The 57,671-nt window shown below is 43.9% G+C and carries 56 protein-coding genes and 1 pseudogene (2 of these 57 only partly in view); 49 read left to right on the top strand and 8 right to left on the bottom strand.

Translation table 11 applies throughout. The features are described from left to right. The 8 genes from cdaA to KXU80_RS16155 all read left to right on the top strand — a co-directional run. Positions 1–105, top strand: partial view of a diadenylate cyclase CdaA gene (cdaA, locus tag KXU80_RS16190; protein WP_219834297.1) — the 3' portion only. Its footprint begins 735 nt before the window's first position; only the last 105 of its 840 coding nucleotides appear in the window; the start codon falls outside the window, past its left edge; its stop codon occupies positions 103–105. Beyond that, on the top strand, positions 98–1,522 hold the full coding sequence (locus KXU80_RS16185) for a CdaR family protein (RefSeq protein ID WP_219834296.1): 1,425 nt from the start codon (positions 98–100) through the stop codon (positions 1,520–1,522). The genes cdaA and KXU80_RS16185 overlap by 8 nt, the downstream gene beginning before the upstream one ends. 44 nt (positions 1,523–1,566) lie before the next feature. Then, positions 1,567–2,913, top strand: coding sequence for a phosphoglucosamine mutase (gene glmM, locus KXU80_RS16180; protein ID WP_219834295.1), 1,347 nt, complete (start codon positions 1,567–1,569; stop codon positions 2,911–2,913). Positions 2,914–3,798: 885 nt separating this feature from the next. Further along, positions 3,799–5,631, top strand: a complete 1,833-nt coding sequence (gene glmS / locus KXU80_RS16175; protein WP_219834294.1) for a glutamine--fructose-6-phosphate transaminase (isomerizing) — start codon at positions 3,799–3,801, stop codon at positions 5,629–5,631. Positions 5,632–5,905: 274 nt separating this feature from the next. After that, entirely contained in the window at positions 5,906–6,079 is a 174-nt protein-coding gene (locus tag KXU80_RS16170) for an SOS response-associated peptidase family protein (RefSeq protein WP_219834293.1), read from the top strand. A gap of 211 nt (positions 6,080–6,290) precedes the next feature. Further along, positions 6,291–7,511 (top strand): IS256 family transposase, encoded by a 1,221-nt coding sequence (locus tag KXU80_RS16165; protein ID WP_219834292.1) that lies wholly within the window; start codon positions 6,291–6,293, stop codon positions 7,509–7,511. A gap of 191 nt (positions 7,512–7,702) precedes the next feature. Next, positions 7,703–8,545 (top strand): tyrosine-type recombinase/integrase, encoded by an 843-nt coding sequence (locus KXU80_RS16160; protein ID WP_219834291.1) that lies wholly within the window; start codon positions 7,703–7,705, stop codon positions 8,543–8,545. 44 nt (positions 8,546–8,589) lie between these two features. Further along, on the top strand, positions 8,590–9,447 hold the full coding sequence (locus tag KXU80_RS16155) for an ATP-dependent DNA ligase (protein ID WP_219834290.1): 858 nt from the start codon (positions 8,590–8,592) through the stop codon (positions 9,445–9,447). Positions 9,448–9,504: 57 nt separating this feature from the next. Here KXU80_RS16155 and KXU80_RS16150 read toward each other — a convergent pair whose 3' ends face one another. Together KXU80_RS16150 and KXU80_RS16145 are read right to left on the bottom strand one after the other, a co-directional pair. Beyond that, positions 9,505–9,849, bottom strand: coding sequence for a YhjD family protein (locus tag KXU80_RS16150; RefSeq protein WP_219834289.1), 345 nt, complete (start codon positions 9,847–9,849; stop codon positions 9,505–9,507). 78 nt (positions 9,850–9,927) lie between these two features. Continuing rightward, a complete protein-coding gene (locus KXU80_RS16145; protein WP_219834288.1) occupies positions 9,928–10,119 on the bottom strand; it encodes a hypothetical protein in 192 nt (63 codons plus the stop codon). Positions 10,120–10,765: 646 nt separating this feature from the next. Between KXU80_RS16145 and KXU80_RS16140 the strand changes: the two genes are divergently transcribed. The 13 genes from KXU80_RS16140 (at position 10,766) to KXU80_RS16085 (ending at position 20,761) form a co-directional block, all read left to right on the top strand. After that, positions 10,766–10,996, top strand: coding sequence for a DUF6199 family natural product biosynthesis protein (locus tag KXU80_RS16140; protein WP_219834287.1), 231 nt, complete (start codon positions 10,766–10,768; stop codon positions 10,994–10,996). 152 nt (positions 10,997–11,148) lie between these two features. Continuing rightward, on the top strand, positions 11,149–11,637 hold the full coding sequence (locus KXU80_RS16135) for a hypothetical protein (RefSeq protein ID WP_219834286.1): 489 nt from the start codon (positions 11,149–11,151) through the stop codon (positions 11,635–11,637). Positions 11,638–12,231: 594 nt separating this feature from the next. Beyond that, a complete protein-coding gene (gene ltrA, locus KXU80_RS16130) occupies positions 12,232–13,524 on the top strand; it encodes a group II intron reverse transcriptase/maturase (RefSeq protein WP_219834285.1) in 1,293 nt (430 codons plus the stop codon). 194 nt (positions 13,525–13,718) lie between these two features. After that, on the top strand, positions 13,719–14,102 hold the full coding sequence (locus tag KXU80_RS16125; RefSeq protein ID WP_219834284.1) for a hypothetical protein: 384 nt from the start codon (positions 13,719–13,721) through the stop codon (positions 14,100–14,102). A 216-nt stretch (positions 14,103–14,318) separates the two neighbouring features. Further along, positions 14,319–14,903: a class I SAM-dependent methyltransferase gene (locus tag KXU80_RS16120; protein WP_219834283.1), complete on the top strand. Its 585-nt coding sequence runs from the start codon at positions 14,319–14,321 to the stop codon at positions 14,901–14,903. 28 nt (positions 14,904–14,931) lie between these two features. Further along, positions 14,932–15,366: a cupin domain-containing protein gene (locus tag KXU80_RS16115; protein ID WP_219834282.1), complete on the top strand. Its 435-nt coding sequence runs from the start codon at positions 14,932–14,934 to the stop codon at positions 15,364–15,366. Positions 15,367–15,543: 177 nt separating this feature from the next. Further along, positions 15,544–15,996, top strand: a complete 453-nt coding sequence (locus KXU80_RS16110; RefSeq protein ID WP_219834281.1) for a hypothetical protein — start codon at positions 15,544–15,546, stop codon at positions 15,994–15,996. Between the two features lie 203 nt (positions 15,997–16,199). Continuing rightward, a complete protein-coding gene (locus KXU80_RS16105; protein ID WP_258171035.1) occupies positions 16,200–17,087 on the top strand; it encodes an IS110 family transposase in 888 nt (295 codons plus the stop codon). Positions 17,088–17,096: 9 nt separating this feature from the next. Continuing rightward, positions 17,097–17,486 (top strand): transposase, encoded by a 390-nt coding sequence (locus tag KXU80_RS28115; RefSeq protein WP_308858312.1) that lies wholly within the window; start codon positions 17,097–17,099, stop codon positions 17,484–17,486. Positions 17,487–17,977: 491 nt separating this feature from the next. Beyond that, entirely contained in the window at positions 17,978–18,430 is a 453-nt protein-coding gene (locus KXU80_RS16100) for a hypothetical protein (RefSeq protein WP_219834280.1), read from the top strand. A gap of 117 nt (positions 18,431–18,547) precedes the next feature. Then, on the top strand, positions 18,548–19,165 hold the full coding sequence (locus tag KXU80_RS16095) for an SMI1/KNR4 family protein (protein WP_219834279.1): 618 nt from the start codon (positions 18,548–18,550) through the stop codon (positions 19,163–19,165). 175 nt (positions 19,166–19,340) lie between these two features. Next, positions 19,341–19,814 carry a P-loop nucleotide/nucleoside kinase family protein gene (locus KXU80_RS16090; protein ID WP_219834278.1) on the top strand — a complete coding sequence of 158 codons (474 nt, stop codon included), beginning with the start codon at positions 19,341–19,343 and terminating at the stop codon, positions 19,812–19,814. Between the two features lie 302 nt (positions 19,815–20,116). Further along, a complete protein-coding gene (locus KXU80_RS16085) occupies positions 20,117–20,761 on the top strand; it encodes an SMI1/KNR4 family protein (RefSeq protein ID WP_219834277.1) in 645 nt (214 codons plus the stop codon). A gap of 359 nt (positions 20,762–21,120) precedes the next feature. Here KXU80_RS16085 and KXU80_RS16080 read toward each other — a convergent pair whose 3' ends face one another. Then, positions 21,121–22,392, bottom strand: a complete 1,272-nt coding sequence (locus KXU80_RS16080) for an IS110 family RNA-guided transposase (protein ID WP_219834276.1) — start codon at positions 22,390–22,392, stop codon at positions 21,121–21,123. A gap of 146 nt (positions 22,393–22,538) precedes the next feature. On the opposite strand from KXU80_RS16080, the gene KXU80_RS16075 reads away from it, so the two are divergent. From KXU80_RS16075 to KXU80_RS16035, 9 genes are all read left to right on the top strand, one after another. Then, a complete protein-coding gene (locus KXU80_RS16075) occupies positions 22,539–22,826 on the top strand; it encodes an immunity 8 family protein (protein ID WP_258171034.1) in 288 nt (95 codons plus the stop codon). 87 nt (positions 22,827–22,913) lie between these two features. Further along, the gene (locus KXU80_RS16070) at positions 22,914–23,369 is read left to right on the top strand and encodes a hypothetical protein (protein WP_219834275.1); all 456 of its coding nucleotides are present in this window, start codon (positions 22,914–22,916) and stop codon (positions 23,367–23,369) included. A 71-nt stretch (positions 23,370–23,440) separates the two neighbouring features. After that, on the top strand, positions 23,441–23,749 hold the full coding sequence (locus KXU80_RS16065) for a hypothetical protein (RefSeq protein ID WP_219834274.1): 309 nt from the start codon (positions 23,441–23,443) through the stop codon (positions 23,747–23,749). A gap of 142 nt (positions 23,750–23,891) precedes the next feature. Next, positions 23,892–25,163, top strand: coding sequence for an IS110 family RNA-guided transposase (locus tag KXU80_RS16060; RefSeq protein WP_219834273.1), 1,272 nt, complete (start codon positions 23,892–23,894; stop codon positions 25,161–25,163). Positions 25,164–25,657: 494 nt separating this feature from the next. Further along, positions 25,658–26,284, top strand: a complete 627-nt coding sequence (locus KXU80_RS16055) for a hypothetical protein (protein WP_219834272.1) — start codon at positions 25,658–25,660, stop codon at positions 26,282–26,284. A gap of 211 nt (positions 26,285–26,495) precedes the next feature. After that, the gene (locus KXU80_RS16050) at positions 26,496–27,281 is read left to right on the top strand and encodes an aminoglycoside 6-adenylyltransferase (RefSeq protein ID WP_219834271.1); all 786 of its coding nucleotides are present in this window, start codon (positions 26,496–26,498) and stop codon (positions 27,279–27,281) included. 27 nt (positions 27,282–27,308) lie between these two features. Continuing rightward, positions 27,309–28,781 (top strand): amidase family protein, encoded by a 1,473-nt coding sequence (locus KXU80_RS16045; RefSeq protein WP_219839072.1) that lies wholly within the window; start codon positions 27,309–27,311, stop codon positions 28,779–28,781. 219 nt (positions 28,782–29,000) lie between these two features. Beyond that, a complete protein-coding gene (locus KXU80_RS16040; protein WP_219839071.1) occupies positions 29,001–29,390 on the top strand; it encodes a GNAT family N-acetyltransferase in 390 nt (129 codons plus the stop codon). A gap of 203 nt (positions 29,391–29,593) precedes the next feature. Next, the gene (locus KXU80_RS16035) at positions 29,594–29,983 is read left to right on the top strand and encodes a VOC family protein (protein WP_219834270.1); all 390 of its coding nucleotides are present in this window, start codon (positions 29,594–29,596) and stop codon (positions 29,981–29,983) included. A 392-nt stretch (positions 29,984–30,375) separates the two neighbouring features. Here the strand turns inward: KXU80_RS16035 and KXU80_RS16030 are convergent, their stop codons facing one another. Beyond that, positions 30,376–31,647 (bottom strand): IS110 family RNA-guided transposase, encoded by a 1,272-nt coding sequence (locus KXU80_RS16030; RefSeq protein ID WP_219834269.1) that lies wholly within the window; start codon positions 31,645–31,647, stop codon positions 30,376–30,378. 295 nt (positions 31,648–31,942) lie between these two features. On the opposite strand from KXU80_RS16030, the pseudogene KXU80_RS28315 reads away from it, so the two are divergent. From KXU80_RS28315 to KXU80_RS16020, 3 genes and pseudogenes are all read left to right on the top strand, one after another. Next, positions 31,943–32,126 (top strand): annotated as a pseudogene (locus KXU80_RS28315) (hypothetical protein); the annotation flags it as partial. Positions 32,127–32,198: 72 nt separating this feature from the next. After that, on the top strand, positions 32,199–32,459 hold the full coding sequence (locus KXU80_RS16025) for a hypothetical protein (protein WP_219834268.1): 261 nt from the start codon (positions 32,199–32,201) through the stop codon (positions 32,457–32,459). Between the two features lie 70 nt (positions 32,460–32,529). Then, complete coding sequence (locus KXU80_RS16020; protein ID WP_374987708.1) at positions 32,530–33,207, top strand: endonuclease/exonuclease/phosphatase family protein; 678 nt, start codon at positions 32,530–32,532, stop codon at positions 33,205–33,207. Between the two features lie 612 nt (positions 33,208–33,819). Here the strand turns inward: KXU80_RS16020 and KXU80_RS16015 are convergent. Beyond that, positions 33,820–34,377: a TetR/AcrR family transcriptional regulator gene (locus KXU80_RS16015; protein WP_219834266.1), complete on the bottom strand. Its 558-nt coding sequence runs from the start codon at positions 34,375–34,377 to the stop codon at positions 33,820–33,822. Between the two features lie 213 nt (positions 34,378–34,590). On the opposite strand from KXU80_RS16015, the gene KXU80_RS16010 reads away from it, so the two are divergent. From KXU80_RS16010 to KXU80_RS15980, 7 genes are all read left to right on the top strand, one after another. Beyond that, positions 34,591–35,313, top strand: a complete 723-nt coding sequence (locus KXU80_RS16010) for a DsbA family oxidoreductase (protein ID WP_219834265.1) — start codon at positions 34,591–34,593, stop codon at positions 35,311–35,313. A gap of 140 nt (positions 35,314–35,453) precedes the next feature. Continuing rightward, positions 35,454–36,575: an NADH-dependent flavin oxidoreductase gene (locus tag KXU80_RS16005; protein WP_219834264.1), complete on the top strand. Its 1,122-nt coding sequence runs from the start codon at positions 35,454–35,456 to the stop codon at positions 36,573–36,575. Between the two features lie 785 nt (positions 36,576–37,360). After that, positions 37,361–39,115 (top strand): ABC transporter ATP-binding protein, encoded by a 1,755-nt coding sequence (locus tag KXU80_RS16000; protein ID WP_219834263.1) that lies wholly within the window; start codon positions 37,361–37,363, stop codon positions 39,113–39,115. Then, positions 39,106–40,839, top strand: coding sequence for an ABC transporter ATP-binding protein (locus tag KXU80_RS15995; RefSeq protein ID WP_219834262.1), 1,734 nt, complete (start codon positions 39,106–39,108; stop codon positions 40,837–40,839). Before KXU80_RS16000 ends, KXU80_RS15995 begins: the two co-directional genes overlap by 10 nt. Positions 40,840–40,931: 92 nt before the next feature. Further along, positions 40,932–41,306, top strand: a complete 375-nt coding sequence (locus KXU80_RS15990; protein ID WP_219834261.1) for a pentapeptide repeat-containing protein — start codon at positions 40,932–40,934, stop codon at positions 41,304–41,306. Between the two features lie 163 nt (positions 41,307–41,469). Continuing rightward, on the top strand, positions 41,470–41,949 hold the full coding sequence (locus tag KXU80_RS15985) for a hypothetical protein (RefSeq protein ID WP_219834260.1): 480 nt from the start codon (positions 41,470–41,472) through the stop codon (positions 41,947–41,949). Positions 41,950–42,174: 225 nt separating this feature from the next. Continuing rightward, on the top strand, positions 42,175–42,621 hold the full coding sequence (locus tag KXU80_RS15980; RefSeq protein WP_219834259.1) for a GNAT family N-acetyltransferase: 447 nt from the start codon (positions 42,175–42,177) through the stop codon (positions 42,619–42,621). Between the two features lie 208 nt (positions 42,622–42,829). Here the strand turns inward: KXU80_RS15980 and KXU80_RS15975 are convergent, their stop codons facing one another. Continuing rightward, entirely contained in the window at positions 42,830–43,981 is a 1,152-nt protein-coding gene (locus KXU80_RS15975; RefSeq protein ID WP_258171033.1) for an IS110 family RNA-guided transposase, read from the bottom strand. Between the two features lie 238 nt (positions 43,982–44,219). Here KXU80_RS15975 and KXU80_RS15970 point away from each other — a divergent pair, with 238 nt between their 5' ends. The 4 genes from KXU80_RS15970 to KXU80_RS15955 all read left to right on the top strand — a co-directional run bounded on the left by KXU80_RS15970 (position 44,220) and on the right by KXU80_RS15955 (position 47,180). Next, positions 44,220–44,738, top strand: a complete 519-nt coding sequence (locus tag KXU80_RS15970; protein WP_258171032.1) for a tyrosine-type recombinase/integrase — start codon at positions 44,220–44,222, stop codon at positions 44,736–44,738. A gap of 142 nt (positions 44,739–44,880) precedes the next feature. After that, positions 44,881–45,840: a P1 family peptidase gene (locus KXU80_RS15965; protein ID WP_219834258.1), complete on the top strand. Its 960-nt coding sequence runs from the start codon at positions 44,881–44,883 to the stop codon at positions 45,838–45,840. Positions 45,841–46,063: 223 nt separating this feature from the next. After that, positions 46,064–46,471, top strand: a complete 408-nt coding sequence (locus KXU80_RS15960) for a hypothetical protein (RefSeq protein WP_219834257.1) — start codon at positions 46,064–46,066, stop codon at positions 46,469–46,471. Between the two features lie 223 nt (positions 46,472–46,694). Continuing rightward, a complete protein-coding gene (locus KXU80_RS15955) occupies positions 46,695–47,180 on the top strand; it encodes a copper amine oxidase N-terminal domain-containing protein (protein WP_219834256.1) in 486 nt (161 codons plus the stop codon). Between the two features lie 655 nt (positions 47,181–47,835). Here KXU80_RS15955 and KXU80_RS15950 read toward each other — a convergent pair. Both KXU80_RS15950 and KXU80_RS15945 read right to left on the bottom strand, forming a co-directional pair. After that, positions 47,836–49,056 carry an IS110 family RNA-guided transposase gene (locus tag KXU80_RS15950; protein ID WP_219834255.1) on the bottom strand — a complete coding sequence of 407 codons (1,221 nt, stop codon included), beginning with the start codon at positions 49,054–49,056 and terminating at the stop codon, positions 47,836–47,838. Positions 49,057–49,898: 842 nt separating this feature from the next. Further along, a complete protein-coding gene (locus tag KXU80_RS15945) occupies positions 49,899–50,240 on the bottom strand; it encodes a helix-turn-helix domain-containing protein (protein ID WP_219834254.1) in 342 nt (113 codons plus the stop codon). Between the two features lie 131 nt (positions 50,241–50,371). On the opposite strand from KXU80_RS15945, the gene KXU80_RS15940 reads away from it, so the two are divergent. The 5 genes from KXU80_RS15940 to KXU80_RS15920 form a co-directional block, all read left to right on the top strand. Next, a complete protein-coding gene (locus KXU80_RS15940) occupies positions 50,372–51,382 on the top strand; it encodes a DGQHR domain-containing protein (protein WP_219834247.1) in 1,011 nt (336 codons plus the stop codon). Between the two features lie 85 nt (positions 51,383–51,467). Continuing rightward, positions 51,468–53,180, top strand: a complete 1,713-nt coding sequence (locus KXU80_RS15935; protein WP_219834246.1) for a TnsD family Tn7-like transposition protein — start codon at positions 51,468–51,470, stop codon at positions 53,178–53,180. Positions 53,181–53,243: 63 nt separating this feature from the next. Next, a complete protein-coding gene (locus KXU80_RS15930; protein WP_219834245.1) occupies positions 53,244–55,106 on the top strand; it encodes a TnsD family Tn7-like transposition protein in 1,863 nt (620 codons plus the stop codon). Between the two features lie 2 nt (positions 55,107–55,108). Next, positions 55,109–55,954, top strand: coding sequence for a TnsA endonuclease N-terminal domain-containing protein (locus KXU80_RS15925; protein ID WP_219834243.1), 846 nt, complete (start codon positions 55,109–55,111; stop codon positions 55,952–55,954). Between the two features lie 12 nt (positions 55,955–55,966). Continuing rightward, a protein-coding gene (locus KXU80_RS15920; protein WP_219834242.1) for a TnsB C-terminal domain-containing protein crosses the window boundary here: on the top strand, positions 55,967–57,671 show its 5' portion. The gene runs 497 nt beyond the window's last position; only the first 1,705 of its 2,202 coding nucleotides appear in the window; the start codon lies at positions 55,967–55,969; the stop codon falls past the right edge of the window.

Genomic DNA, 57,671 nt, shown 5'->3' with positions numbered 1-57,671 from the left:
ATCTCGAAGCTATTCGAGGAGTTAAATTCGAACTCCAAAGTGCGCGAGCGCCAAGGTGCTAAGACCCCTTTCTGGAAGCGGAAGGGAGACAGACAGCATGGATAAATGGCTAAGCCACCCTACGGCAATTAAAATCATCTCGCTGCTGATTGGAATTCTGATGTGGGCGGTCGTTCATTTCGATTCGGAGAAATCGCCCAATACTGTCGCGACGCTGACGGAAACGCAGGATATCGATGCGGTGCAGGTTAAGCCGATCGGCATGGACGATAAGAATTACGCGATGCGGCTGCTGGATCCCGGCGAGGTGCATCTTACCGTCCGCGGGTCACGGTCCGATTTTCTCATTGCATCGCGAAATAATGATTATCAGGTCACGGTTGATCTAAGCCAAGCGGGCGAAGGGCGGATGGTGTTGCCGCTTAAAGTAAACCTTCCCCGGGGACTTGAGCTGATCGAAGTGAGGCCGAGCAATGTGACGGTTGTCCTAGAGCGGCTGTTAACGAAAGAATACGAGGTTAAAATCAATACTGAAGGCACGCCGGGCAAAGGCTACAAAGTTGGCCAGCCAATCGTGAAGCCGAATGGCCGCGTACATGTCACGCTTCCTGAAGACGAAATGGGCGATGTTGCCTTCATCGGCGGAACGGTCTCCGTGGACGGTGAGGAAGAGACTGTGACCGACAAGAAGCTGAAGCTCGTTGCGCTGGACAAGGACGGTAATGAGCTGACGGATGCGATCATTAGTCCGAATGTTGTCGAGGTAGAAATTCCGATTACAAAGCCGTTCAAGAAGCTTCCGCTGCAGATCGGATTTACGGGTAAGCTGCCGAACGGACTTGCCATATCCGAGTTTAAGCAAAGCGTCGACGGCATTACAATTTATGGGCCGCAGGACGTATTGGATCAAATCGATTTCTATGACGAATTGGTCGTCGACTTGTCGCAATTGAAACAATCGGGTACGATTGAGCTCGATGTCAAACTTCCAAAAGGGGTTGCCAACGTAGACCCCGAGAAGGTGTCATTTGATTACACGATTGTGCCAGCGGTCACGAAGCAGCTGTCGAAGGTCCCGGTGACGCTGATCGGCTTATCTGAAGGTCTCCATGCAAAAATCACGCTGCCCGAGGATGGTCAGGTCAATGCAACCATCAGCGGGGCAACCAATGTGCTCGCCGATGTCAATGTGAAAGACGTGCAGCTGGTAGCGGATTTGAGCGGGCTTGGACCGGGCAGTCACGTCATACCGCTGGAGATACATTTACCGCGCTTTGTGTTTCCGGCCTCGAACGCGCCGCTCAGCATTACGGTAGAGATTACTGACGGCACATCAGCCAGCAATCCGGATGGCAGTACTCCGACAACAGGACAGCCTGCTGCGGATCCGAATTCGGATACAAACACGGATGCAGGCGTGCCAAGCAACGGCGCCAGCGACCCTGCCGAATCGGACGACGGGCAGCAAGCGAACAGCAGTAACGGGATAACGAATGGGAGTTCGGACACACCGGAGGACTAGCCAGTAAACGGAACTTGATTTTAACAAAAGGGGATCTTACGAAAATGGGAAAATATTTTGGAACAGACGGCGTCCGCGGTGTCGCTAATCGTGAACTAACGCCGGAGCTTGCTTATAAAATCGGCCGCTGCGGCGGTTATGTGCTGGCCGGTCAAGCCGAGAAGCCGAAGGTTGTCATCGGGCTTGATACCCGGATATCCGGTCCTATGCTTGAGGCTTCACTCATTGCTGGACTGCTGTCGATCGGCGCAAGCGTCGTACGAATCGGTGTGGTCTCAACGCCTGCTGTAGCTTACTTAACACGTGTGCTGGGTGCGGATGCTGGCGTTATGATCTCCGCTTCGCATAATCCGGTTGAAGATAATGGCATTAAATTTTTTGGCGGTGACGGCTTCAAGCTGTCCGATGAGACCGAGAACGAAATCGAGCGTCTGATGGATGCGGAAGTCGATGAGCTTCCGCGTCCGGAGGGCGGGGATATCGGCAGCGTGACAATCGACGAATCGGCAAAGCGCATGTTTATCGATTTCTTGAAGACGACGGTTACCGGGTCTTTCGCAGGGTTAAAGATCGTGCTCGACTGTGCGAACGGATCGGCTTACAGCATTGCTCCTACCGTATTCCGCGAGCTTGGAGCGGAAATCATTACTGTGGGTTCCGAGCCGAACGGCTTGAATATTAACGATGGCGTGGGCTCGACGCACCCCGAGCATCTGCGCGAGGAAGTGCTGAAGCACGGAGCGGATCTGGGTCTGTCCTTCGACGGCGATGCGGACCGTTTGATTGCGATTGACGAGAACGGCGAAGAGGTCGACGGCGACTTTATTCTGTGCATCTGCGGCGACGCGATGAAGCGTGCTGGCAAGCTGAAGAACGATACGGTCGTGACGACCGTGATGAGCAATATCGGATTCTTCAAGGCCGCGGAGAAGATCGGCTTGAAAACGGCACAGACGGCTGTCGGCGATCGTTACGTCATGGAAGAGATGCGCCGGGGCGGATTCAACCTGGGCGGCGAGCAATCCGGGCATGTGATATTCTTGGATTACAACACGACGGGCGACGGTATTCTGACGGCGCTGCAATTGACGGATACGCTTGTTGCATCCGGCAAGAAGCTAAGCGAGCAGAAGAAGCTCATGCGCAAATATCCGCAGGTGCTGATCAATGTGCGCGTTGCTGACAAAACCGCCTATAAGAGCAATCCGGCGATTGCGGCTGTCATTGCGGAAGTCGAGCAGGAGCTTGGCGATAACGGGCGCGTGCTGGTGCGTCCATCCGGTACGGAATCGTTGATCCGCGTAATGGCGGAAGGTCCCGAGAAAGATCAAGTTGAAGCGTACGTGGCGCGGATCGTGACTACAGTACGTGCAGAGCTCGGCGCTGAGTAAGTAGATGATTGCGTCGATTGCGCCGTGTCATAACGTATGAACAAATCGGCAATCCTAGATGTGCGGAGAAGCTCATCTAGGGTTGTTTTTTATTGATCCTGCGGGAAGCGGGAGGTCGAATTGCTGCTTACTTTAGCGAATCTTGTAAACGTTTACCAAAATAATTGGTTGCACCTTTGTGTAAAAGTGAATATAGTAGGAAGTAACATTCAGGAAGGAAAGCGAGGGTTGAGGTTATCGGATTTACAAAGCGCCAGAGCTTGCGCGAGTTTGTACAGCTGCTGCAGCGGTCCAATTGGAAACGGCCATGCAGATCAATTATCGGTTGTAGGAAACGGCAAGCTGACGAGGTGGAGGTGTTCGGAATGTTCGGCGGGGACCTCCCGGTAATGCATTTAACCGAAAGCCGATTCTCAAATAGACCGGGCGACTGGTCTGACAAAAGGTCGGTAGAATGCTCTATAGCAAGGAGAAGCGCAAGCGGCAACGGAGGCCGTCTTTGCGCAGATCGTATTTTGATTTGAATTTCGCCCAATTGGGCATCAGCATGCAGCCAAGAAGCGCTGTTTGTTTTTTGCTGCCCACGGATTGAACCTGTCTTCTGTAAGCTGCGTTGTCGGTTCAGGGGTGAAGTCTGTCTGTACGCGACGGGGACACTGGGGAGGCTTACCGCTTCAACAAGTATCTTCTTTGTAGTACGTGTTTTGTGTATGTGGATACGGAAGGCAGCCCGCAATCGTGCGGATACGCTGCGCTTATTTTCTTATTGTCTAATTATCCTGTGCAGGGACGATGCCGGCGGAAGTGGCGGCTTTGTGCCGCCATGCTTGAAGTCCGTTTGCATCCGTTATTGCAGGGAACTACCTATAACGGAGGTTTATTTACATGTGCGGAATTGTTGGCTATATCGGTAAACGGGATTCACAGGATATTTTGATCGAGGGCTTGAAGAAGCTGGAATACCGCGGTTACGACTCTGCAGGTATTGCGGTGTTCACGAAGAACGGGCTGGAAGTGCGCAAGTCGATCGGTCGTCTTGCCAACCTGGAGCAGAAGCTGGACGGACAGCCGCTCGAAGGCTCAGTCGGTATTGGACACACGCGCTGGGCAACGCACGGCAAGCCGTCGGACGCAAACTCGCATCCGCATACGGACAATTCGCATAAGTTCTCTGTTGTGCATAACGGAATCATCGAGAACTACTTGGATTTGAAGGATGAACTGGTTGCCAAAGGCTGCAAGTTTGTATCGGAAACGGACACAGAGGTGATCTCCCACCTCGTAGCAGACGAGTATGACGGCGATATCGTGAAGGCCGTACAACGTGCGGTCAAGCGGATGCGCGGTGCGTTCGCGCTTGGCGTATTGACGGAGTTTGAACCGGATCGTCTCGTTGCCGTTCGATTCGCGAGTCCTCTCGTTATTGGAGTTGGGGAAGGCGAGAATTTTATCGGCTCCGATATTCCCGCGATCCTGGAGCATACGCGTAACGTGTACATTCTGGATGACGGCGAAATGGCGATTTTGACGAAAAACAGTGTTGAATTGATGACGATTGAAGGCGAATTTATTTCCAAGGAAATATTCCATGTCGATTGGGACTTGGTAACGGCGGAAAAAGCCGGATTCGATCACTTTATGCTGAAGGAAGTTTATGAGCAGCCTAAAGCGTACCGCGACACCATGATGGGCCGTATCTCAGACGATGGCCGCTCCGTGGTCCTGAACGAAATCGGGATGACAGCAGAGCAGATTCGCGGCATTCGCAAGGTACACATCGTTGCCTGCGGAACAGCATTCCATGCCGGGTTGGTGGGTAAATCCATCATCGAAAACCTGGCTCGCATCCCGGTAGAGACGGATGTAGCTTCGGAGTATCGCTACCGTTCACCGATCATTACGCCTGATACGCTGGTGATCGTGGTCAGCCAATCCGGCGAGACTGCAGATACGCTGGCAGCGCTTCGCGAAGCCAAACGCTGCGGTGCGCGCGTCCTGGCGATTACGAACGTCGTCGGCAGCTCGGTTTCCCGCGAAGCGGATGATGTGATCATCACGCAGGCAGGGCCTGAAATTGCGGTTGCATCGACCAAAGCATATACGTCGCAGCTGATCGCCTTCTACCTGCTGGGACTATTCTTGGCAGATACGCTGGGAACTCGCGACAGCGCCTATATCACCGACGTGATCGGAGCGATGAACCAGCTTCCGGAGCAAGTAGAGCGCATTCTGGACAGCGCGGTCGTGCTGAAGCAGATCGCAGACTCCATCTCGAAGCACAGCAACTTGTTCTTCATCGGCCGCGGCGTTGACTTTGCTGTTGCCCAGGAGGGCTCGCTGAAGCTCAAAGAAATCTCGTACATTCATTCCGAGGCGTACGCTGCGGGCGAGCTGAAACACGGCACTTTGGCGTTGATCGAGGAAGGCATTCCGGTCATTGCGGTCATCACGCAGGAAGAACTGTATGAGAAAACACTTAGCAACATTAAAGAAGTGAAAGCCCGCGGTGCGCATGTGCTCGGCATTATTAACGAAGGCAACGAAGTTGAAGTCGGCAAATCCGTCGATGAGCTGTTCTCGATTCCGAAGACGCTGCCTCTGCTGGCACCGGCGCTGTCCGTTGTTCCACTGCAGCTGATTGCTTACTATGCATCCTTGGCACGCGGTAACGATGTGGATAAACCGCGGAATTTGGCGAAGAGCGTGACGGTGGAGTAAGTTAGTCACATCATGTCCAGTTACTGAATGCGTTAAATATTATTTGTAACTACTAAATATAAAGTGTAACTGATAAAGATAAATTGTAACTGTAGAATAAACAATGTAACCATATCTAAATTAGGTTGCCCCTTGGGGTAAACTTTTTTGTTACAGGAGGCATAGCCCTGAAAAGTCGTCGGATAATCCGGCGACTTTTTTTATTTCAGTGATTATGAAGATAAAAGGCTTCCTTCATTGTGGAAGCAACTTTTGAGGTATGGACTCCTAAAACGTGGCTCCGACACATTTTGTACCGTGCGTAGTAGAACGTGAGGGGAAGCGCATCCTCGAAGCGTATCGTTGGGGATTAGTACCATGGTTTTCTAAAAATTTGAGCATCGCTTACAAGACTATCAATGCGCGTGCAGAAGGCAGGCAGTTGGTGAGGGAAAATAAAGTTCTTTAATTGAAAATAAAGTTCTTTAACGCAAAATAAAGTTCTTTAATCAATACGGTCAGTAATGAGTCTTGTATAAAATAAAGTTCTTTAATTGCTTGATATTACTGAAGCGGAGAGATAGAACAGCAGATGTATCACACAGCAAGAGTCTGTAAAATAAAATGTGTAAACTCTCAAACCTGCTAAAATGAAAGCAACAGAAAGGTTGGGAGCACACATGGGTTTATGGACAAAGGAACAACTTCGCGCATTCATCAAGGAGAACAAGCTTGTCACCGCTCAGGACGCTCAGAATGCATTGAAAGACTTGTTCGCCGAAACGTTGCAGGAGATGCTTGAGGCTGAGATGGATACGCATCTAGGCTACGAGAAGCATGACGTGCAGAGCAAGAAGACGAACAATAGTCGCAACGGCAAGAGCAAGAAGCAGATCACGAGCGAATACGGCGAGCAGGAAATTACGGTGCCGAGGGATCGTCTCAGCGAGTTCGAACCAATCGTGGTAAAGAAGTATCAATCCAGCGTGACCGGCATCGAGGATCAGATCATTGCCCTCTACGCCAAAGGCGTCAGCACGCGAGAAATCCAGGATCATCTTCAGCAATTGTACGGTATCGACGTCTCGCCGACGATGATCTCGAACGTCACGAACAAGATCATCCCACTCATCAAGGAATGGCAGAATCGGCCGCTGCAAGGCGTTTATGCGGTTGTATTTCTGGACGCCATCCACTTCAAGGTGAAACAAGACGGCGCGATCGTGAACAAGGCAGCCTACATGGTCATCGGCATCGATTTGGACGGAAACAAGGACGTTCTAGGCATGTGGATCGGCGAGAACGAGTCCGCTAAGTTTTGGCTCAGTGTGCTGAACGACCTGAAGAACCGTGGCGTTCAGGACATTCTCATCACTTGCGTCGACAACCTCACCGGCTTCTCGCAGGCGATTACGGCGTGCTATCCGAAGACGGAAATTCAAAAGTGCATCATCCACCAGATCCGGAACTCCACGCGTTACGTCTCTTACAAGGATCTGAAGAAAGTGACTGCAGATCTGAAGCCGATCTACAAGGCAGCAACCGAGGAAATGGCGCTTGTGGAGCTCGATCGCTTCGAGGAAGCATGGGGAGCTAAGTACCCGCTCATTATCCGTTCCTGGCGAAGTAACTGGGACGAGCTTGCGACATTCTTCAAATACCCGCCCGAGCTTCGCAGACTTATCTACACCACGAACATGATCGAAAGCTACCATCGTCAGCTTCGCAAAGTGACCAAAGGAAAGAGCATCTTCCCAAGCGATGAAGCGCTGCTGAAAATGCTCTATCTCGTCACCATGGACGTCACGCGTAAATGGACGGGCCGTGTCCAGAACTGGGGACAAATGCTTCTGCAACTCTCCGTTTTCTTTCCAGAACGGATTGGCCAACATCTACCGTGAGGGTCAATCTCCCCCGAGGGGGAGATTCGCTATATTCGAGTTTACACAAAATATTTGACAGACCCCACAGCAAGAATCGTCGCTTGTAAGACATGGAACCCTAAGGTGACTCATACCGATAACATAATATATAGATTAAACCTCCCAAATTTAGCGATGCTAATAGTAATTATCCCCTGGGAGGTTTTGTTATGAAGCTGAGCGAATTATGGTTGTTGTATGAGGCCGATAAGCGTATTTTGGGTTTTAGCCCGTATACGTTGAAGGCATATTCATTACAGTTGAAAGTTCTGATCCGCGAGGTTGGCAACCTAAATATTGAAGAAATATCTTTAACATTGCTCAAGGAATATCTAGCCAGACAATCAGAAAGCTTGAAGCCAAGCAGCCTAGCCCACAGAGTTCGTTTCATCAGATCCCTATTCCGTTTTGCATTTGAAGAAGGACATATGACTCGTAACCCTGCTTTAAAACTGAAAGAACCAAAGATGGACAAACGCATTCCTAAATTCCTAATTGAAGAGGATATCATTCATCTGAAGATTAATTGCATTTCTAGACGCGAGCACGCACTGCTTGATTTCTTTTATTGTACTGGCTGCCGTGTTGGCGAGGTGCATCGATTAAATATTGAGGACATAAACTGGGAAAACTGCTCGGCAGTTGTCAATGGGAAAGGCTCTAAGCAACGAGAGGTCTACTTTACAACGGAATGCAAAATCTGGCTAAAGAGATACGTAAAAGACCGATCGGATTCCTGTAAAGCGCTCTTTGTTACGGAGAGCTTACCTACTCGCCGGATGTCGATCTCGACAATCCGTTATGAACTTAAGCAATTAGCTGCTCGAAGTAAAGTGAATGCGAATGTATACCCACATCGTTTTCGTCATACTTATGCATGCCATCTGTTGGATAATGGTGCGCCGTTGGAATTTATTCAAGGAATGTTAGGTCATGACAAAGCTTCAACAACGCAGATTTATGCCCAATTACGGGGTGAACGACGGAGAGAACTATACAGGCGTTACTTTTAGGTTGGGTCCTGCCATGATAAGCTTACTATAGGAGGACTTTGCACATGCTCAACACAATTATCAAGCCAATGTTGCTTCAAGCTTCTTCAATAGTAGTCCCGCATAAGAATTGGATTCATCAGATAAAATGGGATGGATTTCGGATATTGATCCATTACAACAATGGAATTATTCGAGCCTTTACTCGCAATGGAAGCGAAGTAACTGATCGATTCCCTGAACTTCAAAAAATCCGGTTAAATTGTTCTCAAGCCATTTTGGATGGAGAATGTATTGTCTTGGATCCGGCAGCGAAACCTTGCTTTGAGGATGTTATGAATCGATTCCACGCAAAGAGGCTTGATGCTGTTTTGAGGCTTTCTCATCAGTATCCAGCTCATTTTGCGGTTTATGATTTGATATTCCATAATGGGGAATCCTTACTAAAGTCACGTCTCCGTGAGCGCCTAGAGTTGCTCCTGAGAGTTGTAGTACCATCGCCGGTGATATCAGTTACATCAACGTATGAAGATGGAGAGAGCTTATTTCAAAAGATTAAACAGCTTGGATTAGAAGGTATTGTTTCCAAAAATGCAGATAGTCATTATTATTTAGATTCAAGACCTAAGAATGTTTGGATTAAAACGAAGAACTACCGGTATGGTCAGTTTGAAATATCTGGAATACGTAAGTCAGAGTTTGGATGGAGCTTAACTGACGATGGTAAGCATATGGGAGTCATTGAATTTCCACCACCTTCAGACGTATTGAATGCATTCCGAGCAGTGGCCAAGCAAATCGTCACAGGAGAAAGTAAGGACTGGATCTATCTGAAGCCGGTACTAACTTGCAATGTTAAATTTCAGTGCTATACAAAGGATAGTAAGCTCCGTCATCCAATATTTGAATCATTTGTATTTTAAGGATAACGAAAGATAGCCCTGTAAGAATGATCCATCATTCCATCCAGAGCTGTCTTTTTATTTTTCGAATACCTTGGCGATATACTGACCGAACTTCTTCGATACTTCAGCTTTGACAAGGCTCCTGAGCATCTCAAATACGCCACGGTACCCCTTGTTCACATACTCGTACTTAAACGCTGATTTCTCGCGGACCTCAGAAGCGTCGACTTTCCACAGCTTAATGTCTGCAGTTCGAAGTTGGTTCCGCGTGTACACGAGATCGGCATGGATCATGTCTTGGAGTTTGAGAAGCGCTGCCAGGTATAGAGACTTCATTAGTGTTGTTGAAGTCTCCATGTCCTTTCGTTGCTTTTCCACCATATCCAGCATGAGCGGCAGCAGGCAGCACTCTTTGATCATCACAAGTTCTTCTGGCGTTGAGATCACACATATCACCTCTGTGGTAGTATATGCGAACGTTTGTTCTTTATCAACTGGTTAACGGAATAAAAGTGTGTACTCAATCATTATCCAAAGTGCTCCGATCGCGCCAAGTGATGCTATAGAACCTCTTATCTTATTGCAGAGCCAGCCCAACGCAATAGTAATCAGCAGGCTAGCTGCGATCATAACTACTATAACGATGAGTAACTTCATTCCTAATGCATTCAATACGCTGCCATCAAACAAATATTATCATCCTCCCGACTATATTCATCAGAGGAACCATTAATATTTGTTATTGATGAGTTATCTCAAGTATTCGGTCAGTCAAGATAGAATACGATCAATTGTCTATGGGAAAATTAGGTCAAAAAAATGAAGCGATATGTACGCTAAAGGGACACATTTGCTCCATAATCACGTAGAACCGGCAGCTAGTGTAATAGCCGCTCAGTGGGGAGCAATAGTTAATAACACGAAGACAGCAGCCAACTCTACTAACTAGAGTCTTACTTAGGGTGAGTTGAACCATAAAAAAATAGGCAAGCTGATTTTAAATAATGCTCATTTTTAGTTGATGTGACTTTATCATCATCATGAGACTTAATAATAATTCCTTTATCAAGCAGCTCCCCTTGCTGCCATACGTCAACAGGTCGTGTGAAGATCCTCATTCTTTCGAAATCCGAATGAGTAATAATTGGTCGAAGTTTAGGCATAAATCCTCCATTGATGTAATAAGATTCAATTTACATTATTCTGGTGGCTAACTCAACTTTCGTTGAAAACGGTTGGGCTTGTTCCGCTAACGGGCAGGATAGCGGAATCACTACCCGAAAAATTGAAATTAAGAGGTGTTGGGATTATTCTGTAAGTTAAGGAGGAGGATAACATGGTGCCACCTGAAGTTAAAGTTATTTCCGGAGTAATAACAATCTTTCTTGTGCTTTGGACTGGAGCTGCATTGTTCGCCACCATCAGACCCAAAACCTTTTGGAACATAACGCAAGGTTGGAAAGCAACAAGAGAACCTTCGACTGCTTATTTTGTATTTTCTCGAATCGGAACTGCAATATGTGCAGCCATTGGACTTGTATTGTTAATCCAACCACATTTGCATTAACAGATTAAGCCAACGGGAAACTAGCTGAATATGCACAAAGAAACGGCAGCCCGCTTATGGTTGCCGTTTTCTTAACTAACGAGCTGAATAGTTTAACAATTCTATTGGAAAAATAGTCCTAATAAGAGCTTGAAATTTGAAAGGATGAAGAGATGAAGAAGTTACGTTCACATACAATGTTACTATTGGTTCTAATTTCGTTCTTTATTTCACCCTCAATTTTCTCTGCAAAAAAACCGTTAATCACCGAGGATGTTCAATCGTTACAGATTGTAAGCGGAATGGCTGGACATGCTAAACTTTCGCAAATGTTTAGAACAAATGATAAAAGAGGTCAATTAATTATCGCGAAAGTGGTTATATGGATTAACTCAGCAAAGCCAGTTAATGGAATGGTTGGTGCAGGTAGTGTAAAAGGCGGCCTTCCAAACTACATTGAAATGAAGACAGATTCAGGGGAGTTATATCAAGTGCACCTTGCTTGGGATTGTACATCTGGTTCTGGATGGACTAACTGCAATACAGTGAAAGGAGAGGTAAACATATATGACAAAGATGGCGGCAAACGCGTTTCCTCTCCTGAATTGTATGACTGGATTAAAAACGGATGGAAATCAGAGACGATAAGTTCGTTACGCTAACGGGAGACGTTAGTACAACGAATCATGGAGCAGTTTGCCGGTGGCAGCTGCTTCACTTTTCATTAAGCGCGTGCCCAGAGGCATGTATCTTCTAGCCGGTGAAAGTCCGGTCATGGGAGGGGCCAAGCCCCCATGTAGCTAGGATGCCTGCGTACGGCGAGAGCTTTGCGTAGAAGCGCATCGACATAAGTCATGTCAGAGACAAGGCGAGCGACATACCAGGCCGTAACATCAAGTGAATCCTGCCGCGTCGTCAAAAAGGCCTCGCAAGAGGGACAAGAGGAAGCCGAACCTCGGCTTAATGGGTGAAGGCCACGGAAACTGCTACGAACTTGGAGCGGCAGTGAAGAATCCTCCGGCGTAAGGGGATCGGCATGGTATGAAAGAGGATACAGTGAACTGGGGAGACCCTCCCCTGCACGGATTTTTTTTTTAAAACCGTAACGAAGTGGTCTATAAGTCCAAAAGATGAAATGATCAACTTGCAGGAAGGGAGTCCGAGGGGCTCATAGTACTGAGGAACGACAGGACAACACAACCTGTCGGAGGGAAGGAGCCCTGCTTTGTTCATGTTTCTTGAGGAGGTACGAGTTAGTGAATGCCGAAGGGCTAACAACACCAAAAGAAAACGTTCAACAACTCCAAGAGAAGCTAGGTCATGCGGCCAAGGAAAACAAGAAACGAAGATTCCATGCTTTGTATGACAAGGTCTATAGAAGGGATATTCTGTGGGAAGCATGGAGGCGAGTGCGCGCGAACAAAGGTGCAGCGGGTGTGGATGAACAAACCCTTGCGGACATTGAGAGGCAAGGTGAATTTCAGTTCATAGAAGAGTGCCACGGACTGCTGAAAGAAGGAGACTACCACCCTTCGCCTGTTCGAAGGAAGTACATCCCCAAGAAGGATGGAAAGCAGAGGCCTCTCGGCATCCCAACCATTCGTGACCGGGTCATGCAAATGGCAACGAAGCTTGTCATTGAACCTATCTTTGAAGCAGATTTCCAAGAATGCTCGTTCGGTTTTCGCCCGAAAAGGGGGGCCAAACAAGCGCTGGAACGAATCCGTAAAGCATGCAACCGCAAAGGAAATTGGGTGGTCGACGTCGACATCCAAGGCTACTTCGATAACATCAACCAAGAGAAGCTAATGAAGCTGATCGCCATGCGAATCAGTGATCGTCGTATCTTGAAATTGGTGAGAAAGTGGCTTGTTGCGGGAGTTATGGAAGAAGGAAGTGTCCGGCGCTCGGATTTAGGCACGCCACAGGGCGGAGTGATTTCGCCTTTACTAGCAAATATCTATCTGAACTACTTCGATCTGTTGTGGGAACGCCATGGGAAACAATGTGGAGAATTAACGCGATATGCAGATGACTTTGTGGTCGTATGCAAAACCAGAAAAGACGCTATGCGTGCCTATGAACTCATCCAGAGGATTATGGAACGATTGGAGCTAACCCTGCATCCGACCAAAACACGGATTGTTGGTTTATGGACAGGTGAAGAAGGCTTTGACTTTCTGGGGATGCATCACCGCAGAACGAAAGCAGAAACGTCCAAAGCACGAGTGTATTATTCAACACAGCAATGGTTAACTTCAAAAGCGGAAGCGCGGATTCGCGAAGTGGTGAAGGAGCGCTTAGCGCCACCAAGTATGCGAAAGTACGCTTTCCAGGAACACGTTGCATGGCTGAACCCCAAGATCCAAGGTTGGCGAAATTACTACAATACGTTTTACGGTAAACGGATATTAGCCAAATTAGACTGGTATATTCTACAGCGGTTCACAAGATGGTATGCGAAGAAACGGCAACGAGCGAGATGGATAGGGTCCTATTCAGAGGTAAAGTATTTGGCAAAATTACATGGATTGAAGAAGCTCTTGTAGTCTGCACGCTCATGAATGACGAACATCGGAAAGCCGTATGAGGGAAAACCTCACGTACGGTTTGATGAGGAGGGGCTGGGAAGACCAGCCCTTTACTCTAGTAAAGGGCAGGTTAACGTGGAATCATTGTATAATAGATAAATATACAAGTATAAGAAGAGCGGTCGATTAATAAAATTGTAGGGGAATGATAAATGGAAATTTATACTCCAAGTAAAACATGGATACCTTTCGGATTACTATTGTTCTGCTTAGCTATTTTACCTATTATTGAACACACAATTATTGATGTAATTATGAGTGTCATAGTAATTCTAACTGGCATTTTCTTTATACTATTTGGGCTTGGCAAGATATCAAAAGTTGAGTTGACTAATGAGTATTTGACTTACTATAACTTTTTTAGAAGAGTTAAAAAATGGAGAGTTAAAGAAATATACCTAGTTTCAAGAATGAAAAAACATGGAAACACCATTTTTGTTTATATCGGTACTGAAAGCATAACGCTTCACTCTTATAGTGACCAGTTTTTAAATCATCTTGAGAGTATTGCGAAAAATGCAAAAGTTAGGCGTTAAGCTAACGGGAGACGATAGTTGAAAAACAATTGAAAGGGCTGCCGGCATATTGGATTCGGCAGCCTCTTTGCGTTAACGGGAAGTTTAGCACGGTGAACGCTATTAATTTTTTTAACTGAAAGTCACAAAATTCCATGGTGAAGAAACTACATTCCATTTATAACCAAAATCCATGTGCTACACTAACCATATACCAATAAAGGGGTTGGTTGATAAATGGAGACTATTAACGAAGATATTAGAGTAGTAATTGGTGGAGGGGCCTATAACAATAATCCTGATTGGTTACAAACTCAGGAGTCAGATTTAAATTTGTTGCAGAGATACCAATGGTTTAAACGTTTCTCACCTAATACAATTACTGCTATTTTGGCGGAACATGTTTGGGAACACTTAGATTTTGACGAAGGAGTAATTGCTGCAAGCATATGTTATGAGTTTTTAAGGCCTGGCGGTTATGTACGTTGCGCCGTTCCCGATGGTTATTTTCCTAATGAGGAATATCAAAGAGGTATACAGATTGGAGGACCTGGTCCTGTAAATCATCCCGCCGCGAGTCATAAGATCGTACACAATTATAGATCAGTCACATCCATGTTTAACGCCACTGGGTTCAAAGTGAGACTACTTGAGTATTGTGATGAGGAAGGGAAATTCCACTACTCAGATTGGGATCAAAATAAAGGTTTTATATACCGTTCCAAACGTTTTGACCATAGGAATATTAAAGGAAAGCTAGGTTTTGTTTCTCTAATTGTAGACGCTGAAAAACCAATAAAAAATGATAGTAAAAGAACTTAGCTAATAAATTCTTTTGGAGGTCATATTGATGCAAAGGATTTCAGAAGAAGAAGCCCGTTCTAATGGTATTGAGACTAAACATGACATCATGAAAAATGGCGAACGAAAGTTTAGGCTAAACTGCTTGGTAGATGGAAGTTCTTATTGCCGGACCGAAGCCTCGGAAGTTGGAGCGTGGCAAAACAGTCACTATCATAAATTAGTTTCTGAGTTATACGTAGTACAATCTGGATGGTTGATTTATATAGAAAAAGTTGTTGATGAAATAAAACTCCAGTTATTACGGGAAGGAGAGATAGTAGTTTTCAAACCATTATCTCATCATAATATTTATCTATCTTCAAACACTGTAATACATACAATAAAATATGGAACCCATTTGGAAAATGACTGGTTCTCTTCTCCAGAATTAGATACATTCACAAAAAGCTTTGATCCCAAGAGCCTTATTCTATTCAACTGAAGGAGAACGGCTGAATGAGGAGCTTGCCATGCTGCAGCTCTTATTCGTTTGTTGAAGTAACGGGCAGGATAACGCAACTTTTATTGCAACTTAATCGTAAATAAGCTTACAGGAAAAATAAGGTAATTTAGATATATTGCCCGTCGCTAAGGTTTAGCATTGATGGGAGGGGGATTTATGAGTGTTAAGCGATTTGGTTTGAGTCTTTTGTTATTGGCTTCACTAAGCACCTTTATTTTCGGTTGCTCCAAAAATCAACAAAATGAGAATGAAATTATTTTTTATGCTGAAGGTGAGAATTGGAATGCCCAGTTTACAACAACCTCTTCTCAGACAACAAAAGAAAATGTCGTAATTAACTATTTCTACAAAGGCAATATATCTGATTTATCAACCGCTAATGAAATTGTATTTTCTTATGGCACGTCAAATGGAAATACTGTTGTAACAATCCGTTATGACAGAATAGATAAAGCTTATTTTCCTATTGCATTCGAAGACGATTTAATTCACGGCAACGATAAATTAGTGAGTATAGTTGGGAAATCGGACGAGAAAATTATGAGCATTATTAAATGGAATGGTAAGTCTGAGACACTGCATTTAACTCAATTTCTTAGAAAAAAGTAACTCATCGCAGAGCAAATGCAATAACACAGTTGATCTAAAGGGAAACGATAGTTCAACGTATCATGGAGCAGTTTGCTTGTGGCAGCTACTCCATTTTTCATTAAGCTAAACATTCCTTTAAGGCTAAGGAATCACCTTTGTCAAAAAAGGAGCGCCTCGGTATGATGGGTTTGTCCACAACACATCAAGGAGGCGCTCTTATCATGAAGTTTAAACAATCAGAAGTACAAAATCAACGTATCGAACGAATTACTACCTCGCATCTAATTGTAGGGATCGACATGGCAAAGGAAACTCATGTGGCACAGGCTACAAATTATCGTGGGATTGTACTGACGAATCGGCATCTTTCATTCAGCAATACCATAGAAGGGTTTGAAAAGCTGCAACGGTGGATGGAAGGTATTCAGCAAAAGCACCGTTTAGGCCATGTAATCATAGGCATGGAGCCGACAGGTCATTATTGGTGGAACCTGGCCAACTGGCTTACAAGTAAAGGGTTGCAAGTCGTCGTAGTTAATCCAGCAACGACAAAACGAAATAAAGAAAACCGTGACAACTGTCAATCGAAGAGTGACCCTAAAGATGCGCTCGTCATTGCAGATGTAGTAAGCCGAGGCTACTACTACGAACATACGAAACAAACCCACGTTTTTCAGCGGTTGCGGACCCTGATGAGCGATCGAGAATTTTGGGTTGCAAATAGCGTTCGGCTGCAAAATCGCATCATTCGGTGGTTGGATATTCGTTTCCCGGAGTACAGTTCGGTTTTTAAGGATTGGACCTGTAAACGTTCGATGGATACACTGAAGGAATTACCTACGCCTCAGGATCTTGCAGGACGGTCAACACTGGAGATCATTTCGATGTGGAAAACACATATGCAGAGGGCAGGAGGCACTACAGGCGCACAAAAGGCTGCTGAGCTCATTGCGCAAGCTAGGCGGAGTGTAGGAGACAATACAGCTTTAGCCGAAGCAAAGCAAGATTTTGTACGTCTAATCGCAGAGTTTGAACGAATTACAGAACTGTTAGCAGACATCGGAAAGCAGCTCCACGCATTGCTAGAGGAGATTCCCATGGCCGCTTAGCTCCGTTCTATTAAAGGCTTTGGTCCGATCTTCGTTGCGGCCATCCTGGCAGGTGCTGGTAACCTTAGACAGTATGCACATGGACGTCAGTTACTGCGCAAAGCCGGTCTGAATCTAGCAGAAAGTACATCGGGGAAAAGGAAAGGACAGATCGTCATCTCCAAACGGGGAGATTCCAGTCTGAGGAAATATCTGTATCTGGCGACCATTCAGCTCATCGGAATTAATCCGATCTTTCAAGAATTACATCAGCACAATGTTCAAAAAAAGCACATGAAGAAGCAACAGTCTGTCTTTAAGCTTGTAGGTAAGGTGGCACGAATTCTGATCGGTATGGTCCATCGAGCAGAAACATTCTCATCTGAAAAAGCCAGCCATCTCGTTCCACAAGCGGCTTAACGTATTGATCCGTCACGTATATTGACTCATTCGCGGGATTTCAACAAAGAAAGCACGGAGAACCGAGTTCCTGCCCAAAAAGGGCTTAGACCCGTCCGCTAAACGCAATCGGTCTCCACACCTTGGATAAGTATGACGATGGAATGTAAGGGCATAGACCCGTCGAGCCATGGGATGGTAAACACCAGGGCACATGTGGAGTTTGCGTGCAGTAGAGTGAACCGAAAAGGAATGGCAGAAGCGATTCCTCTGTTCCCGCATGCCCATATGCTGGACTGACGGCTCTCACCCTATGCTTTCCCCACCTTCATTACTAAACCAAGGTGATGAAATCCTGCGAATGAGTGAGGATATGTGAGATAAACCCTTAAAACCGAGGGACGGGCAGGATAGTTCAATCATTTCGCAGAATATTTCGAGTATGAATTTTTCGAAGTTCGTACATAAGACGTTATCTGAGTCCAAATGCTGATTAAAGAAAGGCGAATAACATGAAATTTCGAGGAACACAAACAATAATTATCTGGTCAATTATTAATATTGCTGTAATTATTGTGAGCCTTATCTATTTAAACAGGGCAAGCTCCATAATTTTTATGAGTGTACTAATATACGCTTTTATATATTTTTTCTCATATGATGTTGAAATTAAAGAATCAAAAATTATAGTGAGGACTTTCTTCATTAGGAGACAAATTTATGATATTAATGAGTTAAAGTTTATTCATGCAATAACAATCAGAAAGGCTGGTTACATTGATATTCAGATTGGAAAGTCATACGCAGAAGAATTCTATATATTGGTTTTCAAGAATAACTCCAAGATAAAAGTAAATGCTTTTTTGAAATATAAAGGAACAAGTTTGGGGCGTTACTTAAAGAAACAATATCATATTCCGTTTAAAGAATTTGAAGAGACTAAATACATTTACGGTAATCCGTAGGTTATTCAAGATGTGAACCTCCTTCAGATAACAACATATTCACGCATCGGGTCCAGTCGGCATAGTTCATTCAGCTAACGGGCACGTTAGCTGCATGACGACTTAGGTGAGAAGAAAATGTACTCACGATATTTAGCTAACCCTATACTGATTGCAAATGTCATGAAAGAAGGAACAACTTTGAGATCTACAAAGATGTCTTACCTTACTTCCCTCCTCCTTTTCATTTTAATAGCCTCTGGATGTTCCGAAAGCAAAAACGATGGTATAAACGATAACGTAATTGAAAAGGATGGTTCGTCTATGTGGAAAGATTATATAAATACGTTTACGCAAGAGTATAGATTCAATCCCCCCGCTAACGAAAATGAAGTAGCTCAGATAAGCGAGAAACTTGGTGCTGTGTGTCCTGAAGAACTGACATCGTTACTCCTTGAAACAAACGGAATTGATCATGAGTTAGGTTATCCGTTGATTTATTCAACGTTACAAATTGTAGATAGAAATATAGAAGAGAGGACTTCTGAAGACAACAAGGAAATGGGACTATCCTATGATGACATGTTGCTATTCTCAGATGCAGGAAATGGTGATTACTTCGGTTATATTATAAAAAATGGGGTTGTCCAAGATGGAATTTATGTTGGAGACCATGAAGAAGGCAGCAGAACGAAAGTAGCTTCATCACTTAGGGAATTCATTAAAGGTTGGACTACAGGTGAGATAGCTATCTAAAATCATGGTTTTTAAAGGTGGCAATTAAGTAGTCTTTATACTATTGAAACGCTTCTGACACGACGGCATCCGGCAAACGATCGGCCGTCGCTGAGCTAACAGGCAGACTAATACAAAGATTCTGTAAATATCCGTTTATATAAGGAGGTGGGATTCACTGGCGACACTTCATTTAATGGTTGGTCTCCCTTGTAGCGGTAAGACTAGTCTGGCTCGACAACTTGAAACGAAATACTCTGCACTTCGCCTTACTCCCGATGAATGGCATATCAGATTATTTGGGCATGATTTCGGGGATAACATGACGGAAACTGACGAAGTTAAGCATGATTCTAGACATGATTCAGTGGAATCCCTAATGTGGGACGTGGCCGCTAGAGTTTTAGTTCTTGGTGTTGATGTGATTCTGGATTTCGGATGCTGGGTTCGAAGTCAACGAGACGAGTTTCGTTCTAGAGCCAAGAACCTAGGGGCTGGCTTTAAAATTCATTTCGCTGATGTGCCTGAGGAAGTGTTATTTGAACGTCTAAAAGCTAGAAATGATATGCATACAGAAGGAACTTTTTTCATACCTGAAGCAAAACTTAAAGAATGGATAAAGATTTTTGAACCACCTTCATTAGAAGAACTTGATCCCTCGGGCGATTAACCTAACGGGAACGATAGCACAATAAACACCTAAGATGAAGCTACCGGCACGATTGGCGGCTTCATTACGTTAAGGGGCAGTTTAGCGCGACAGGAGGAAAAAGGAATCCCAATCCCGAACTGACAAAGGGAAGTGTTTTCAATAAAGGAACTAGATCAGGATTGTTGGTTTACAGATAGTGGGAGTAGACCGATTCCAACTATACGCAATGTTGCGAACTAATGGGCAGGAATGTGGAATAACTTCACGAATTCAATAATGAAAATTTGCGTGTTAAGGCAGTTTAACGGAGGTTGTAATTCTTGCTAATTGACAGAGTGTATGAAATATCATCTTTATTACATAAGCATGGGGTAGGAACTGAGCTTATAGGACCTCACCACAAAATAGATATGAGAACCTGGGAGGATCTTGTAGTTTCGCTTAATACTGAACTTCCAGTCAGTTTGAAGAGGATATTTTTAGAGGAAACCAGTGGCTTAATTTTATGTTGGGATACTTCAGTAGATAAGTTTGGCGATTCATGTAAAAGAGGATATCTCCACTTGCTCTCACCTAAAGAAATAATAACTACTTATCGTGAGATGCTTGAGGTGGTCAAAGAGTCATCCAGTGACCCAGAGGTTTCTTCGAATGCTGGATTGCAGGTACTCGTAAGAGATTGGCCGAGTTGGATACCCTTGTTTCGGTTCCCAGATGGTGATGCCTTTTGTATTGATATTAGAAACCTTTCGATCGTTTTTTTAGAGCATGACGTGATGGATGGAGGTCCATATATCCATGGGACAACAATTGCAAGTAGTCTTGATCATTTGTTAGAACTATGGGATCAAATAGCTTTTGCTGATGTTTATGATTGGTCTGAATGTTGTAATGAACATGGAATTATTCTTGAAAAACCTTTGTTTAATAACATTCGCTCATTGAGCTCCCTCGGTAAAATGTAGTTTTCTCACGAATGCTCGCTTATTCGCAGGATCTCACCAATAGATAATTTGTTGTTCGGATAGAAGAGGGGGTGCACCGTCAAATTCGGCAGCCGAAGCGCATGCGGGAACAGAAGAGGCGAGTTTTCGCTCCTTTTTTTAATGCTCTGCTGCACGCTGCTCCACGTACCTCCGGAGGCTTTCACTCCCATTTCTCGACGGGTCGATGCCCTTTCATTCCTTCGTTACGCCTATCCGGTGGGTGGAGGCCGGTTATCCTAACGGTACGGGTCGATGCCCTTTTGTTCAACGCAATCCGGTACTCCGTGCAATCTTGAGATCCCGCGAATAAGCCAATATTCATGCTAGTTGAGAAGCGGTTAAGCAGCTTGTTTCATAGAAAGAACCCGATCCGGTTCGTAAGCTTCGCCGCTCTGCGCCATGGCAACCAGAAGGCGAGCAAGCTTACCGCAAAGCTTCATCACGGAGCGCATGGGCTTCATGCTTTTCGTCTTCACATTCATTTCGTGCTGTCGTTTAACCGATTCATCGTTCATGATGAGGGCCATGGTTGCCATGAACAGGGCATGCCGAAGCCTTGGCCGGCCACGTTTGCTGAGGGACATTTGGCCCTTCCACTTGCCTGAACTCGCTTCAGCGAGGTTAAGGCCGGCATGTCGCAGTAATGCATTGCCGTGTGAATAGCCGCTGAGGTCGCCAGCTTCACCGAGAATGCCGGCGACAGACAAGATGCTCATGCCCTTGATCGCCAGCAGCGGTTTGGCTAGGGGAATCCGGGCCAGAGTAGCCGCCACTTCATCTTCGATGACCTGCAGCTGCTCCGTAGCCAGATCATATTCGGCCAAGAGTTGTTGCAGATGAAGTTTGTAGGCTTTTTCGGCATGCTTGGCGCCGACCGAGCGAGATGCGAGAGCCAGCAGTTCGCCAGCTCTACGTTCACCACTGTGCCGCTTCATGACTGATTTCCAACCGTCGACTACTTGGCGAACGGTGAGCTTTTGAAGATCGGCAGGTGTTGGAAAGAGACGCAGGGTAGCCAGTGAACCGAAGCCAATGAGGTGCTTGTATACCTGCCGCAGCTCGGGGAACACGATGTCGACCCAGCGGTGAATCTGGTTCTTGACGCTGACGAGACGGTGGACAATGGTCTCTCGGTTCGCCATGAGAACGCGCAGTTCCATGAACACTTCAGTGTTCTCTTTGATGAAAGTGTAGTAGCCGTTTTTCACCATATCGGCGATAACGAAGGCATCTTTGATGTCGCTTTTGGATGGAGTATTGTCGCGGTTTTCCTTGTTCTTTTTGACGAGATGAGGATTCACCAACACGACCTCGAGTTTGCGGTCCTTGAGCCAGGCAGCTAGACTAAGCCAGTAGTGGCCGGTGGGTTCCATGCCGATGATGGTGTCGTTTAGTTGGTGAGTTTCCTGCAACTCTTTCATCCACTGCAGCAGAAGGCAGAAACCGGCGTCGTCGTTAGAGAAGTGAAGCGGAGCGCCAAGCAGAATGCCACGGAAGTTGACGGCGCGTGCAACGTGGGTTTGCTGGGCGATGTCGATGCCGACGACAATATGCTGAGTTGAAATGCGTTCGAGTAGTTGATTTTGTTTGGCTTGGGCTTTAAACTTCAAGATAGAGCGACCTCCTTAAGATGGCTAAAGGGCTATGACCCGTGACTAACCCATCGTACCGGAGGCGCTCGTTTTTGTGCAAAGCGCAAAATTAACGCTCTACAGGAATCCTAACGGGCACGAGAGTATATCTTTTGGAGGATTGCATGAAATTATTGAACTGGCGTTTCGACGATGACCCACAGGGTCCTTCAGATGAATGGAATTGGGTCGAGATTACCATGACCTTTGAAGATGGAAGCAAGCGGTGGAGCATCTTGTATACACCTGACAGGCTAAAAAATAATCTTTCCCGTAAGAATATCAATCCCCCAGGTTTGTTCATCAAACACATGATAATTGTACGGAGTTATGAAGTAGACGACATTGAGCGAACATTAAAGTATTTAGAGAATGAAAATGAGTTGTTCGAAGCATCAAAACCATTGAACTAAAGGGCAGGATAGTTTAATTCACTTTACGAATACCTTAAGGTGTGCTAATTGAAAAAACAACATTCAGTGAGCGGGTGATATCCTAATTTGAAGAAGTTGGGGCTTTTAATATGTTTCATAACTGTATTCATTGTCTTAGGGCTAATTTGGTATTTTGCTTCCCCACTAAAAATTCAACATGTTATGAGACATACAAATAATATTGAAAAGATCGATTTTACGATTAGTTCTCAAGGTGAAATGCATCAATACTCAATGCAATTTCATGAGGAATCTAAGATTAGTGAAATGCTCAATTTTCTAGACTCAGAAACGTACAATCGAGAACTTAAAACATATAAAGGGAGCACTGATGAAGTAATTTTTATGATTATCTTTTATCGGAATAGAGATGGGGCTCTGGATAACTATTCCTTTGATATGAATGAATCTGGGGTAATTATTAGTGATAAAAAACAATATCAAATGCGTGGGGATACCAAAAAAGTATTTAACAGTCTTTATGAATGGATCAAGACTGAAGGTCTCTCCATTCGTAATTAGTAAAAAACTTGATCGATATTATGGTTTGAGGTAACGGGAGACGATAGCTGAATAATGGAGTGAAATTGTTAATGGCCGATGTTGAAGCTAAAATCATGTTCTTTCCCAAAGACGGAAGAACTGGACCAGCTATTTCGGGTTATCGACCGAACCACTTAATAAGAGATGATTATTTGACATCAGGAGAACACCATTATTATGGTCAGAAAATAATTGAGTTGGGTGAAACTGTACTTGGCACAATTACCTTCATTACACCAGAGGCTTATCCTGAGTGCTTATGGATAGGAAAAGTTATAAGGATTCAAGAGGGATCTAGAATTATTGGCTCTGCTGAAATAACAAAGATATTTAATGATATGTTATTGAAGCGAGGTTGAGGTCGCTACGCTAACTGGGAACATTAGCATTCCTGTAGATGGATTAATTTCGTCTTTGAAAAAAGAAAAGCGCCTCGGTACGATGGGAGTACGCAACGGGTCATAGCCCTTAAAATCCCATCATCCAGGAGGACGCTCTACTATGAAGTTTAAAGCGCAGGATAAACAAAATCAACTCATTGAAAAAATTACCGCTCACCATCTAGTCGTCGGCATCGACATCTCTCAACACATTCACGTCGCACGAGCGGTCAACTTCCGTGGGATCGCACTTGGAAATCCGCTATCCTTCTCGAATGACGAAGATGGCTTTCAAAACCTTTTTCGGTGGATCCATTCGCTACAAGCCGCCCATAGCTTAACTGCAGCCATTGTGGGCATGGAACCAACCGGTCATTACTGGCATAATCTCTCTAACTGGCTCGCAGATCATCAATTTGAAGTTGTTCTCGTTAACCCTCATCTGGTGAAAAAGAATAAGGAAAATCGCGACAACACGCCATCCAAGAGCGACAAAAAGGACGCGCTCGTCATTGCGGACATGGTCAAAAACGGCTACTACTCGTTCATCCGCAACACGCCCGAAGCCTTCGAAGAATTACGCGTCTATCTCTCCAACCGCGACTCTGTCGTGACGAGACTCGTTAGTGCCAAGAACCAAATTCATCGGTGGGTCGACGTTGTTTTCCCAGAGCTGCGACAAGTCTTCAAGAGCTTGATGTGCACTGGCTCGTTAGCTACTTTGCGTCTCTTTCCCACGCCCGAGGAATTGAGTAAGCTGCAGCCCCAAGACGTCATCGCTGGCTGGAAAACCCTTATGAAACGCCATTCTGGTGAGCGCAGGGCTCGAGCTCTTATCTCGCTTGCTAGTCGTTCTATTGGATCTAAACAAGCCACGCATGCTTACAAGCTTCACTTAAAGCAGCTCCTAGATGAATACGACCTTGCATGCGAGCAATTAAAGACGGTTGAGGCGGAGATCATTACCGTATTAGATCGGATCCCTTTTGCGAAATCCATGCTTGCTGTCAAAGGGATTAGCGCCATTTCACTGGCCGGTATACTCGGTGAGGCAGGAGATCTAAGCGGCTTTGTTCACGGCAATGCCCTGTTGCGTCATGCTGGCCTAAACCTCGCTGAAGCCAGCTCAGGTAAATGGACCGGACAGATGAAGATTAGCAAACGAGGACGATCTCGCCTTCGGCGGTTTATCTTCTTGATGGCCATGAGTTTAGTGGCGAACAATCCTGAATTCAAAGCCATGCATGCGTACAATGTACAGGTGAAAAAGATGAAGAAAATGAGGTCTCTTATGAAACTGTGTGGTAAATTAGCTCGCATACTGGTTGGAATGGCGCGTAGCCGGGAAGCCTATAATCCCCATAAAACGATGTCCATTCAACTAGCAGCTTAAGTCATATCCTACCGTTTCATCATACGTATTTTGGCTTATTCGCGGGATTTCAAAGAAAGCACGGCGTACCGGATGCATTAAACCAAAGGGCACCGACCCGTACCGTTAGCAAGACCGGACTCCACCCCTTGGACAGGCGTAACGAAGGAATGAGAGGGCATCGACCCGTTGAGACATGGGAGTGAAAACCTCCAGGGGCGGCGTGGAGAAGCGTGCAGTATATGGAAGGATATGGGGTTGCAACCTTCCCCCTCTATTTCCTCACGCCTTCATGATGTTTTGGTCACAATAAGGGTTCGCTTACTATTTTTCTGCATTTCTGGCAAGGGTGAAATCCTGCGAATAAGCGAGCATTCGTGAGAAAACTAAATCGTACCGAGGGAGTTTAATGAGCCGCTTAGACTATCATGAACTTCAACTTCAGACGGTGAATTGTGATTTTTGCTGAGCAAGGAGATTGGTGTAAGGGCTTCTGAGGGGAGTAAAACCAAGGCATGTTTAGTCTATTTAAGCGCAAAGACAAATTATCAGCCGAAAAACCTACGCAAGTCAGTATTTCAATTGAAGAGCAGCTTGTAAATTTAGAGAAAGTAGGCATTACGCTTAAAAAGAATGTAGAATTCAGGGACGTATTAGATTTCGAGATCCGAGAGTACGAGGAACGGCCGTATATTCATCTCCTAATGAGTATAGGGTCGGAAAGAGGCGGCTTAGAATCTGACAGTGATCTATACCCGACTAATGACGTCTGGTGCTTTGATCACGAATGTATCGAGGATCACGGCGATTATGTTCGAGCATTAGAACGGATTTCGGTTATGCTTGAGCCGGCAATAAGAATCACCGATATTCAGGATTACGTTGATATCGAAGCAGAAGAGGCATGGATAGCCTTTAATGCTGACGGTACGAACTATTGCTATACGCTTTCTACGCAGAACGATTGGTTGAGCCTCGAAATTTTCAAGATTTTCTCTGAATTGCTTGCTGCGAGCGGTAGCCCAAAACGATTCTTCTTCACGGATACCGGAAATGAACTATTAGTTGTTCTTATTGAACGGGACCGTTTCCACCAATTGAATAAGCTAATAAATATCTTCATTCCTTCTAGCCAAGCGTAGATTGTTCAGTTCTGTGGAAAATTATTTTATTAAGTAAACGGCAAACGATAGCTCAACAAGACACGAAGGCAGCTGGTCAGAGAAAATGATCAGCTGCCTTCTTTCAACTACCAGGCAGATTAGTTCAAATAACTCAGATACCTTCATAACTGTTAAGAAATTGAATGTCATGGTAAAATTATCCTTAATAAAAAGGGGCGGAGGAATAACCATGGCGATTACCCGTGAGACAATTTTAAAAGGAATAGTTTCTGATCTTGGAAGTGAAAATTATATCTTAGCCATCTGGTTAGAAGGCTCAGATGGAACTAAAAATTTGGACAAGTACTCTGACATTGATCTGGTATGTTACACAAAAGAAGGATTCATAGACGATGCTTTCACGAGACTAGACGAATGCATGAGGCAATTAGGACAAGTAAATATTGCATATGAAGAACCTGGCCGGTCCGCTAATAATCGCTATAAGGTGTACCACCTTCAGGAGACATCTGACTATCTTTTAGTTGATGTGACAATTCAAAGTGAAAGTGTTCCAGTTTCATTCACAAATGAAGATAACACCGTCGTACCGGTTGTATTGGTGGATAAGGCCGGTATTGTAAAATATCAAAATGTTGACTATATGACTCACTGTTCACGACTGCATAATCAATTGGTACGTGCTCAAGGAGTATTCAGTCAAAGAAGCCGGGCGGTTAAATATACAAAACGCGGGCTTTTTTTAGAGTCGTTGATTTACTATCAGAAGTTTGTATTGAATCCACTTGTTGATGTATTTCGTATCCTCCATACTCCATTTCAGGCTGATTGCTTTTTGGTTCATGCGACTCGGGATTTTCCTGCTGACGTGGTGTTAACATTGGAGAATTTATATGGTACGAAAACTGTACAAGATATAGCTGAGAGAATCATTTTGGTAGAGGAATTGTTTCGTAATGCTGTAGCTGAGGCTGATGTCTTGCTCTCACATCATTACACTAGCGGGGAACGTTAGTTCAACAGTCGAAAGTAGGAATTCATGATGGAACATATCTTTGGATTAGGAAAAATAAATAGCGAAGAATTAACAATACTTGAATTGCAGGACGCAATGGACCGAGGGGAAATTACCTCGAGAGAACTTGTTATGCATTATTTGTATCGTATAGCAATGTTCGACCAGTCCGGTCCCTTCATCAACGCGATTATGGAAATTAATCCGGACGCGATCTTTATTGCTGAAGCATTAGACCGAGAAAGAAAAGAAATTGGTGCAAGAAGCTGTCTTCATGGTGTTCCCGTGCTGTTGAAAGGAAATATTGAAACCAATGATAAAATGCATACAAGTGCAGGAGCTCTAGCTTTGGAGCACCATGTAAGTTCAAGCGATGCTTTTCTCGTTCGGAGATTAAGGGATGCTGGTGCAATTATTCTAGGGAAAACAAATATGACCGAGTGGGCCAACGGGATGTCGCCTTTGATGTGGGCAGGATACAGTTCTATAGGAGGGCAAACCAAAAATCCATACGGCGACCATTTCACCGGAGGATCTAGTACGGGATCCGCCGCAGCCGTTGCAGCCAATTTCGCTACGACCGCAGTCGGTACTGAGACTTCGGCCTCCATTTTAAGCCCCGCTGTACAGAATGCCATTGTCGGCATCAAACCCACCGTTGGGCTGATAAGTCGGTCAGGAATCATTCCGTGGACCTATTCTCAGGATACGGCCGGTCCAATGGCAAGGACAGTGACGGATGCGGCTATCTTATTGACTGCTCTAGCTGGTAAGGATGAGAACGATCCTGCCACATGGAGGAATGGGCTTGCTAACGTGGAATACACTGCATTTTTAGATAAAGACGGATTAAGTAAAGCAACCATAGGGGTATTCAGGAATGCTCTCCCCGAGAAATACCGCGACATTGGTGAATACGATGATCGATTATTTAGCGATGCTGTGGCATTGTTAAAAGATTCGGGTGCGAATGTAATAGATGATATAGAAATCCCATCGTTCAATAAAGAGTGGACGCAGTACAAAATGAACCATGAATTTAAGCATTCGGTTGAACGTTTTTTGCAAAGTCTCCCTGCTCATCTTCCTGTCCATAATCTGGACGAATTAATCCAATGGAATGAACGGAATAGTGACAAAGCTTTGAAATATGGACAAGATTCACTGAAGTTTCGGTCACAGATTAATAACCCATTAAAGAGTCAGAAATACATATTAGAGTTAATATCTGATTTGTACGATGCCCAAAATCAGGGGATTGATTACGCCTTGAACAAGTATGGTTTGGATGCAATCCTTTTTCCGTCCTATGTCGGCGCTGATCTATGCGCTAGAGCAGGTTACCCGTCCATAGCGGTACCAGCTGGTTTCCAAGATAATGGAAGAGCATTCGGCATTACGTTCGCAGGAACGGCATTCAGTGAATCGAAGCTAATACGAATTGCATTTGCATTTGAACAACAAACCAAACACAGAAAAATGCCAAATCTTAAGCCTTGAGCTAACTGGAGAACGAGAGTTGAATGGAGACACAACGGCAGTCGGCATACGGTCGGCTGCCGTTTCCCATTGAAGTAACGGGCAGGATACTTCCACCATGTGGTAAAATATGTCCTGTGCTAGAGACGATGAGGGAGTCCTTGTTCGAAAAAAGGGGGAATTATATTGGAATATAATACTTTTACGAACTTAGAGACTGGTTCTGCTTGGTTTAAAAGTATGTGTTTACTGCACGAAAGTATCTTTGGGAACCAAAGCTCGAATAGTATAACGCAAGAATTATCGGGCAGACCTCAATACTTAATACTTGTTGCAATCGACAATGGGCGTGTTATTGGATATAAGATTGGATATCAAGACAGGAAGAGCCGCTTTTATAGTTGGCTCGGTGCAGTATATCCTGAATACCGTAGTCAGGGAATCGCGTCGGAATTGATGATCAGACAGCACGAATGGTGTAAAAGCCAAGGATATAAAGTAGTTCGGACACAAACTAAAAATAAGTGGCGGAAAATGCTCATTCTTAACATTCGGCATGATTTTAACATAATTGGAACTTACACGGATGATAAAGGGGAAACGAAAATCATACTTGAGAAACAGTTATAATTATGTAAAGTTAATTTTGATTCAGCTAACGGGGAACTATAGTTCAATTAAGACACGAAGGCAGCCGATCGGAAATGTTCGGCTGCCTTCGCTCAACTAACGGGCAGTTTAGTTAAAAGGAAAATATTTGCACAAGACCATTTGTACGATAATATTTGAGTGTTGGAATCCGCAACTATGCTTTTGAGGGGGAAGTTAATAATATGCTAACAGCTCAAGTGAAAAAAGTAATTAATTGTTGTATTCCTGTTACGAATGTAAAAGAATCAGCAGAATGGTATGTTAAACATCTTGGCTGTAGATACGAAGGAGAAATAAGAGAGGGAGATACATTTTTAAGATTATCGAGTGGACCTGACCTCAATTTACTGAAAGTAGACGAAACCGTCCAATGGAAGCTAAATGGTTTTGTAATTCCAATTATCCACATCCATACTGATGATGCAAATGCATTGCACCAGTATTTAAAGTTAAATGGAGTATCGGTTGAAGATGTTGTTGACCATTCATGGATTGGTTATAGTTTTGCAATGTATGACCCCGATGGAAATAAGATATTAATATGGCAAGCAAATGATTTGCTTGATTCATAAATTCAGTTGTTAAGCTCCCTCGGTAAAATGTAGTTTTCTCACGAATGCTCGCTTATTCGCAGGATCTCTCCAATAGATAAATCGCTATCCGGATAGAAGAAGCCATGTACCGTCAAATTTGCCAACCGAAGCGCATGCGGGAACAGAAGGGGCGAGTTTGCGCTCCTTTTTTTACTGCTCTGTTGCACGTTACTCCACGTACCTCCGGAGGCTTTCACTCCCATTTCTCGACGGGTCGATGCCCTTTCATTCCTTCGTTACGCCTATCCGGTGGGTGGAGGCCGGTCATCCTAACGGTACGGGTCTGTGCCCTTTTGCATAACGCAATCCGGTACTCCGTGCAGCCTTGAGATCCCGCGAATAAGCCAATTTACGTGTTAATTGAGAAGCGGCTAAGCAGCTTGTTTCATAGGAAGAGCTCGATCCGGTTCGTAAGTTTCACCGCTTTGTGCCATGGCAACCAATAAGCGAGCCAGCTTGCCGCAAAGCTTCATCACGGAGCGCATCGGCTTCATGCTTTTCGTCTTTACATTCATTTCGTGCTGTCGTTTAAACGATACATCGTTCATGATGAGGGCCATCGTTGCCATGAACAGGGCATGCCGAAGCCTTGGTCGGCCACGTTTGCTGATGGACATCTGGCCCTTCCATTTGCCTGAGCTCGCTTCAGTTAGATTGAGGCCGGCATGCCGCAGCAATGCATTGCCATGTGCATAGCCGCTGAGGTCGCCAGCTTCACCCAGAATGCCGGCGACTGACAGGATGCTCATACCCTTAATGGCCAGCAGCGGCTCGGCTAGCGGGATCCGGACCAGTGCAGCCGTGACTTCAGCCTCAATGACCTGCAGCTGCTCCATAGCCAGATCATATTCCGCCAGCAGCTGTTGCAGATGAAGCTTGTAGGCTCGCTCGGCATGCTTGGCGCCGACAGAGCGAGCTGCCAGAGCCAGCAGCTCGCCAGCTCTTCGTTCACCGCTATGCCGCTTCATGATCGTTTTCCAACCGTCGACTACCTGGCGAACGGTGAGCTTTTGAAGATCGGCAGGTGTAGGAAAGAGACGCAGAGTAGCTAACGATCCGGAGCCAATGAGGTGCTTGTATACCTGCCGCAGCTCGGGGAACACAATGTCGACCCAGCGGTGGATCTGGTTCTTAACGCTGACGAGACGATGAACAATTGTCTCTCGGTTCGCCATGAGAACACGTAGTTCCATGAACACTTCACTGGTTTCTTTGATGAAGGAGTAGTAGCCGTTTTTCACCATGTCGGCGATAACAAAGGCATCTTTGATGTCGCTTTTGGATGGTGTATTGTCTCGGTTTTCCTTGTTCTTTTTGACGAGATGAGGATTCACCAACACGACCTCGAGGTGGCGATCTTTGAGCCAGGCAGCGAGGCTGAGCCAGTAGTGGCCGGTTGGTTCCATGCCGATGATGGTGTCGCTTAGCTGGTGCGTTTCGTGTAGATCTTTCATCCACTGCAGCAGTAGGCAGAAGCCGGCATCGTCGTTGGAGAAGTGAAGCGGAGTGCCGAGCAGGATTCCACGGAAGTTGACGGCGCGAGCAACATGGGACTGCTGGGCGATGTCGATACCGACGACAAGGTGCTGGGTTGAAATGCGTTCGAGCAGTTGATTTTGTTTGGCTTGAGCTTTAAACTTCAAGATAGAGCGACCTCCTTAAGATGGCTAAAGGGCTATGACCCGTGACTAACCCATCGTACCGGAGTCGCTCGTTTTTGTGCAAAGCGCAAAATTAACACTCTACAGGAATCCTAACGGGGAACGATAGTTGAATGAAGCAGCGGCAGTCTAGGACTTTATTTTCTCGTCCTTGGCTGCCGCTGTTTCAATTCCATGGTCAGTCTAACACTTATTTTATAGAGTCTGACGATCAATCGATTCGAAGACTTGCACTGAATAAGGATATCCAGTCTAATACTTTATTTTCACTGAACATGAGCATCATAAAGAGTCACTAAAGGGCATTCCAACGAAGAGTGGGATATGATCGTGATGAATGGCCAGTAAAAGGTGGTATAGGTGCTGATATATGGTACATCACACCTTCCGATAATCGAGGAGCAGGATCAGCGATTTCTAACCATATTGAAAAGTATCCAGACGGTGATAAAACGACATGAAGAAAGGTGCTCATGCTGTATTTCTGTTACAATTAATGTAAATACTTCGGTTACGTGAAAAGGGGAATGTAAGTGTCGGCAATTAATTCAAGGTCAAATTCAAATTGGATTCCTGTGTTTCTTATAGAAAATGATCTTCCAGAAAGAGAATTTAAGCACCTCCAGGAGTGTTTTAGATACCTCAGAGGGCTTGATCTATTTAATGGCTATAGTAACAAATTCATTTACAATGTAATTAATTCTGGAATTGATGATGATAAGAAGCAATATGGATTTACTTTCAGGACAACGGTTGAAGCAAAGGCAAAACGTTCAGATCGTAAAACAAGATGATTAAATGCTTTTCAAGTGAACTTAATGGGAAAGAGTGATTTCGTTGAGGATTGTATCTTGGAATTGTCGAATGGCCTTTCGAAATAAATATAAGAAGATGTACAGGTACAATCCCGACATTATGGTAATTCCAGAATGCGAAGACCTTTCAAAAAAGAAGCATGAAGTTTTTTACAACGACTTTAAATGGGTTGGGTTAGATGGTAAAAAAGGGCTAGGAATTTTCTCGCTTAATGAAAAATATAAATTAAAAATTCATGAGAATTATACAGAAGAGTTTCAGTATATAGTTCCTGTAGTCGTATCTAATGATGATGAGTCGTTTTTATTATTTGCCGTTTGGACAAAAGGCAACAAAAGCATGAGAAAAGAAGAGACTTATATTGGCCAATTATATCTCGCCCTTTTAAGATATGAACACCTACTTAACGAGAAATGTATCATTGCAGGTGATTTCAATAGTAATGCGATATGGGATAATTTAAGAAGGAAAAATCATTCAACCGTTGTAGAATTACTGATGAGGAAAAACATTTCAAGTGTATATCATAAAATGTCTGGAGAAGAGACTGGAAAAGAAACAGTTTATACGTATCTCCACAATAGTCCAAAGAAACCATATCATATCGATTATATATTTGCATCGGAGAGTTTAATAAGCAAATCAAATCATTTTAATATTGAAAGTTTGGCATTACTATCTGAGTTAAATAGCGACCATGTACCGTTAATATTTGAATTTAAGTAAGCGAAGTATGTTGAACATTATTGGGCAATATTTGCTGAAAAAAAGGAGTTTCAAGTTTCGTTATTGAATATGACTAAAGAACTATTTCGCAGGGTAATTAGAGGATTAAAATGAACAAAAAAGACCTCTCAGAACGCGATATATGTACGAAATATATAACGCCAGCACTTGTCCAATCGGGGTGGGATTTACAGAAGCAAATTCGTGAAGAAGTTTCTTTCACAGATGGACGAATTATCGTGCGCAAAAAGATGGTCACTCGTGGTGAAAAAAAACGTGCGATGCCGTATTGGACCTCACTAAGGTCCAACCTGGCGAATAGAAAGCGATCGGACCGGTAAACGGCTCGTACGCCGGCACGACGCAAGTCTCCAAGTAACCCAACAAACCTAACCCAACAAACAAACACAACAAACAACCGAGAGCCAAAATGGCCAGGTTGTTTGTTTTTGCTTGTTTCAAGCCCTCTCATACATCGGCACAGGCTTCTCAGCGAGCCCACATCGAATCGTTACGGCGGGCGGGTGCCCGGCAATGCATCCGAGAAGGACAGCGGATATTCTCGGCCGTATAAGACTAGAAATTAACCGTCCCGCCTGTTGGTGGGATTTTTTACACATAATTATTTTCTAACATGTCCCATAGCTGTTCGGCAACGGTCTGCGGAGACAGGGGCATATTGTTTTTGATCCACCATTCCACGACGCCAACGTATGCGGATAACATAAATTGAACGGCAACCTCTTTGTTGCCTTCCTCGTAATTCCCGCTTACTTTCAATCGTTTGATAATTCCGTTTTTGACAAGCAGAATTAATTGCTCCTGAAAACAAGCCGTACCTTTGTTGGTCAGGACAGTGAAATAAAATGAAAAATGCGCTTCAAAATAAAGAAACATCGGCAAAAGGGAATGATCGAGATCCAATTTCTCCTCTGGAAGCTTCGATAGAATGCAAAATTTCAACATATTGCCCAAATGATCTTTTATCGCTTTGTCGAGCAGGTCATATTTGTCCGAATAATGAAGATAGACGGTGCCCCTGTGAATATCGGCTCTATTCGAGATGTCGTTGATCGTAATAGTATCGAAGTCTTTCTCGGACATCAATTCAATCAGAGCTTGATTGATTGCTTCCCTGGTCTTGATTGTTCTTCTGTCTACTTTAGACATGGTGCGGCCTCCCCTCGGCTTATGATTCTGAACAGATTTGAACGATGCGTCAATTACATGACAAAAGTCACTTTTTTGACGATTGAGATATCGCCAGGACTCTTTATAATGTAAATCAATACATGTGAGTTAATCAACGGTTGTCGTCTAATATTGTTGAAACTATTCACATGTACAGCTATATAAAAATTGCAGAAAAGAGGCGGAGAGATCATGAAAATCGAGGTTTGGTCGGATGTCATGTGCCCGTTATGCTATATCGGCAAAACGAATTTGGATACAGCTCTGGAACAATTCGGTCAAAGGGATCAAGTAGAAGTCATCTACAGACCGTTCCAGCTATTCCCCGATGCTCCGAGCAATACCGGCAAAAATTATTATGACTGGACAGCCGAGATTCATGGCGGCGGAATGTCGCCCGACTATGTAAGAGAAGGAAATAAAGCGGTGGTCCAGATGGGCAAAAATATCGGCCTCACCTATAATCTTTACAAATTGATTCCGTCCAATACGACAGATGCTCTTCGCGTGGCGGTTTATGCGCAGGAACAGGGCAAAGCAGCGGAGTGGATGGCTACGGTATATAAGGCGTACTTTACCGATGCATTGGATATCGGCGATCATGCGACACTTGCTAATCTTGCTGGCGAGAGCGGTCTTGACACCAGTGAAGTTCTTGCCATGCTGTCCAGTGATCGGTACAAGGATACGGTCAAGAAGGAGCGCCAAAACGGGTCCAGGAGGGGAATTACTGGAACGCCGTTCTATATCTTCAATGATAAGTATGCCGTATCCGGGGTAAGGGGCAGCGATGCGTTCCTCGAAGTAATTGAACAAGTCTGGAAAGATGAACATCCTCTGCAGATGATTGACAATGGGTCAAACAGCGATTCCGAAGGCGGTATTTGCGGGGAAGACGGCGTGTGCAAGATTTAATGTGATCCGCAATTTCAAGGGCGATCCAAATGAAGTGTGTGAACTTCGCTCGGGCGTCTGATGCCGCCCCGCAACGCGGGAGGACTGTATGCCATGCGATCGCAACATGAGCAATTTTACGATAAGGGAGTCAATCCAATATGAAGGCTAACTATAAACGGATCTTTGAACCGTTGACTTTTCGTTCGGGTGTACAGCTAAGAAATCGGGTGCTGATGGCGCCGATGACCAATTCCTCCTCTCTGGAGGATGGAACCGTGTCGGAGCAAGAGCTGGATTATTATCGAGAGCGAGCAGGGGGCGTCGGTGCAGTTATTACAGCTTGCGCCCATGTTGCGCCGGAAGGTAAGGCTTATATAAACGAACTCGGCGCGGATAGCGACGCCTGCATTCCCGGCCTGACAAAACTATCGCGCACGATTCAAGATCAAGGCTCGAAGGCGATTTTACAAATTTTCCATGCCGGGAGAATGACTTCGCCAGATTTAATTGGCGGGCGGCAGCCGATTAGCGCCAGCGCTATAGCCGCAGCACGTCCAGGTTCGGCCGTGCCGAGGGAAATGACAGATAAAGAAATAATTTCCATCATTAATGCCTTCGGCGAAGCAACTCGCAGAGCCATAGAAGCGGGCTTTGACGGTGTCGAGATTCACGGTGCAAACACGTACTTGATTCAACAATTCTTTTCCCCTCATTCCAACCGCCGGTCCGATCGGTGGGGAGGCACGATCGAAAAAAGAATGGCGTTTCCGCTTGCCGTCATCGAAAACGTAAAAAATGCGGTGGCTGCCTATGCCAAAGCACCGTTCGTCGTCGGGTATCGAGTATCGCCTGAAGAAATGGAAAATCCGGGAATCACCATGGAAGACACGCTTCGCCTGGTGGACGTTTTGGCCGAACAGAAGCTCGATTACATTCATGTCTCGGTAAGAGGCTTTTGGGATGGATCGATTCGGGATAAGAAGGATACCCAATCACGCGTGCTGCTCATCCAGGAAAGGGCAGCCAATAGCGTACCCGTAATCGGAGTGGGCGGACTTTATTCGCCGCAAGATGTTGCTAAGGCTCTGGACGCGGGAGTATCTTTATTGGCTCTGGGGCATGTTATCATTATGGAACCAAAGTGGGTCGAAAAGGTTCTAAGTAATCGGGAAGCCGATATCAGAACGACCTTGCCGAAATCGGCTCAAAATAAGCTAGTCATACCGGACCCCATGTGGAATTTGCTTCTAAGTGTTCCTGGCTGGTTTCCGGTTGTGTAAGAGTGTTGACCAGGCACGAGAGAGCCAGTCGAGGAAACGAACATTGGAACGTCAAATTAGAAGATATTCGTGTTCCCGTTCGATTCTGGCACAGCGAAGCGGATCAATCCATACCTATTTTTCATGCTGAGTATTTGACGAACATCATCCCGAACGCGAGCTTGAGACGATTCCAAGATTTAGATCACTTAGCAACGTCACAAGCGGCCCTCCCCGAGGTACTTGATTCCCTAACCAAGTAGCTTTCATTTGTTCATTCCAATAACGTTGAACTATAGCTCAATCACACATGACGTCAACCGGTACTCGATCGGTTGACGTTGTTTGTTGAACTAACGAGGAACGATAGCTCAAATCATCTTGGAGCAGTTTATCTGCGGCAGATGCTCCATTTTCTTTACAATATATCGGACCCTGACGAGACATGCTGTTTTTTTTTCGCCAACCTTCGGCAACATGTCGTGATAGGCATGTGACGTGTACTGGAATCCTTGATCGCTATGAACGATCAATCCAGTCACGTCTTTTTGCGTTCTAAAGCTTGTTTAAACGTCTGCAGTACCAGCTCATTGTCGTTACGTAAACTCATTTTTGTCGTGTTATTGCATGGATCATGTCGTGAAAATGATAACATTAGAATTCCTATTTATGGTAGAGTAATGAGATCGCTTCCTATTGCTTCTCCTCCTTAATCTCCCGGCAATTCTCATTCGCGCTTCGGCTTCATCGCTCTCAACACGATTGAAACACATGCAAGTTACCCCACATGGATGCAGGTGATCGTAGTGAACGATTCGACAAGCTATTCCGGTTCTGCCTCCCGTCTTATGAAAGACGTGCTTCAAAGCTGGAAGTTTTATTTTACGAGTATTTTGGCCACAATCGCGTATTTGCTTATGGATTTCTACATGAGAAAGATGATCGGAAGAGTCGCGGACGATATCCTTGACCATAAAGAAACGTTCATGATGTCGTTTCTCTTATTGCTTGGCTCCACGTTTTTGGCATCCCCGTTTCACGGCCTGGCGACGTATACGAAGGGGCGGATGTCCGAAGAAGTCATGCTTCGGCTGCGGCTGGTGATCGGCAAGAAAACGACGAAGCTGCGCATGCCGTATTTAGAAACTCACGATAGCGGTACGATTATCTCCCACCTGGGCTCGGAAATGGATATGCTAAACGGCTTTACCTATTATGGTCTGTCGATGGTCACGACGTTGTTCGTGCAGCTGATCGGTGTAACGGCCTTCATGCTATCGGTAGACGTTGAAATCACGATCGTCTTTATTTCCCTCTCCTTGGTCGTTCTTCCCCTTAGCATTCTGATGACCAAGCAGGTCCGCGCCCATGAACGCGTCTATAGAAGCCAATTGGCGCAATCGCAGCAACGAGCCAAAGAAGGCATTCATTTTATAGCCCTGATCAAATCGTTCCGGCTGGAGCGCAAGGTTTACGCCCAGTATGAGCAAGCTGTCCAGCAGTCAACGGACGCGGCAATCAAGAACGGCAGAACGATTGCCTATGTCGCGGCGGCAGGCAAAGCTATCGGTTTCATTCCGCTGATTACCGTGATCGCGCTGGGCGTATGGCGGATTTCCAAGGGGACGTTGTCGCAAGGGGAGCTTCTGTCGCTAGTCACGATCGGCGGTGGTTTTTTCGGCTGGTTGCAGGACACGCCGGATATCGTAGCTTATCTCAGAAAGACTCAAGTAGCTTGCGAACGTATCTACGGCTATCTAGCCTTGCCCGAAGAAGAGGATGGCAGCGGCTCCGAGCCGGATCGGGACGGCAGCTGTATCGTTAAGCTGGAAGAAGTGCATTTTGCGTATCCTGGAGAGAAAGAGGTCCTGCAGGGCGTCTCGCTGGAAATACGCAAGGGCGAGTCCGTTGCGATCGTCGGTGCCAGCGGATCGGGGAAATCGACGCTGATGAAATTGATCTGCGGATTTGTCGAGCCAAGCAGCGGCTGCGTCGAGCTTATGGGGCATACCACGGATGCATGGGAGAAGGAAGCCATGCGCCGGCATATTGCATTCGTCAGCCAAAAGAACCAGCTGTTCCCCGGCACTCTGCGAGACAATTTGCTGCCCGGCCAGTTTAAGATGGAGGACGAACGACTTGCGGACCTCTGCAGAGAAGCCGGCTTGGAATCGTTGTTGGCGGACAGGGGCTTGGACAAGCATGTCGGAGAAGCCGAGATCGAGCTGTCCGGCGGCGAGAAGCAGCGAATTACCATTCTGCGTGCATTACTGAAGGATGCCGAATTGATCTTGCTGGACGAACCTACCTCCGCATTGGACGCCGTTTCGGAGGAGAAGGTGCAGACTTGCTTACAGTTGCTGACAGAGGGTAAAACCTCGCTGACGATTGCCCATCGTATGGCGACCATCCAGAAAGCGGACCGCATCTATGTGCTTCATCAAGGACGAATCGTGCAGGTCGGCGCTCACGATGAATTGATTCTTGAAGAGGGCCCCTACCTGGAAATGCTGAAACTACAATCCTTCAAAGACCGTCCGGAGGTCATGCAATGGAGTTAATCAGAGAATTGAAGCCGTTGTTCGCTTACATGCGGCCGTGGAAAAGAAGCTATGCGGCCAGTTCGATCGCGGTGTCCGTTTCGAGCTATTGTGAGAATTTAATCATGGCGCTGCTGCTCGGTAAAGTGCTCGGCGCAGTGACGAACGGCACCTATCAAGAGGCGGTATCGGACATGATCCGGTATGCGAGTTTGTATGTCCTGCTGATGCTCATTGTTGCGATCGGAAATACAGTTGCCAATCGAGACGCAGAGCATGCAACGCGAAGCATGCGGCTCAAGGCGTTCGCCGGCATCATGACGTCTAAGCTGAGCGCGATCGCGAGCAACCATGCCGGAGATATGCTCGTCCGATTAGACGGCGACGTCAATGCAGCTTCCGAAGTGTTCAAGAAAACGGTACAGAACGCCATCGCATTGCTATTTACGTTAATCGCCTCTATCGTGACGGTCTTTTCGGTCAGTTGGCTGAGCGGGATCATTCTTACGCTGTTCGGCTTGCTCATGCTCTGGATTAATGTTAAATTCATCGCTCCGGCCAGGGTCAGGTATAGTATCGCTAGAGCCCATGTGTCTAAATCGGTTATGGGCTTATCCGACCTGCTAACCAATGCTGAACTGCTTCGGTTCTACGGCGGTAAATCCGTCATACTGGATCACTACGAGCATGTTTGCCGAGAGTTGCAGGACAAGAAAGTAGCCGCGGTCCGGCTTACGGCGCTGCAAAACACGTTAGGCCAAGTACAGGCGAGTTTCGTCGTTCTGTTCAGCATCGGGATTGGTTTCGTGCTGTGGAAGAACGAAACCATTTCAATTGAGCAAATTCCGATCCTGCTGAATATGGGCAGCATGCTGGTCAATCCGCTCGCAGGTATCGGGTTTATGATGGCGAATATGCAAAGCAGTCTAGCAGGCGGCGTTCGCGTGCTAGAGCTGATGGATCTGCCGGAAGAAGACGGAGCGAGAGCAGGGGCTCAGGTGGCGCCGAAAGAGCACGCGAACGCGATTGCTTGCAGCCGGCTTGCGTTTGGTTATAAGGATCGCAAAGTACTGGACCGTGTCTCGTTCGAGCTGCCGAAAGGCAAGATGCTGGCTGTTGTTGGTGAGAGCGGAAGTGGCAAAAGCACGTTGCTTAAGCTATTCATGGGCTTATACGAATACGAGGGAAGCTTAGCCTTGTTCGGCAAGGAGGTTTCCGGCACGCCGCTTGCGGAACTCCGAGATAAAACGGCATACGTGCCGCAGGATTGCCCGTTGTTTGAAGGCACGATTTTCGATAATATCGCCCTCGGCCGTCAACATGCATCCGAGGATGATGTCTATTTGGCGGCTTCCCGGGCAGGCGTCTCTGACTTTGCCGAGCAATTTCAAGACGGCTTCCGGACACAGGTGGGCGAGTCGGGCGTGAAACTCTCGGGCGGACAACGGCAAAAAATCGCTATCGCGCGTGCTTTGCTCAAAGAGGCGCCGATCCTATTGTTTGACGAGATTACGTCTTCCATTGATGCCATCTCAGAGCAATATATCCAAGAGACCATTGAGCGAATTAAGGGACACCAAACGATTGTCGTCGTCGCTCATCGGCTGGCGACGATCAAGGAGGCCGACTGCATTCTCGTGATGGACAAGGGCAGGCTCGTAGAGATGGGCACTCACGAGGAACTGTTGTCTACGGACGGATATTACGCAAGGCTGAAGAAGCTTCAGGAGCTCGTGATCGAGTAAATAATGGATGTTGAATTTTGGTGAAGGTAATTTTCCTACAAAACACCTTTATTAAACTAACGGAGACGTTAGTTCGGAAAGGAGCGATAATAATGTACATCGAAAGAGATATAACGATTGAAGAACTTATAATCGAGTTGAATAATGGTATCAGAAGTTTTCGTTCAATTGATGTCGTGAACTCAGGGGATCTTTCGAACTGGGATTTGCAAGGTGTCACCTTTGATGAATGTTTTTTAACTGGTGTTGATTTCACAAAGTGTAATTTGAAAAATGCACGACTTATTGCCACCAACCTTAAAACTTGTATATTTCAAGATGCAGATTTAACCGATGCTGAAATACGGTATTGCGCTGTGGAATCAGTCGATTGGCATGGTGCTGTTATAAATGGAACAGTGTTTGAAGAAAACAGTTCATACGGGCAAATGTTAAGTAGGGTAGACCTGGAACAAATGGTTATTTAGTGAATGTAGTGCTGTTGAGGTTGTTAAGCTAACGGAGAACGATAGTTCAACAACATGGAGCAGTTTGCCCTCGGCAGCTACTCCATTTTTCATAACGCTAACGGCAGGATACTTCGATTTGATTTGGAGAAAATAATACCAAATCAAAAATGGAGGATTAGTAATGAAGAATTTTCAAATTGCACTTACAATTATCTTGTCACTCACAATCCTGACAGCTTGGAAGTCACCATCAAAGCAAATTGTACAGGTCGAAGATGTTGTATCAATGCAGGTTGTCAGGAACTTTCCAGGAGCACCGGATTCTCCATTGTGCGAAATGACTAATGAACAAGAGAGAACAATCATTTTCAATTTAATCGGTAGAATAAACTCTTCAAAACCTGTCCATGGCTCAGCAGAATTTAATAAGTACCCGACAGTAATTAAAATTATTATGAATGATGGAAAGACAATGACAATTTCGAAAGCTTATAATTGGGTACATACAAGAAATGCCGATGGAAGTGGATTTTCATCAAGCTCCGGTATTAAAGATGAAATAGTGATTCGGTATGACTCGAAGAGGTTTCAAGCTAAATCTAAAGAGCTATTTAATTATCTTCAATGGTTAGAGAAAGAAAGTAATGACGTTTGTAATTAGTTAAACGAGCAGGCAGTCTACATTCGGCTAGCGTATTAGCAGTTTTCATCTATTGCACTAACGGGAGACTATTGCTCAATACGACACGACGGCAGCTGGCTTAATGATCAGCTGCCGTTTTCATTGAAGTACGGGCAGTTTACTTGGGAAACTGCTACGAGAAGGAATCCTTAAAAGCAAGCCGAATATTAGCGTATAATGGTTGTTTTTGAGGGGGAGAACTTCATGCTTTTCAGAAGTCTTATTGAGGATGATTTAGAACGCTGCATAGCCTTATTTATTGAGGTGTTTAACCAACCTCCTTGGAATAATAAATGGACATACGATGTTACTAAACAATTGTTCTTAGACTTTTGGAAGACACCAGGGTTTAGAGGGTATGTAGCAATTGATGAATCTAATGGGAACTCAATAGTTGCAACGATACTTGGGAAGGAAAAGCAATGGTGGAGAGGTAAGGAATATTTAATTGAAGAGTTCTTTGTTAAATCTGAGTTGCAGGGACTTGGAATAGGTTCAAAAATGCTTGAGTTTACTTATGCGGACATCAAGCCTCTAGGTATTGATAACGTAATATTGCTGACCAACACATTTGCACCAGCCTACAATTTTTATTTAAAAAGAGAGTTCAAGGAAAATCAAACATTAAGATTGCTATACAAAAATATCTGAATTTCGCCTACACTAGTACGCTAACGGGCACGATAGCGTAACAAAGACACGAAGGCAGTCGATCGGAAAAGATCGGCTGCCTTCGCTCAACTACCATGAAAATTCATCTCGTAGTAACATCTAAAAAAGACAAAACCAAAGAGAGGCGCAGTTCTTTAGTTTTTTAAAGGTGCCGCACCGCGTCAATTCATTATCAGGAGATAGTAGATCAAGAAACTTCTGAGATTGAAACGGCATATCCTAAGCTTTCAAGTCTTCGAACGGAATTTCGAACAATGGCTGCTTGTTTATGCCTCTCAAAATAGTCTTCGCCTAGGTCCACATACATTTCTTTTCTAGATAGTAAGTAATAAGCGATTCTTAACATGGCATGAGCGACTATAACAGCGGCTCGTTTCCTGCCTTTTTTAGCGAGTGCTCGGCGATACATTGCACCAAGGTAGTTTTTAGATGCACCCACTGAATGAGCGGCCTCAGTTAAAGCAGATTTCAAATATTTGTTTCCTTTCTTTCCTTTGGAAGACTTTCGTTTGCCGGCGCTCTCATTGTGACCAGGAACTAAGGCTGCCCAAGAACATAAATGAGCCGCACTAGGAAACTGTTTCTCAATGTTTGTTCCAAGCTCAGCTAAGATCTGTTCCGCCATTCGAGGAGCTATACCTGGTATGGAGTCCAGGCGTTCTACATCTTCCTGAAATGAGCTAACTCTCAGGGCAACCTCTTGATCTAACCGCTCTATTTGTTCCGACAGAAAATCGATATGAGTTAGAATGGTCTTGATCATTAAACGCTGATGAGGGTTTACGTAACCCCGCAGAGCCAGTTCTAGTTCTGATTTCTTCTTTTTCAATGAGCGTTGAGCCAGGTTTGCCAATTTCTCAGGATCTTCTTCGCCGTCTGCAATTGCACGAAGCATCTCCTTAGACGAGACGCCCATAATATCGGAAACAACGGACCCAAGTTTAATGTTTGCTCCTTCTAAAACCTTCTGAATTCGATTGTGCTGTCTGGCACGTTCTTCAATGATGCTTCGACGATACCGAACTAACTCCCGAAGTTCACGTTGCGTACGGTTTGGAATGAAACTAGCTTTCAGGAGCCCGTGGCGGAGGAGTTGGGCAATCCACTCTGCATCTTTAACATCGGTTTTACGTCCTGGAAGTGCCTTCATATGCTGGGCATTCACGACTAGAAACTCAATATCCTCAGATTCTAAGAGGTTAACAATTGGCTTCCAAAATACGCCTGTACTTTCCATTGCCACATGAGTACAACCATGGTTCTTAATCCAGTCGATTAACTGAAGCAGAAAAACAGTTTTAGTAGGAAACGTACAAATCTCCTTTCCCTCGGGCGTCATTACTAGCTCTTCAGCTCAAGATGCTGGTAACAGAACTTGGGGATCTAGAAATTGCTGAGATTAATCTGAACCTGCTTAAAGACTACCTAGCTAAGCAATCTGATCGCTTGAAGCCAAGCAGTCTAGGGCACCGTATTCGTTTTGTGCGTTCGCTCTTCCGTTTTGCATATGAAGAAACTTATCTATCCACCAACCCTTCACTCAAGCTACGTGAGCCTAAAATGGATAAACGAATTCGATGGAGGAAGATGTAATTCATCTAAAGATATCCTGTCAGACTACAAGGGAAAAGGCTCTACTCGAGTTTCTCTACAGCACAGGCTGCCGTATTGGAGAGGTCGAGAGAATCAACATTGAGGATCTAAATTGGGAGAACTGTTCAGCCATTGTAAATGGGAAAGGTTCAAAGCAAAGAGAAATTTACTTCACAACTGAGTGTAAGGTATGGTTGAAGAAGTACTTGGCAAGCCGTAAGGATTCGTGTAAGGCCTTATTTGTAACGGACACGAATCCGGTTAAGCGTATGGCCATTCCAACACTCAGGTGGGCGATAAAGCGGCTGGCAGTTCGAGGAGCGATCGAGGCAAACGTATACCCTCATCGTTTTCGTCATACTTATGCGTGCCAGCTATTGGATAACGGGGCACCGTTAGATTTTATTCAAGGAATGCTGGGCCATGAAAAAGCATCGACCACACAAATTTATGCCCAGCTCCGTGGAGAGCGTAGAAGAGAACTTTATCGCCGATTTTTTTAGTGTGTCAGTAGCGGCTCTCCGCAAGAGATTCCAATTAAAGTGCAGTTTAACGTGGAAATACATGTTTGAATGGATTGACATGGGAACGCATGTTCATTATTGTGAATGTAAATATATACAACTTTTAGGAGGGGATTCTATAATGTACATGGGTAAATCAAATGATAGTCTATCGCTTGAACCCGATACAAACACTAACAAAGCTATTCTGGAATATGATTTCCCCGCGATAAAGGTAGGCATCGCTGAATATAAAGAAGGTCCAACTGGTTGTACCGTTTTGTACTTTCCAGAAACAGTTAGAGCTGCTGTTGATGTAAGAGGAGGTTCCCCATCTACATTCACTACCGATAATCACAATTTTTCTGCTGGAGAGCGAGTTCTTGACGCAATTTGTTTAACTGGCGGTTCCGTTCATGGATTAGAGGCTGTGACTGGAGTTACCTCTGAATTATTGGCCCAGAGCGGTTACTCAACAAATTCTATGCCTAGAGTGGCTGCAGCAACCATCTATGACTTCGTCGGAAGGGATAACGCGATCTACCCAGATAAGCAACTCGGAAGTGCTGCCTTTCTAAGTACACAAATAAACAAGTTTCCAATGGGTGCAACTGGTGCAGGACGTTCAGCAAAAGTAGGAAAAGGGTTTAACCATTGGGAAACAGGAGGCCAAGGTGCAGCTTTTCGGCAAATCGGTCCAACGAAAATTGTAGTGTATACAGTTGTCAATTCGATGGGAGCCATTTTAGGTAGAGACGGTTCGATTGTGAGAGGTTATTATGATAACCATACAAATACACGCTATATGAACTTAGAAAATCTTATGGATGACTCTGTTAAGAAGCTAGGAAATACCACATTGACAGTAGTCGTAACCAACCAGAAGTTACCGCCTGTTTCTTTGCGCCAATTGTCCAAACAGGTACATACTTCTATGGCAAGAGCAATATATCCATTTCACACAATTGACGATGGTGACGTTTTATTTATGGCTTCAACCAATGAAGTCGATAACCCAGATCTTAATGCTGGTCATATTGGATTATTTGCATCAGAGCTGGCATGGGATGCTGTATTAAACAGTTTTGAAATAAATAATTAATTACGATAAGGGATCTAAGTTTAACAGTAAACCACCGACACTTGCGCCAGTCGGTGGTTGAGCTAACTGGGAACGATAGCTGAATAAACACGAAGATACGGCAGCCAGCTTATGGCTGCCGTTTTCTCAACTAACGGGCAGGAGAGTTGAATAAAGGCTGCAACATTCGTGAGGATTTCCACGTCTCAATTTCAATTAATGGATTTGTAAAGGGGGGGACAATTTGGTGAAAAGGATTTTTATGTATGTTGTAATATGTAGTTTTTCTTTGTTGATTGGTTGCGGAAAAGAACCCACCAAGCAGATTTCAGAACAGCAGAGTGAGACTAATACAATTGGAAATCCAACTGCTCAAGAAGTTTTAAGAATGGATTCGAATGCTAATATTTTTATGTATAGAGACACTATATATAATGCAGGAGTTTCATGGGTAGGGGAGTTAAATTTAACCAAAGACGTACAAGTAACTGAAATCAGTCACCAAAGTAATGTTGGTAAAGATTTTAAAAACGGAACAGCAAATAAACTGGAAGTGGGAACAAAGATATTCCGTGTCAAAGAGCGAAATGACATACTGATAGCTGAAACAGAAAAAGGTGACATTAGATTTTATCAATTAGTTGAAGGATAGCTAAATTGGTTACGCTAACTGCGAACGATGGCGTGGCGGTTCCAAGTTCTTCTTTTTCAGTATCCGAGGAAGATCATGCAACAATTACAAGGGACGCTAGTAATAATGTAACAATAAACGTTACAGGTTAGTAGGAAGTAGGTCAATCTCTTTGATAGATAAGAGGCTGACCTACCTTTTTAAGCTTGAGTAATCAAATGAAAATCTAAAGGAGAGTGAAGAAATGATGAAAAAAACAAACAAAATATGGGCATTGGCGCTTCTGACTGTTTCGATTGTTTCAAGCGGTACCATTCAAACACATGCAGTAAGTGCAGATGGCACTTATTCGCATGAGAACATGACACCAACCATCTTTATTGATGGTGTTAAGCAAGATCTAACTGGCTTTATCATGCCAAGTGGGACAACACTTGTTCCCTTTAGAGCGTTTTTCGACAGTTTAAAGATCGATGCGGAATTCAACAATAATACGAAAACGTTGCTCGCCAAAAACGACAAGACGACTATAAAGTTAACAGCTGATGAAATATATGGTTATGTAAATGATAATAAAATAAAGCTAGGCCAATCACCAGCTATCGTAAACGATATGTTCTATGTTAATTTGCGTTTCATTGCGGAAGCTTATGGAGCAACGGTATCTTTCAATAAAGAAGATTTAAAGATTTCGATTAGCTTGCCGACTGATAATGTAGATATATCATGAATCTGAACATGCAAACAAAAATCAGCGTTGCCGAATTAAAACGGTAACGCTGATTTTATTTCTGCGAAGAGTGAGAAGCATTTATGTATAAAAATTTTTGTCGTCCGACAATCATATCAGTCAGTTGCTGCTGCTGCCGCCGCCGGTTGTCGGGTGACAAGAACACAGTAACATTAAAAGTCGCATGAATTGCGGCTTTTTTGTTTGCCTGTAGCTAGCATCGTCGCAAACGGCGGATTCTCACGCGCGCTGCAGGAGGGCTCACCAACATATTATATCGATAATAAAAAAAAGAAGACGTGGTTGTCGGGTGACAAGAACATTATCTCATTAAAGGCCGCGATGGGACTGACCCCATAAAGTGAGATGTCGGACGACAAGAACATATATACAATTGAAGTCGCATAAACAGCGGCTTTTTTATTTTTTTGTATAGAAGTTCTTGTCGTGAGCTCAAGACAAGAACTTCTATACAAAGCCGTACTAGGACAAGAACTTCTATACAGCCCCGTGATCCCACAAATGCACACTTTATTAAACTACCATGAAAATTTCTCGTAGTAACATCTAAAAAAGACAAAACCAAAGAGAGGCGCAGTTCTTTAGTTTTTTAAAGGTGCCGCACCGCGTCAATTCATTATCAGGAGATAGTAGATCAAGAAACTTCCGAGATTGAAACGGCATATCCTAAGCTTTCAAGTCTTCGTACGGAATTCCGAACAATGGCTGCTTGTTTATGCCTCTCAAAATAGTCTTCGCCTAAGTCTACGTACATTTCTTTTCTAGATAGTAAGTAATAAGCAATTCTTAACATGGCATGAGCGACTACAATAGCGGCTCTTTTCCTGCCTTTTTTAGCGAGTGCTCGACGATAAAGTGCACCGAGATAGTTCTTTGATGCACCCACTGAATGAGCGGCTTCAGTTAAAGCAGATTTCAAATATTTGTTTCCTTTCTTTCCTTTGGAAGACTTTCGTTTGCCCGCGCTTTCATTATGACCAGGAACTAATGCCGCCCAAGAACATAAGTGAGCCGCACTAGGGAACTGATGCGCAATGTTTGTTCCAAGCTCAGCCAAGATCTGTTCCGCCATTCGAGGAGCTATACCAGGTATGGAATCCAGGCGTTCTACATCTTCCTGAAATGAGCTGACTCTCTGGGCAACTTCTTGATCTAACATCTCAATTTGTTCCGACAAAAAATCGATGTGAGTTAGAATAATGGTCTTGATCATTAAACGTTGATGGGGGTTTACGTAGCCACGCAGAGCCAGTTCTAGTTCTGATTTCTTCTTTTTCAGTGAGCGTTGAGCCAGGTTTGCCAATTTCTCAGGATCTTCTTCGCCGTCTGCAATTGCACGAAGCATCTCCTTAGACGAGACGCCCATAATATCGGAAACAACGGACCCAAGTTTAATGTTTGCTCCTTCTAAAACCTTCTGAATTCGATTGTGCTGTCTGGCACGTTCTTCAATGATGCTTCGACGATACCGAACTAACTCCCGAAGTTCTCGTTGCGTACGGTTTGGAATGAAACTAGCTTTCAGGAGCCCGTGGCGGAGGAGTTGGGCAATCCACTCCGCATCTTTAACATCGGTTTTACGTCCTGGAAGTGCCTTCATATGCTGGGCATTCACGACTAGAAACTCAATATCTTCAGATTCTAAGAGGTTAACAATTGGCTTCCAAAATACGCCTGTACTTTCCATTGCCACATGAGTACAACCATGGTTCTTAATCCAGTCGATTAACTGAAGCAGAAAAACAGTTTTAGTAGGAAACGTACAAATCTCCTTTCCCTCGGGCGTCATTACACACGCAGTAATAGAGTCTTTGTGAACATCCATTCCACATGCGCGTTCAATGAGAACATCCATTGAATAGTTCCTTTCTACGGCTCTGTAATTGGAGCTGGTGCAGCAACCAAAATAGGATTAATCTACCATGAGTGCTTCCCCAAAAGGGGAGCGACATTCTGTGATGCACCGTGGTCGTTGGAGTCAGACTAACGGATGGGCTCTAACGCACCATAGTTGATCGACCTTCTTCTCCCAGCCGTAATAGCAGTATTGACAGAGTTTTTCTATTTTCATCCTCTGTGGTGCAGCGATGCTCTTGCGCTGCATGAATGGCTAACGGGCACGATCGCGCGGCTACTGGAACGATCCATTCGTTAACCATTGGATTTTCATAAAGTGTAAGTTGCAGATGATAATCTGTTTTGGAGAGCTGTTATGATAAGAAAATGGGATGATATTTGTTCGGATTTTGAACATTTAAGTAGTAGTGATAACAAGTTTTTAAGTATTTACAACTTGGTGGTTTCTATCTGAGATTCTAAATATTCAGGTGGCTGAATGGGGACGAAGTAGCGAGCATGCGGTACGAAACCCCAACTTTGTTGAGAATCAAGTTATTTAGATATCTATAAAGAATTGTTGAAGCCGTTTCTTTGATCAAAATGGTCTAAGAAGCGGCTTTTCTTTCTGTTTATAGAAGTCGTGAATTGTTATTCGAGATGTCGTCTAATCGTTAGTCCGATGGTGACTATACCATGGTCTAGCGCAATTCCTTGACCAAAAATGTCGTCAGAGCGGTAATGAAGTGATCGGAAAACCGATAGCCCAAGATTTTTGCAATAGCTATGATGAAGGAACAGTGTGGAAGAATTTGCAATTGCACTACAGTGCTTCATTGTAACCGCTCCTTATTTATGTTGTTATTTGTTTTTAAGGGCTAGAGCATCGTTAATTAGTCGATAGATAATCTGCAGCTCATTTACATCCAATGAATAGAGCAAGGTATCAATTTTATCAAGAGTATCATCCCTTAACTTATCAGAAGAACGATTGCTAGTCTCAAGCAGCTGTGAGGGCTTAATTTTCAGTGCGTCCGATATCTTGAGAAGTGTTTCAAGAGTCACATTAATCTCTCCTCTTTCAATTCTCCCCAAATATGACTGATCAATATGTAGTATTTCCCCTAGCTCATCTTGTGTTAAGTTCTTCGCTTTCCTATACAATCTAATTTTCTTACCAACACTTGCATTGATATTAAACATATCGCCACCTCTTCTTAAGAGTAGGCAAGTGTCGGGTTCTATTGAAGAGAGTTAAACTACATAATTCCATTTGTATTTAGTACATAAATATCCTAAAATAAAATCACAATATGCATGAGGAGAAATGTTATATGTCATCAGCTTTGGCGCATCATCATGTCATTGAGAACGTGCTTCTATATAAAATGCGCGGGAAGGTTGCTTATCTTGGCAACGTATCTGCAATGTCTGCTCTACAGATCACTTATGTAAAACCTTTTGATCATCCCTCCGGTAAGGGATACCAACGTCCTGTTGATAACAAACGATGTAATGATTTTGCTATGTACTTATCAAAGGGCGATGATGCACTGTTTACACCTATACTTCTAAATGCTGAATCAAAGTGGGAGTTTAGTGCTTACGATAAATCGAGATCTTCCTTTGGACGATTAATCTGTAAGGACAAGGCTTCACTTATGGATGGACAACATCGTTTAGGAGGGATAAAGCGATATACCCAGGATACCCATTCTGAGATCAGTGTACCGTTCTTAGCTTTTCATTACTTGGATGAAGATGAAGAGATAAACTTATTCGATACAATTAACACCAAGGCAAAAGGCATCGGGATTTCTCTTAGCAAATACCTTCATCGTGACTCCGACGAGTACAGTTGGGTCGCTACTCAGCTTATTACAAGAGGAGATAGCCCGTTTCATTTCATTAGCACAATTACGGGTAAGCGCAGCCTAGGGCGTCATGTAACGCTGCAGAACCTATATAAAATGCTCGAGTTTTTATCTAAAGAGGATCATGTTGCTAAATTGCCTAAAGAAGAAAAATTAATGTTATGCCTCGTTTATTTTAATGCAATTAAGGAGCTGTTTAATAAGGAATGGCTCGATTATAAGGAATATCGCCTGACACACATTGTATGTTTGAACGCGATAGCTATTGCTGGAGGTGTCTTTCTCTCTAAGGTCATAAGTGAAGAGAAGAGAGCAATCGATTATAACCAAGTAATTAAAGGTGTTAATAAACTTAAAAGTATGGATTGGTCAGCTGCAGGAACCTTGAGATATATAAAAGGGATGAGTGGATCGAAGACACTGGCCAATGATTTAATTACGCAAATGATTGGAACAAGTGCTAGTAAATAATCAAGCTACTGGTTTGACACCCCTAGAGAAGTCCTGTGCCCTGAGGCGTGGGATTTCTTAATTTCAACTTTAAGGAGAATCTTCGATGGATTTGAGTTATTTCCCTGAAATGTTCCCAGACGAGTTGTTATATAGCGTTTGCGCAAGATACCAGAGCATTATTGGAGGGAGGAGCCATAAATATAATCTGCAGAAGCTCTTTAACACCCGTTCATCCTGTGCTGTTATAGATTTTCCAAGCCACGTGTCTAGCCTGGCAAGCAAGTTGGTTCAAACGGGCATCTCAGCTGAAACAATAATAATGAAGCATACAATGTACCCCTATTATCTCCCTTTTCTCCCGAAAGAGACTTCACAGAAGATATTCAATTTTATGATGTCTAATGACCAAGGTGGCAAAATCCATATGACATTAGGTACCATTGCCAGCTCAGTCCCCAAAACGATTTATCTTAGATACTGTGCCAAATGTAGCGCGTTTGATTTGAATAAGTATGGAGCCACTTATTGGCGAAGAGCTCATCAGCTCCCAGGCGTAACAGTTTGCTCAATTCATTATTCAGTACTGGTTAACTCGCAAGTATTGATTTCAACATTAAGAGGTAAGCAAACTTTTGTGGATTTAAATAAGTTGTACGATTTAGACAGAGTTGAGGTTCCCGGAGTCTTTGAAGCAGAAAGCTTGGACATTGCAAAGCGATCTGCTGAATTGTTACTTTCACACTCTAATAACTCAATATCTCAGGACATTGTAAAAGAGTTTTATTTGGAACAGCTGGAGCACAGAGGATATATTACTACCGGTGGGAGCATACGGTTTAAGTTGCTTGTTGCAGACTTCACTGAATATCATAGCAACGGATTCCTTACACAGCTAAACAGTAATCTACAAGCAGGAAGTGACTATACGTGGCTACATAAACTCTTGAGAAATAGAGATGAAACTGGCCACCCATTACGCCACTTATTGCTTCTAAAGTTTTTTGGAACCCCTTTTGAGCATGTTAAGCCCAAAGGAAGAATTAAACCTTTTGGGGAAGCACCTTGGCCATGCCTAAATAAAGCTGCTGAACACTACAGAGAGTCGGTTGTGAATGAGTGTGTCGTTACAACGGGAAGTAAGACAAAGAAGCCGACCGGCCATTTTATTTGCAGTTGTGGCTTTTCCTATATCAGAACAGGACCAGATTTGACTCCTGAGGACCGATTTTTGAGAGGGCGAATTGAGACATTTGGAGTGACCTTATTACAAGCGGCAAAAGAGGTGAATTTAGATTCTAATCTTTCCTTGAGGCAGAAGGCCAAACAAGTTGGTGTGGATCCCAAAACTTTCAATAAATTGCTTCTAATAGACTCTGAAAAAGAAAGGCAAATAAAAGTCATTAGTGTTCGTAAGAAAAGTAAAAAAACTAGTCAATTAGAAAAGGTTACATACGAGGAGAGAGTTGATTGGCAAGAGAGAGAGGAGGTTATGAGCAAAAAGGTTCTCTTAGCGGTTACAGACCTTTTGGCTTTGGAAAGACCAGTTAAAATCACTAAAAATGAACTTATTAGACGTGCTGAACTTCACCATTCGTTTTTCTACTACCCAGAAAAAATGCCTAAAACTAATATGTTAATTACTCAATACGTTGAGAGTGTTGAGGATTTTCAAACTAGAAGAATTGATGTGGCTATTGAGTTATTAAAAGAACGCGGTGAACTGAAGGAGTGGAAGGTAAGGAGAAGAGCTGCAATTACTAATAAGTGCTCTATTAAAGTGCAGAAATATATAAAAAATAGACTCGGCTTGATATAGGCTTAGCAATTTAGGAAATACTATCTCATAGATGATACTCATCTAGGAGGTAGTGATGGAGTTATGGGGGAGAAAGCGTATTTCCCAAGTGGTTATCCAGACGAAGATTTTCGAAGTATACTATTTCGTTATAAACATCGAATAGGTGCCATGAATACACATCAGTCTCGTCTTATTATGGTAGATCTTTTTGATATTGATTCTTTTAGGACTAGTATTTACCCCCGTAATTTAAATCATTTTATTGAAGCAACAGAGTATATGTTGACGGCAGAAGAAATTATATTGAATCACACTTTTTATCCACTATACAGTCCTTTTATTTCTCCTGAATTTGAGGCTTTAATGTTTGAAGGGATGATCTACAATCAGAACAAAGCCTTCCCGGGAAACTATACCTACGCTCTATTCGACAATCCATATAAATTCTGTCCGGAATGCTTAGTGTCAGATAGGATTGAGTATGGAGAGAGCTATATCCATCGTGTTCATCAACTGAACTTTGTACACATATGCCCAATTCATCGGGTATATCTTATACAACATTGTTATAGTTGTAACCAGCCACTATCTAGCTATTACAACATGTACCAGCCAACTTCAGAAAGTTGCCCACATTGTGCAAAAGACCTTCCCTCTGTACCAGTCGTCCAATCTGATACTTCCGACTTTTTGTTAAACTTATCCGTCGACTGCTTAACTTTACTACAAGTGAAGAATCACCCTCAGCATATAACTAGACATAAATATGCCACGTTACTGTGGATTAACGGATACAAAACGGGTGAAAAACATCATAACAACAAAGCCTTATCTACAAATTTAATAACTTACTACAAAATAGAGAATTTACTAAAAGTGAATTTGAGTATTGATTACTTAAAAACTCGACTAGCACTAACGAAAGCTGACTTTAGGGAGCCAAAGACCAATCCCCTCGTACACATGCTGCTTATGAGATTTTTACTTGGCTCTGCTGAAAAATTTATAGAGTATGAAACTCCTCAACTTGCGAGCCCAGTTTATTGGGGGCATGGTCCATGGGCGTGTATTAATCCCCTTTGTTCACAATTTAATGATCCAGTGATAACACGGTGTTCAAAGAGAGTAAGTAAAGTCGAGTACGGGAAGAAATTATTCGCAACTTTTAAATGTCCTATGTGCGGTTACACATTTAGGATAAATGCAGGGGCAGATAAAGCATATACCATAGACCATGGGGAGTTGTGGTACAAAATATTAACTTCTGCACATACAGATGAAGATGTAGCAAATATTGCTATAAAGATATGTAAATCAAAAGGAGATACTAACAAGCAGATAAAACTAGCTCGTAAGAAAGGCACCAGAGTAAGTGAAAGTGATCTAACGGCCCAGTTACGGATGAAGAAGATTAAAGAAAAAATTTTATCTCTTACTAGTAATAACAATACTTTGAAAAGACAAGAAATAACGAATTTAGTTGGTATTCAAGACTATGCCTGGCTTAGAAAGAAAGATCCTGAGTGGATAAATAATACTTTACCACAGAGGACAATGGGGAACTTTAAACGAAAAAATTGGAAGAAAGAAGACGAAAGGATTTCGATTTTAGTTATGCAGGCTGGAAAAGAGTTATATAAGAGTCAGTATTCAAAAAGAATACTAACATACACAATACTTGGACAACTATCGGCCCAGGATAAAGGGTTTTTTCTGAATCGCAGATTAGATCTACCGAAGACATCAGAGACCTTAGAGAACCTTATTGAGTCCTATGAAGCCTATCAAATTCGGAGAATTCCAATAACAGCTGCATATTTAAAAAAGTTTAATAAGTCAGTCAGTCTTTCAAACTTTCTTCGATTAGATCCATATAAAAATTGTTCAAGTTCGGTGATAAACCATATTAATTCATTTATTGATCAACTGAAGGAAGGTGTATAGAAATGGCAAAAAGAAATCGTGACTGGACCGCTGCTAAAATAGAACGGCGAATAAAGGAAGGCAGAGGACAAGGTTGCGGAAAAGATTATAAGCCTTGGCTCACTATACATGATGTACCTTCAAACGGGGTAGTTACTAGAATTAAAAGCTGGACTGTAGGCAGGATTCATCACACTATGTCTAATTTCGAGCGATCTTATTTTTACATGGTGGATTGGTCAGATCGTATCACTGATATAAGGGAGCAGTATCCTTTATTGCCAATTCAAAGAACGATTGAGATTGCTAGAGAGTTAGGTATTGATCATCCCAAAGACCCCAAAACAAAGGAACCAATCGTGCTGACAACAGATTTCATGCTCACAGAGAGTAATGATACGCCGTTCGCTCGTACATTAAAGCATGCGGGAGATATGAATATAAGAACTATTGAGAAACTTACAATTGAGCAAAGATACTACATGGAATTAGGAATTAATTGGAGAGTAGTTACTGACAGAGAACTACCAAGGGCTTTTGTTCTCAATGTCGAGTGGCTTCACCGATCGAGGTTATTGGAATTTGCCCCTCAAGAAGTTAATCAGAAACTTATCGACATACTTGCTCCTAAGTTGCTATTTGAGATACGAAAACAAAATAGACCCTTATCATCAATTACAATCGAATTTGATGAGAAAACTGGCTTGTCTATCGGCTCATCAATGTTTATCGTGCAGCACATGCTCGCAACAAAAAAGTGGTCCACTGACATGTATAAGAAGATAAATCCATCGGATAGTATTCATATTTCTGTATGTGACCAAAAGGCCAATCCTGAGACTGTCAACCAGTCTCTCCAATTGGGATAGGAGGTATTTATAGTGGATCTCGTGGAAAATACAATTATAGAATATTTTGATGAAGAAAATAGGAGTACAAAAACAGAACGAATTCTTTGGATATCACACAACAAGGAACAAGTAGTTATTATCGACTTAGACGAGAAGTCGAGTCTACCAGAATGGATCAGTTATGCAATTGTGGTAGATAGTCTCTCTCAGAATAGAGCAAGAATCTTAGAGGGAGATCCTTATATTGCTGCTCTGGCTTTTAAATCACCAACGCAAAAGAATATTAAATCCAGAGATAAAGCATGGAGCCTGATTCATGATCTTGTCTTGGATGAACCAGATATTTATGACTCAAAGCTTCGCGGAATTATGATTAGCGAATACATTTCTAAAGAACCGAACGCCAAAATCCATAAAACTGAAATATATAGGAAGCTACGCCGTTACTGGAGAGGCGGTAAAACAAAGAATGCACTATTAAACAATTACAAAAACTGTGGCGGTCCTGGAAAATCTCGTGAATCTAAAACCGGAATAAAGCGTGGTAGAAAGTCGGCTATAACATTGCTTGACCCAACTCGAGTAGTAGGTGTCAATATCACAGAAGAAGACCTACAATTATTCCGAATAGCTATTGCCCGGCACTATCATACCCGAAAAAGGAATCCTTTAAAATATGCTTATGATCGAATGATTGATGAGCTATATAATATAGGTTATTTTTATGAGAATGGGATTAAGAAGCCTGTTCTACCACCTAGTGGGCAGTTGCCACGGTTCGAACAATTTAAGTATTACTACTACAAAGAGAGAAAAGTAAAGGAGGCATTAAAAAAGCGCTTTGGAGAGCGGAATTTCAATTTAAGAATGAGAGCTGCTACAGGGAATGCAACTGAAAGAGCCCATGGGCCGGGCTTTGAGTATGAAATAGATGCAACAATAGGCACGTTTCATCTCGTACACTCATTAAATCGCTTGAATGTTGGGAAACCCATTACATACTACTCTAAGGATGTATTTAGTCGTCTAGTCTCAGGATTCTCGATAGGGTTCGAGAACATTAGTTGGCGAACTGCAATTATAAGTCTAGAGAATGCTAGCGTTGATAAGGTTAAGTTCTGTGCAGATTACGGTATAGAAATAACAAGTGAAGAATGGCCAAGTCTTTATTTACCGAGACGCTTATTGGCTGACCGTGGTGAGTTTGAAAGCGATTATGTTGAAGACTTAATAGAAAATCTAGGAGTCGATGTATCAAATACACCACCATATAGAGGAGATTTTAAACCTTTCATTGAACAACACTTTCGCATTATGGATAGTCGGGCTCGCCCAATGCTCCCTGGCGGTGTAGAGAAAGGTGTACCTGAACGCGGAGAGAAAGATCATCGTCTTGACGCCAAACTATCATTGGAAGCTTACATACAAATTATGATTCTTCTGATTAGAGAATATAATCATTCAATATTACCCGATTATCCGATGGATCAAGATATGGTGAGGGCTGGTCTGGTTCCAACCCCTATTAATTTATGGAACTGGGGCATGAAACATCGATATGTTGGGTTGCATAGTAAACCAGAAGATATTATTAGACTGAATCTTTTGCCCAATGCTGTTGCATCTGTTACTTACGATAAAGGCATATATTTTCGCAAACTGAAGTTGGGCTATACATGCGATAAGGCAATAGAAGAGGGATGGTTTGAAAAGGCGCGTAATAGGGGGGCATGGA

This window comes from Paenibacillus sp. R14(2021) (genome assembly GCF_019431355.1).
In the GTDB taxonomy this organism is placed as follows: Bacteria; Bacillota; Bacilli; order Paenibacillales; family Paenibacillaceae; genus Paenibacillus_Z.
This window is presented reverse-complemented; position numbering and strand designations above follow the sequence as displayed.

What these genes read in the sequence shown, in the direction of transcription:
- KXU80_RS16185 (WP_219834296.1), top strand. Translation starts at nt 98, where the DNA reads ATGGATAAATGGCTAAGCCACCCTACGGCAATTAAAATCATCTCGCTG.
- glmM (WP_219834295.1), top strand. Translation starts at nt 1,567, where the DNA reads ATGGGAAAATATTTTGGAACAGACGGCGTCCGCGGTGTCGCTAATCGT.
- glmS (WP_219834294.1), top strand. Translation starts at nt 3,799, where the DNA reads ATGTGCGGAATTGTTGGCTATATCGGTAAACGGGATTCACAGGATATT.
- KXU80_RS16165 (WP_219834292.1), top strand. Translation starts at nt 6,291, where the DNA reads ATGGGTTTATGGACAAAGGAACAACTTCGCGCATTCATCAAGGAGAAC.
- KXU80_RS16160 (WP_219834291.1), top strand. Translation starts at nt 7,703, where the DNA reads ATGAAGCTGAGCGAATTATGGTTGTTGTATGAGGCCGATAAGCGTATT.
- KXU80_RS16155 (WP_219834290.1), top strand. Translation starts at nt 8,590, where the DNA reads ATGCTCAACACAATTATCAAGCCAATGTTGCTTCAAGCTTCTTCAATA.
- KXU80_RS16150 (WP_219834289.1), bottom strand. Translation starts at nt 9,849, where the DNA reads ATGATCAAAGAGTGCTGCCTGCTGCCGCTCATGCTGGATATGGTGGAA.
- KXU80_RS16140 (WP_219834287.1), top strand. Translation starts at nt 10,766, where the DNA reads ATGGTGCCACCTGAAGTTAAAGTTATTTCCGGAGTAATAACAATCTTT.
- KXU80_RS16135 (WP_219834286.1), top strand. Translation starts at nt 11,149, where the DNA reads ATGAAGAAGTTACGTTCACATACAATGTTACTATTGGTTCTAATTTCG.
- KXU80_RS16125 (WP_219834284.1), top strand. Translation starts at nt 13,719, where the DNA reads ATGGAAATTTATACTCCAAGTAAAACATGGATACCTTTCGGATTACTA.
- KXU80_RS16120 (WP_219834283.1), top strand. Translation starts at nt 14,319, where the DNA reads ATGGAGACTATTAACGAAGATATTAGAGTAGTAATTGGTGGAGGGGCC.
- KXU80_RS16115 (WP_219834282.1), top strand. Translation starts at nt 14,932, where the DNA reads ATGCAAAGGATTTCAGAAGAAGAAGCCCGTTCTAATGGTATTGAGACT.
- KXU80_RS16110 (WP_219834281.1), top strand. Translation starts at nt 15,544, where the DNA reads ATGAGTGTTAAGCGATTTGGTTTGAGTCTTTTGTTATTGGCTTCACTA.
- KXU80_RS16105 (WP_258171035.1), top strand. Translation starts at nt 16,200, where the DNA reads ATGAAGTTTAAACAATCAGAAGTACAAAATCAACGTATCGAACGAATT.
- KXU80_RS16100 (WP_219834280.1), top strand. Translation starts at nt 17,978, where the DNA reads ATGAAATTTCGAGGAACACAAACAATAATTATCTGGTCAATTATTAAT.
- KXU80_RS16095 (WP_219834279.1), top strand. Translation starts at nt 18,548, where the DNA reads ATGTACTCACGATATTTAGCTAACCCTATACTGATTGCAAATGTCATG.
- KXU80_RS16090 (WP_219834278.1), top strand. Translation starts at nt 19,341, where the DNA reads ATGGTTGGTCTCCCTTGTAGCGGTAAGACTAGTCTGGCTCGACAACTT.
- KXU80_RS16075 (WP_258171034.1), top strand. Translation starts at nt 22,539, where the DNA reads ATGAAATTATTGAACTGGCGTTTCGACGATGACCCACAGGGTCCTTCA.
- KXU80_RS16065 (WP_219834274.1), top strand. Translation starts at nt 23,441, where the DNA reads ATGGCCGATGTTGAAGCTAAAATCATGTTCTTTCCCAAAGACGGAAGA.
- KXU80_RS16060 (WP_219834273.1), top strand. Translation starts at nt 23,892, where the DNA reads ATGAAGTTTAAAGCGCAGGATAAACAAAATCAACTCATTGAAAAAATT.
- KXU80_RS16055 (WP_219834272.1), top strand. Translation starts at nt 25,658, where the DNA reads ATGTTTAGTCTATTTAAGCGCAAAGACAAATTATCAGCCGAAAAACCT.
- KXU80_RS16050 (WP_219834271.1), top strand. Translation starts at nt 26,496, where the DNA reads ATGGCGATTACCCGTGAGACAATTTTAAAAGGAATAGTTTCTGATCTT.
- KXU80_RS16045 (WP_219839072.1), top strand. Translation starts at nt 27,309, where the DNA reads ATGGAACATATCTTTGGATTAGGAAAAATAAATAGCGAAGAATTAACA.
- KXU80_RS16040 (WP_219839071.1), top strand. Translation starts at nt 29,001, where the DNA reads ATGTGTTTACTGCACGAAAGTATCTTTGGGAACCAAAGCTCGAATAGT.
- KXU80_RS16035 (WP_219834270.1), top strand. Translation starts at nt 29,594, where the DNA reads ATGCTAACAGCTCAAGTGAAAAAAGTAATTAATTGTTGTATTCCTGTT.
- KXU80_RS16020 (WP_374987708.1), top strand. Translation starts at nt 32,530, where the DNA reads ATGGCCTTTCGAAATAAATATAAGAAGATGTACAGGTACAATCCCGAC.
- KXU80_RS16015 (WP_219834266.1), bottom strand. Translation starts at nt 34,377, where the DNA reads ATGTCTAAAGTAGACAGAAGAACAATCAAGACCAGGGAAGCAATCAAT.
- KXU80_RS16010 (WP_219834265.1), top strand. Translation starts at nt 34,591, where the DNA reads ATGAAAATCGAGGTTTGGTCGGATGTCATGTGCCCGTTATGCTATATC.
- KXU80_RS16005 (WP_219834264.1), top strand. Translation starts at nt 35,454, where the DNA reads ATGAAGGCTAACTATAAACGGATCTTTGAACCGTTGACTTTTCGTTCG.
- KXU80_RS15995 (WP_219834262.1), top strand. Translation starts at nt 39,106, where the DNA reads ATGGAGTTAATCAGAGAATTGAAGCCGTTGTTCGCTTACATGCGGCCG.
- KXU80_RS15990 (WP_219834261.1), top strand. Translation starts at nt 40,932, where the DNA reads ATGTACATCGAAAGAGATATAACGATTGAAGAACTTATAATCGAGTTG.
- KXU80_RS15985 (WP_219834260.1), top strand. Translation starts at nt 41,470, where the DNA reads ATGAAGAATTTTCAAATTGCACTTACAATTATCTTGTCACTCACAATC.
- KXU80_RS15980 (WP_219834259.1), top strand. Translation starts at nt 42,175, where the DNA reads ATGCTTTTCAGAAGTCTTATTGAGGATGATTTAGAACGCTGCATAGCC.
- KXU80_RS15975 (WP_258171033.1), bottom strand. Translation starts at nt 43,981, where the DNA reads ATGACGCCCGAGGGAAAGGAGATTTGTACGTTTCCTACTAAAACTGTT.
- KXU80_RS15970 (WP_258171032.1), top strand. Translation starts at nt 44,220, where the DNA reads ATGGAGGAAGATGTAATTCATCTAAAGATATCCTGTCAGACTACAAGG.
- KXU80_RS15965 (WP_219834258.1), top strand. Translation starts at nt 44,881, where the DNA reads ATGTACATGGGTAAATCAAATGATAGTCTATCGCTTGAACCCGATACA.
- KXU80_RS15955 (WP_219834256.1), top strand. Translation starts at nt 46,695, where the DNA reads ATGATGAAAAAAACAAACAAAATATGGGCATTGGCGCTTCTGACTGTT.
- KXU80_RS15950 (WP_219834255.1), bottom strand. Translation starts at nt 49,056, where the DNA reads ATGGATGTTCTCATTGAACGCGCATGTGGAATGGATGTTCACAAAGAC.
- KXU80_RS15945 (WP_219834254.1), bottom strand. Translation starts at nt 50,240, where the DNA reads ATGTTTAATATCAATGCAAGTGTTGGTAAGAAAATTAGATTGTATAGG.
- KXU80_RS15940 (WP_219834247.1), top strand. Translation starts at nt 50,372, where the DNA reads ATGTCATCAGCTTTGGCGCATCATCATGTCATTGAGAACGTGCTTCTA.
- KXU80_RS15935 (WP_219834246.1), top strand. Translation starts at nt 51,468, where the DNA reads ATGGATTTGAGTTATTTCCCTGAAATGTTCCCAGACGAGTTGTTATAT.
- KXU80_RS15930 (WP_219834245.1), top strand. Translation starts at nt 53,244, where the DNA reads ATGGGGGAGAAAGCGTATTTCCCAAGTGGTTATCCAGACGAAGATTTT.
- KXU80_RS15925 (WP_219834243.1), top strand. Translation starts at nt 55,109, where the DNA reads ATGGCAAAAAGAAATCGTGACTGGACCGCTGCTAAAATAGAACGGCGA.